Origin of the sequence: Halomonas sp. AOP22-C1-8 (assembly GCF_052378905.1) — a bacterium.
GTDB lineage: Bacteria > Pseudomonadota > Gammaproteobacteria > Pseudomonadales > Halomonadaceae > Vreelandella > Vreelandella citrativorans.
In genome coordinates this window covers 57,672-115,342 of sequence record NZ_JBQSYD010000004.1, presented here as the reverse complement: position 1 = coordinate 115,342, position 57,671 = coordinate 57,672, and the positions used below count along the sequence as shown (strand labels likewise).

At 56.6% G+C, this 57,671-nt stretch carries 51 protein-coding genes and 1 pseudogene (2 of these 52 cut by a window edge); 20 read left to right on the top strand and 32 right to left on the bottom strand.

Features of this window, described 5'->3' with window-relative positions:
* A protein-coding gene (locus ACT3TY_RS03690) for a tripartite tricarboxylate transporter permease (RefSeq protein ID WP_444627381.1) crosses the window boundary here: on the top strand, window positions 1-1,362 show its 3' portion. The gene continues 111 nt to the left of window position 1, outside the view; only the last 1,362 of its 1,473 coding nucleotides appear in the window; the start codon falls outside the window, past its left edge; its stop codon occupies window positions 1,360-1,362.
* 32 nt (window positions 1,363-1,394) lie between these two features.
* Complete coding sequence (argE, locus tag ACT3TY_RS03685; protein ID WP_444627379.1) at window positions 1,395-2,582, top strand: acetylornithine deacetylase; 1,188 nt, start codon at window positions 1,395-1,397, stop codon at window positions 2,580-2,582.
* Between the two features lie 246 nt (window positions 2,583-2,828).
* Here the strand turns inward: argE and ACT3TY_RS03680 are convergent, their stop codons facing one another.
* Complete coding sequence (locus tag ACT3TY_RS03680; RefSeq protein ID WP_444627378.1) at window positions 2,829-3,743, bottom strand: AEC family transporter; 915 nt, start codon at window positions 3,741-3,743, stop codon at window positions 2,829-2,831.
* 105 nt (window positions 3,744-3,848) lie between these two features.
* Here ACT3TY_RS03680 and ACT3TY_RS03675 point away from each other — a divergent pair, with 105 nt between their 5' ends.
* Window positions 3,849-4,355: a hypothetical protein gene (locus ACT3TY_RS03675; protein ID WP_444627377.1), complete on the top strand. Its 507-nt coding sequence runs from the start codon at window positions 3,849-3,851 to the stop codon at window positions 4,353-4,355.
* 10 nt (window positions 4,356-4,365) lie between these two features.
* Here ACT3TY_RS03675 and ACT3TY_RS03670 read toward each other — a convergent pair whose 3' ends face one another.
* The 7 genes from ACT3TY_RS03670 to ACT3TY_RS03640 all read right to left on the bottom strand — a co-directional run bounded on the left by ACT3TY_RS03670 (window position 4,366) and on the right by ACT3TY_RS03640 (window position 10,790).
* A complete protein-coding gene (locus ACT3TY_RS03670; RefSeq protein WP_444627376.1) occupies window positions 4,366-5,454 on the bottom strand; it encodes an alpha/beta hydrolase-fold protein in 1,089 nt (362 codons plus the stop codon).
* A gap of 3 nt (window positions 5,455-5,457) precedes the next feature.
* The gene (locus tag ACT3TY_RS03665; protein ID WP_087110494.1) at window positions 5,458-6,138 is read right to left on the bottom strand and encodes an FKBP-type peptidyl-prolyl cis-trans isomerase; all 681 of its coding nucleotides are present in this window, start codon (window positions 6,136-6,138) and stop codon (window positions 5,458-5,460) included.
* Between the two features lie 244 nt (window positions 6,139-6,382).
* Complete coding sequence (locus ACT3TY_RS03660; RefSeq protein ID WP_087110492.1) at window positions 6,383-6,826, bottom strand: universal stress protein; 444 nt, start codon at window positions 6,824-6,826, stop codon at window positions 6,383-6,385.
* 21 nt (window positions 6,827-6,847) lie between these two features.
* Window positions 6,848-8,131: a TRAP transporter large permease gene (locus tag ACT3TY_RS03655; RefSeq protein WP_444627374.1), complete on the bottom strand. Its 1,284-nt coding sequence runs from the start codon at window positions 8,129-8,131 to the stop codon at window positions 6,848-6,850.
* 30 nt (window positions 8,132-8,161) lie between these two features.
* A complete protein-coding gene (locus tag ACT3TY_RS03650) occupies window positions 8,162-8,740 on the bottom strand; it encodes a TRAP transporter small permease (RefSeq protein ID WP_444627372.1) in 579 nt (192 codons plus the stop codon).
* Between the two features lie 295 nt (window positions 8,741-9,035).
* Complete coding sequence (locus ACT3TY_RS03645; RefSeq protein ID WP_444627371.1) at window positions 9,036-10,049, bottom strand: TRAP transporter substrate-binding protein; 1,014 nt, start codon at window positions 10,047-10,049, stop codon at window positions 9,036-9,038.
* A 168-nt stretch (window positions 10,050-10,217) separates the two neighbouring features.
* Window positions 10,218-10,790 carry a TIGR02444 family protein gene (locus tag ACT3TY_RS03640; RefSeq protein WP_444627369.1) on the bottom strand — a complete coding sequence of 191 codons (573 nt, stop codon included), beginning with the start codon at window positions 10,788-10,790 and terminating at the stop codon, window positions 10,218-10,220.
* A gap of 30 nt (window positions 10,791-10,820) precedes the next feature.
* On the opposite strand from ACT3TY_RS03640, the gene ACT3TY_RS03635 reads away from it, so the two are divergent.
* Window positions 10,821-12,779: an ATP-binding cassette domain-containing protein gene (locus ACT3TY_RS03635; RefSeq protein WP_444627367.1), complete on the top strand. Its 1,959-nt coding sequence runs from the start codon at window positions 10,821-10,823 to the stop codon at window positions 12,777-12,779.
* Window positions 12,780-12,813: 34 nt separating this feature from the next.
* Here ACT3TY_RS03635 and dtd read toward each other — a convergent pair whose 3' ends face one another.
* The 8 genes from dtd to ACT3TY_RS03595 form a co-directional block, all read right to left on the bottom strand.
* The gene (gene dtd, locus ACT3TY_RS03630; protein WP_444627365.1) at window positions 12,814-13,251 is read right to left on the bottom strand and encodes a D-aminoacyl-tRNA deacylase; all 438 of its coding nucleotides are present in this window, start codon (window positions 13,249-13,251) and stop codon (window positions 12,814-12,816) included.
* A gap of 45 nt (window positions 13,252-13,296) precedes the next feature.
* Window positions 13,297-14,142 carry a universal stress protein gene (locus tag ACT3TY_RS03625; RefSeq protein WP_444627363.1) on the bottom strand — a complete coding sequence of 282 codons (846 nt, stop codon included), beginning with the start codon at window positions 14,140-14,142 and terminating at the stop codon, window positions 13,297-13,299.
* 111 nt (window positions 14,143-14,253) lie between these two features.
* Window positions 14,254-15,075 (bottom strand): bifunctional hydroxymethylpyrimidine kinase/phosphomethylpyrimidine kinase, encoded by an 822-nt coding sequence (gene thiD / locus ACT3TY_RS03620; protein ID WP_444627362.1) that lies wholly within the window; start codon window positions 15,073-15,075, stop codon window positions 14,254-14,256.
* An 8-nt stretch (window positions 15,076-15,083) separates the two neighbouring features.
* Entirely contained in the window at window positions 15,084-16,499 is a 1,416-nt protein-coding gene (locus ACT3TY_RS03615; protein WP_444627361.1) for a TRAP transporter large permease, read from the bottom strand.
* The gene (locus ACT3TY_RS03610) at window positions 16,499-17,047 is read right to left on the bottom strand and encodes a TRAP transporter small permease subunit (protein WP_444627360.1); all 549 of its coding nucleotides are present in this window, start codon (window positions 17,045-17,047) and stop codon (window positions 16,499-16,501) included. Before ACT3TY_RS03610 ends, ACT3TY_RS03615 begins: the two co-directional genes overlap by 1 nt.
* A 135-nt stretch (window positions 17,048-17,182) precedes the next feature.
* A complete protein-coding gene (locus ACT3TY_RS03605; protein ID WP_444627359.1) occupies window positions 17,183-18,007 on the bottom strand; it encodes an endonuclease/exonuclease/phosphatase family protein in 825 nt (274 codons plus the stop codon).
* A 27-nt stretch (window positions 18,008-18,034) separates the two neighbouring features.
* On the bottom strand, window positions 18,035-18,667 hold the full coding sequence (locus tag ACT3TY_RS03600) for a thiol:disulfide interchange protein DsbA/DsbL (RefSeq protein ID WP_444627357.1): 633 nt from the start codon (window positions 18,665-18,667) through the stop codon (window positions 18,035-18,037).
* A 97-nt stretch (window positions 18,668-18,764) separates the two neighbouring features.
* Window positions 18,765-19,394 carry a c-type cytochrome gene (locus tag ACT3TY_RS03595; protein ID WP_444627401.1) on the bottom strand — a complete coding sequence of 210 codons (630 nt, stop codon included), beginning with the start codon at window positions 19,392-19,394 and terminating at the stop codon, window positions 18,765-18,767.
* A gap of 326 nt (window positions 19,395-19,720) precedes the next feature.
* Here ACT3TY_RS03595 and yihA point away from each other — a divergent pair, with 326 nt between their 5' ends.
* Entirely contained in the window at window positions 19,721-20,374 is a 654-nt protein-coding gene (yihA, locus tag ACT3TY_RS03590) for a ribosome biogenesis GTP-binding protein YihA/YsxC (protein ID WP_444627356.1), read from the top strand.
* Here yihA and ACT3TY_RS03585 read toward each other — a convergent pair.
* The 7 genes from ACT3TY_RS03585 to argH are packed head-to-tail and all read right to left on the bottom strand — an operon-like array spanning window position 20,363 to window position 26,399.
* A complete protein-coding gene (locus ACT3TY_RS03585; protein WP_444627355.1) occupies window positions 20,363-21,103 on the bottom strand; it encodes an HAD family hydrolase in 741 nt (246 codons plus the stop codon). The two genes, yihA and ACT3TY_RS03585, sit on opposite strands and share 12 nt — an antisense overlap.
* Window positions 21,100-22,011, bottom strand: coding sequence for a tyrosine recombinase XerC (locus ACT3TY_RS03580; protein WP_087110458.1), 912 nt, complete (start codon window positions 22,009-22,011; stop codon window positions 21,100-21,102). The genes ACT3TY_RS03585 and ACT3TY_RS03580 overlap by 4 nt, the downstream gene beginning before the upstream one ends.
* On the bottom strand, window positions 22,004-22,714 hold the full coding sequence (locus ACT3TY_RS03575) for a DUF484 family protein (RefSeq protein WP_087110456.1): 711 nt from the start codon (window positions 22,712-22,714) through the stop codon (window positions 22,004-22,006). The genes ACT3TY_RS03580 and ACT3TY_RS03575 overlap by 8 nt, the downstream gene beginning before the upstream one ends.
* A gap of 34 nt (window positions 22,715-22,748) precedes the next feature.
* Complete coding sequence (gene dapF / locus ACT3TY_RS03570; protein ID WP_444627354.1) at window positions 22,749-23,582, bottom strand: diaminopimelate epimerase; 834 nt, start codon at window positions 23,580-23,582, stop codon at window positions 22,749-22,751.
* Complete coding sequence (lysA, locus tag ACT3TY_RS03565) at window positions 23,582-24,853, bottom strand: diaminopimelate decarboxylase (protein ID WP_444627353.1); 1,272 nt, start codon at window positions 24,851-24,853, stop codon at window positions 23,582-23,584. Before lysA ends, dapF begins: the two co-directional genes overlap by 1 nt.
* 23 nt (window positions 24,854-24,876) lie before the next feature.
* Entirely contained in the window at window positions 24,877-24,999 is a 123-nt protein-coding gene (lptM, locus tag ACT3TY_RS03560; protein ID WP_087110450.1) for an LPS translocon maturation chaperone LptM, read from the bottom strand.
* Window positions 24,996-26,399, bottom strand: a complete 1,404-nt coding sequence (argH, locus tag ACT3TY_RS03555) for an argininosuccinate lyase (protein WP_444627352.1) — start codon at window positions 26,397-26,399, stop codon at window positions 24,996-24,998. Before argH ends, lptM begins: the two co-directional genes overlap by 4 nt.
* A 307-nt stretch (window positions 26,400-26,706) precedes the next feature.
* On the opposite strand from argH, the gene hemC reads away from it, so the two are divergent.
* Genes hemC through ACT3TY_RS03535 form a run of 4 tightly spaced genes read left to right on the top strand, consistent with a single transcriptional unit; the run spans window position 26,707 to window position 31,200 of the window.
* Window positions 26,707-27,651, top strand: a complete 945-nt coding sequence (hemC, locus tag ACT3TY_RS03550; RefSeq protein WP_172116837.1) for a hydroxymethylbilane synthase — start codon at window positions 26,707-26,709, stop codon at window positions 27,649-27,651.
* Window positions 27,648-28,469, top strand: coding sequence for a uroporphyrinogen-III synthase (locus ACT3TY_RS03545; protein ID WP_172116836.1), 822 nt, complete (start codon window positions 27,648-27,650; stop codon window positions 28,467-28,469). Before hemC ends, ACT3TY_RS03545 begins: the two co-directional genes overlap by 4 nt.
* Window positions 28,470-28,486: 17 nt before the next feature.
* Window positions 28,487-29,941, top strand: a complete 1,455-nt coding sequence (locus tag ACT3TY_RS03540) for a uroporphyrinogen-III C-methyltransferase (protein WP_444627351.1) — start codon at window positions 28,487-28,489, stop codon at window positions 29,939-29,941.
* Window positions 29,938-31,200 (top strand): heme biosynthesis HemY N-terminal domain-containing protein, encoded by a 1,263-nt coding sequence (locus tag ACT3TY_RS03535; RefSeq protein WP_444627350.1) that lies wholly within the window; start codon window positions 29,938-29,940, stop codon window positions 31,198-31,200. Before ACT3TY_RS03540 ends, ACT3TY_RS03535 begins: the two co-directional genes overlap by 4 nt.
* Before the next feature lie 94 nt (window positions 31,201-31,294).
* Here ACT3TY_RS03535 and ACT3TY_RS03530 read toward each other — a convergent pair whose 3' ends face one another.
* From ACT3TY_RS03530 to mscL, 4 genes are all read right to left on the bottom strand, one after another.
* Window positions 31,295-32,611, bottom strand: a complete 1,317-nt coding sequence (locus ACT3TY_RS03530) for a c-type cytochrome (protein WP_216657974.1) — start codon at window positions 32,609-32,611, stop codon at window positions 31,295-31,297.
* An 11-nt stretch (window positions 32,612-32,622) separates the two neighbouring features.
* Window positions 32,623-34,395: a GMC family oxidoreductase gene (locus tag ACT3TY_RS03525; protein ID WP_172116833.1), complete on the bottom strand. Its 1,773-nt coding sequence runs from the start codon at window positions 34,393-34,395 to the stop codon at window positions 32,623-32,625.
* A 2-nt stretch (window positions 34,396-34,397) separates the two neighbouring features.
* Window positions 34,398-35,102, bottom strand: coding sequence for a gluconate 2-dehydrogenase subunit 3 family protein (locus ACT3TY_RS03520; RefSeq protein ID WP_172116832.1), 705 nt, complete (start codon window positions 35,100-35,102; stop codon window positions 34,398-34,400).
* A gap of 236 nt (window positions 35,103-35,338) precedes the next feature.
* Window positions 35,339-35,842 (bottom strand): large-conductance mechanosensitive channel protein MscL, encoded by a 504-nt coding sequence (mscL, locus tag ACT3TY_RS03515; RefSeq protein WP_192526881.1) that lies wholly within the window; start codon window positions 35,840-35,842, stop codon window positions 35,339-35,341.
* A gap of 344 nt (window positions 35,843-36,186) precedes the next feature.
* Here mscL and ACT3TY_RS03510 point away from each other — a divergent pair, with 344 nt between their 5' ends.
* The 7 genes from ACT3TY_RS03510 to etfB all read left to right on the top strand — a co-directional run bounded on the left by ACT3TY_RS03510 (window position 36,187) and on the right by etfB (window position 45,406).
* Complete coding sequence (locus ACT3TY_RS03510) at window positions 36,187-37,323, top strand: GlxA family transcriptional regulator (protein ID WP_444627349.1); 1,137 nt, start codon at window positions 36,187-36,189, stop codon at window positions 37,321-37,323.
* Between the two features lie 197 nt (window positions 37,324-37,520).
* Window positions 37,521-38,498 carry a dipeptidase gene (locus ACT3TY_RS03505; RefSeq protein WP_172116829.1) on the top strand — a complete coding sequence of 326 codons (978 nt, stop codon included), beginning with the start codon at window positions 37,521-37,523 and terminating at the stop codon, window positions 38,496-38,498.
* 96 nt (window positions 38,499-38,594) lie between these two features.
* Window positions 38,595-39,128 carry a DUF5943 domain-containing protein gene (locus ACT3TY_RS03500; protein WP_192526879.1) on the top strand — a complete coding sequence of 178 codons (534 nt, stop codon included), beginning with the start codon at window positions 38,595-38,597 and terminating at the stop codon, window positions 39,126-39,128.
* 11 nt (window positions 39,129-39,139) lie between these two features.
* Entirely contained in the window at window positions 39,140-41,212 is a 2,073-nt protein-coding gene (gene dgcA, locus ACT3TY_RS03495; protein WP_193054054.1) for a dimethylglycine demethylation protein DgcA, read from the top strand.
* Between the two features lie 84 nt (window positions 41,213-41,296).
* Window positions 41,297-43,318 carry a (Fe-S)-binding protein gene (locus tag ACT3TY_RS03490; protein ID WP_444627347.1) on the top strand — a complete coding sequence of 674 codons (2,022 nt, stop codon included), beginning with the start codon at window positions 41,297-41,299 and terminating at the stop codon, window positions 43,316-43,318.
* Window positions 43,315-44,592 (top strand): electron transfer flavoprotein subunit alpha, encoded by a 1,278-nt coding sequence (gene etfA, locus ACT3TY_RS03485; protein ID WP_444627346.1) that lies wholly within the window; start codon window positions 43,315-43,317, stop codon window positions 44,590-44,592. The genes ACT3TY_RS03490 and etfA overlap by 4 nt, the downstream gene beginning before the upstream one ends.
* Complete coding sequence (gene etfB, locus ACT3TY_RS03480) at window positions 44,582-45,406, top strand: electron transfer flavoprotein subunit beta (protein ID WP_192526875.1); 825 nt, start codon at window positions 44,582-44,584, stop codon at window positions 45,404-45,406. Before etfA ends, etfB begins: the two co-directional genes overlap by 11 nt.
* Window positions 45,407-45,487: 81 nt before the next feature.
* Here the strand turns inward: etfB and ACT3TY_RS03475 are convergent, their stop codons facing one another.
* The 3 genes and pseudogenes from ACT3TY_RS03475 to ACT3TY_RS03465 form a co-directional block, all read right to left on the bottom strand.
* On the bottom strand, window positions 45,488-46,375 hold the full coding sequence (locus ACT3TY_RS03475; protein WP_193054057.1) for a DMT family transporter: 888 nt from the start codon (window positions 46,373-46,375) through the stop codon (window positions 45,488-45,490).
* A gap of 96 nt (window positions 46,376-46,471) precedes the next feature.
* Window positions 46,472-48,223, bottom strand: coding sequence for a sodium:solute symporter family protein (locus ACT3TY_RS03470; protein ID WP_193054058.1), 1,752 nt, complete (start codon window positions 48,221-48,223; stop codon window positions 46,472-46,474).
* Between the two features lie 176 nt (window positions 48,224-48,399).
* Window positions 48,400-49,976 (bottom strand): annotated as a pseudogene (locus tag ACT3TY_RS03465) (BCCT family transporter).
* A 200-nt stretch (window positions 49,977-50,176) separates the two neighbouring features.
* Between ACT3TY_RS03465 and ACT3TY_RS03460 the strand changes: the two are divergent.
* Window positions 50,177-50,410, top strand: a complete 234-nt coding sequence (locus ACT3TY_RS03460) for a hypothetical protein (protein ID WP_444627345.1) — start codon at window positions 50,177-50,179, stop codon at window positions 50,408-50,410.
* A gap of 98 nt (window positions 50,411-50,508) precedes the next feature.
* Here ACT3TY_RS03460 and ACT3TY_RS03455 read toward each other — a convergent pair whose 3' ends face one another.
* Entirely contained in the window at window positions 50,509-51,795 is a 1,287-nt protein-coding gene (locus tag ACT3TY_RS03455) for an aromatic ring-hydroxylating oxygenase subunit alpha (protein WP_444627343.1), read from the bottom strand.
* A 368-nt stretch (window positions 51,796-52,163) separates the two neighbouring features.
* Between ACT3TY_RS03455 and ACT3TY_RS03450 the strand changes: the two genes are divergently transcribed.
* The gene (locus ACT3TY_RS03450; RefSeq protein ID WP_192526870.1) at window positions 52,164-53,270 is read left to right on the top strand and encodes a hybrid-cluster NAD(P)-dependent oxidoreductase; all 1,107 of its coding nucleotides are present in this window, start codon (window positions 52,164-52,166) and stop codon (window positions 53,268-53,270) included.
* Between the two features lie 165 nt (window positions 53,271-53,435).
* On the opposite strand, the gene fdhA is transcribed toward ACT3TY_RS03450, so the two are convergent.
* Complete coding sequence (gene fdhA, locus ACT3TY_RS03445) at window positions 53,436-54,623, bottom strand: formaldehyde dehydrogenase, glutathione-independent (protein WP_192526869.1); 1,188 nt, start codon at window positions 54,621-54,623, stop codon at window positions 53,436-53,438.
* Window positions 54,624-55,060: 437 nt separating this feature from the next.
* On the opposite strand from fdhA, the gene glyA reads away from it, so the two are divergent.
* Both glyA and ACT3TY_RS03435 read left to right on the top strand, forming a co-directional pair.
* Complete coding sequence (gene glyA / locus ACT3TY_RS03440; protein WP_192526868.1) at window positions 55,061-56,389, top strand: serine hydroxymethyltransferase; 1,329 nt, start codon at window positions 55,061-55,063, stop codon at window positions 56,387-56,389.
* 46 nt (window positions 56,390-56,435) lie between these two features.
* On the top strand, window positions 56,436-57,671 hold the 5' portion of the coding sequence (locus tag ACT3TY_RS03435) for a sarcosine oxidase subunit beta family protein (RefSeq protein WP_192526867.1). Its footprint extends 15 nt past the window's final position; 1,236 of the gene's 1,251 nt are visible here — the first part of the coding sequence; the start codon lies at window positions 56,436-56,438; its stop codon lies off the right edge, out of view.

Genomic DNA, 57,671 nt, shown 5'->3' with positions numbered 1-57,671 from the left:
ACCGGCACTATGGCTGTTACGTTGGCGCTGCCCTTCACGTTTTACATGCAGCCTATTCCGAGTATTTTGCTGCTTGTCGCGCTTTATAAAGGCTCGACCTATGGCGGCTCGGTATCGGCGATATTGATCAAGACCCCTGGTACTGCTTCGGCCGCTTGCACCACCCTTGATGGCTACCCGCTGGCCCAGCAGGGCAAGGCGGGCAAAGCCCTTAACATGGCACTCTATTCCTCGTGTACTGGGGATTTTATTTCCAATCTTTCACTGATTTTTATCGCTGCGCCGCTGGCACTTCTCGCGCTGCGTATTGGTCCTCCCGAGTATTTCATGCTGATGATTTTTGCGCTTACTACCGTGGCGGGCGTATCCGGACGCTCGCTTCTGCTTGGGGTGGTTTCTGCATGTCTGGGACTACTGTTGGCCACCGTGGGTGAAGATATGTACGGCTCTTTCCGCTTTGACCTAACTGTGGATATGCAGAGCGGATTGGCCGTGGCACCCGTACTGATTGGCCTGTTTGCGATTCCTGAGCTGCTCAAGATTATTGTGTTTCGCAACAACCAAAGCCATAAGCCCATGCAGTTGGGTGATAACCGGGTAACACGGGATGAGCTGCGCCGTTCCTTAAAGGCAATGCTCAAAGGCAGCATGATCGGGGTCGTGATGGGGGCCATTCCCGGCATTGGTCCTTCGGCGGCGGCTTTCTCCTCCTACGGCGAAGCACAGCGTAGTTCAAAGAACCGCGAAAACTTTGGTAAAGGCGAGCTGGAAGGCATCGCGGCATCAGAGTCTGCCAATAATGGCTGCTGTGGCTCCACCATGATTCCGTTATTAGCCTTGGGCGTACCAGGTGATGTGATTACGGGCGTGATGCTGGGCGCCTTTATGATTCACGGCATGACCCCAGGCCCCATGCTGTTTGAGAACAACCTTCATGAGGTCTACATGCTGTTTATTGGCATGCTGTTCTCATCCGTTTTGCTGTTTGGGGCCGGCAAGGCAACGATGCGCTTTTTCTCGCATATCTCACGTATTCCGCCTGGTTTGATGGCGCCGATTGTCCTCGCCCTGTGCGTATTCGGTATTTTTTCGATCTCCAACAGCATGTATGACGTCATCGTGCTGCTGGCGATGGGCGTATTTGGCTTTTTCATGTTCCTGTTCGCCATTCCCGCCGCGCCCTTTTTAATCGCGTTCATTCTTGGCCCAATGCTGGAAGAAAACCTGCGCCGCGCCCTTGCTCTATCTCGTGGTGATCCCAGCATTCTGGTGTCATCGCCGATCACCTGGTTATTCGCGTCTTTGGCGATATTTGTGGTGGTAGTAACGATTCGTCAGCAACTTAAAAAAGCCCAAGTTTGAGCCAACGATCCCCCTATTGCCGAGGATTAACCATGCAAGCTAGTGCCATGCCAAACGCCCACCCGCAGTTGGAAGCTTCAATATCACACCTTGCCGACTTGATCGCTTACGACACAACGAGTGCGTACTCCAACCTCGAACTTATTGACTACATGGAGGTATTCTTCGCCAATTTAGGTGCGGATGTGGCGGTGTTACCGGACAAGAGCGGTGAGAAAGCGAATCTGGTAGCTCGTTTAGGCCCAGCAGACCTACCTGGAATTGTCCTATCTGGCCATACGGATGTGGTTCCTGCCAACCCGAAGAGCTGGCAAAGCGACCCTTTCAAAATGGAGCAGCGCGGTAGCCGCTTGTTCGGTCGTGGCACCTGCGACATGAAAGGTTTTGCAGCGTGTATCATGGCGGCAGCACCGGCGTTTGCCAACGCTGAACTAAAGCGCCCCTTCTATTTCTGTTTCTCTCACGATGAAGAAGTGGGCTGCTTGGGGGCGCCCGCCATTGCACGTTACTTAGCAGGGCTCAAAGTACCACCGGCGCTGGCAATTATCGGTGAACCCAGCGAAATGAAGCTGATCAACGGCCAGAAAGGCAAGATCGCCATGCGGGTGACGGTGCGCGGGGAAGGCGGCCACTCATCGTTTTCTCCTCAGCACGTCAATGCCGTCGAGTATGCCTCACGCATCATCACCATGATCGCCGAACGAGCACGACGATATGAACACGACGGTCCCTTCGATCACGACTTTACAGTCCCCCATGCCACCACTCTTACCACTATCATCGAAGGCGGTGTGGCAACCAACGTTACCCCAGATACCTGTAGCTTTATCTTCGAGCTACGCAGCATTGATCAAGAAGCGGCCGCCACGGATATTCAAACCCTGATCAACGATATCGAGGCTGCTCTGCTGCCCGAAATGCAGCGCCAATCACCAGATTCCGCCATCGAGTGGCAAGAGTTGTTCGCCTATCCCGCCATGGGCGATGCCACTGACAGTAATATGTTTAAACAGCTTGAACCCATTCTTCCCGAGCGTGGCGGCAAGGTTTCTTATGGTTCTGAAGGCGGGGTGTTCGAGATCGATGGTGGCATCCCGTCTGTCATTCTTGGGCCAGGCTCTATCCGCCAAGCCCATAAGCCCAATGAGTTCATAGAAATCGATCAGCTTAATCAGTGCCTTGAGTTTTTAGACGAACTGAATAGTTGGATGAAACGTTAATATATCGATAAAAGCGAGATACTTTCGCGTTGAATAGAAAGTAGCCGGCCCCAAAAAAAAGAAAGCCACTCCAAAGGAGTGGCAAAAGACCGTGACTAGCAATGAGAGGGAGAAACCATGACAACAAACTGGCGGCTTGCTGTCGTGGTCTGTAGCGACTCATTAAACGCTACAAGCACAATATAATCATTCGCATTAAGTGCGTCAATACAAATGCGAATGCTTTTTATTTATTTTTTTTACATCTTACCCTGAAAGCTGTAACCAGAACGGAAGCGTGAACATGGCGAGTAGCGTTTGACCGGTGATAATGGCCGCCATTAGCTCAGCATCACCGCCTAACTGGCGGGCCAGAATATAGGCCGAGGTTGCCGTGGGGAGTGCCGCAAACAGCAGCGCGACGTCCCGGCTAACGGTGTCCAGGCCTAGCGCCCACGCCAGCGCCAATACCAGCGCTGGCATTAGTAGTAGCTTAACGCTGTTGGTCGCCAGCAGGCCTCGGTCAATGCGCAGCAGCGCGGCCGGGCGTAGTGCCACCCCAACGGCAACCAGCCCTAGCGGTAGCGCGGCACGTCCTAGCAGGCCGACGGTGTTCTGGCTCCATCCTGGCAAGCCAATGCCGCTCAGGTTTAATCCTATGCCTGCCAGGCAGGCGAGTATCAGCGGGTTTTTCACCAGCGCCATGACACTTTTACCCATGCTTGCACTGCCTAATGTGCCAGCAGCCACAAAACTTGCCACACACATCACGTTCACTACAGGTACCATCAGCGCTACGGCAACAGCGGCGGTGGTGGCACCTAACTCGCCATGCAACGCAGCAGCCCCTGCGACACCCACATAGGTGTTAAAGCGCACCGCCCCTTGAAACACCGAGGTAAACGCAGCAGGCGTTAGCTGTAGCCAATGGCGCAGCCACCAGATCAGCAGCCCAAAAAATGCAATGGCGCCGAGTAGCACCAGGGCCAAGCGCCCCACCGGTACCTGGCTGACATCAGCGGTGGCAAGCGTTCCTACCAGCATGGCCGGGAAAAGCACAAAGTAAATTAGCCGCTCCATATGCGGCCAAAAATCGGCACCGGGCCAGCGCCAATAGCCCAGGCCCGCTCCTAATAAAATCAGTAGGAACAAAGGCCCTAGCGCAGCGGTAATACTCTCCATGAGCTTTCCTTAGTGACTGCGACATCACAGCACAACGACATCGACACGTTTACTGTTACCATGAAACGACACTCCGCCTCACGGCCTGCGTAGCGGTATTCTGCCATGAAGATACTACCTAAAACTGCTGGTTTTGCAGGTTTACAGGGACTCAAGGTACTGATTTTAGTCACCGGCTTCGCACTGGCGATGTCTACGTGGTACGTATTCTTCCATCAATATCACGATAACGACCACGTTACCTGGTTCCCTTCCGTTGCCAGTTGCGATGTCAATGTCCACCCTTGCTCCGCCGTACTGGGAGACGGGCGCCAGCTAACCTTTCATATTGATGTTAACGGTCCTATAGAAGCACTCGCCTCTTTACCCCTGGAAGTCAATATTCAAGGCATACCAGCCCATCAGGTCAACGTGGATTTGATTGACCGCTATCGAGATTCGGGAACTGGGCGCTTCGTGCTGGACGCCATTTCACCAGGCCATTTTCGTGGCCACGGCCAAGTGGATAGAGAAGTGGAAACCGCTACGCCCTGGCGGGCACGCGTAATTCTTGAAACACCGGAGGGAAATTTGGGAAGCTGGTTTGACTTTGAAGTGGTGAAGAAGAGCTAGTCAGGCAGGGCTAATCAGAGATTACCGGTGTGGATTCCAGACGATCGAGCATCGCCATGAGCGCGCTCACTTGTGTTCCTTCACGGGTGTCATGTAACGGATTCTGCTGCCAGAGGCTTTCTGCATATCCCCACCAATCCCAGCATCCTTGCGGGTTCGACAAGCTGCTGTCAGCTTGTGGGTAAAGCACTATCTGCTGGTGGCTGGCGGCCCAATGATTCAAACCGCTATGGCTAACAAAGGTATCACCACCAATAGCGTTAGCGCTCATTTGGCAGCCGTGCAGCGCAATAGTGACCGGGCATGCTCCCTCTTCACATGCCGCGGGAATAAATACATACCCCGTGTCCGCTAGCCCTTTAACCGCAAACTCCGACTGATCGAAAGCGACCAGCTCTCCCGTTGCGGAAGTAGTTGTGGAAGTAGCTGCGGAAATAGAAGCGTCACGTTCGGGGTATAACCAGGCAAGCATTTCTTGCGCAACATCTTCATCACAGGCCAGCACATGGCTACCACCGCCCTGGCGGCAGTTGCCTAATTCCTGCGGGCCAACGGCTTCCTCTTCGCGTAGCTGGACTGGCCAGCCATGCCCCGCGGCCTGATTACGCACCCGTTGCAGCTGCTCAGGCGATGCCAGCCAGCCCAACCACTGCTTGGCCAATAGCTCAGCCAGCTCGGGCTGTACGACATCATCGGCATCGCCATACCAGATAAAGGCACGGAGCTGAGCCAGGTCTTCACGAGCACCGACCCGGTCATGCCTTTTATAACCCGCCCAGCGTGCGTCTAGCCTGTCCAAGGCTGGTTGGCCTGCACGGGTTTGCATGCATTGATTAAGCGCAAGATTTAAGGAGCCCTGCGAACAGCCCCAAGGCCCTGCCGCCAGCACGCCTACACCGCTAAAGCGCTCAGGCCAGGCAACCGCTAGCTGGGTTGCCATATAACCGCCTGATGAAACGCCGACGACGCTTGCCTGCTCTGACATGGCATTTAGCGCGGGCAAACGCTCAGGCGTTTCAGCCATTGCACTGGCTGCCAACGGGCCGCTTAGCAACAACAACGCACTTAGCGTGTGAGCAACCCGCAGGGCCATAGGCATGGATTATTCAACGCCTAACAGTTCAACCCGGAACGTGAGCATTTCATTGGGGCCAATCGGGCCTTGGCCGTTTTCGCCGTAGGCCAGGTCAGCAGGGATATACAGCATCCAGCTATCGCCAACGCTCATCATCTGCAGGCCTTCCTGCCAGCCTTCAATGACTTGATTGACCTGGAAGCTAACCGACTCGCCGCGCTCAAACGAGCTGTCGAATATCGTGCCATCCAGCAGCATGCCTTCGTAATTCACCTCAACAGTGTCCTCAGCCCCGGGCGTTGCGCCATCGCCCGACTCAAGCACTTCGTACTGCAGGCCAGAATCCGTCACCTCTACGCCCTCACGCTCGGCGTTTTCTGCCAGGAACTCTTCGCCTTCCTCGAGGTTTGCCTGGGCGATCTCAGCGGTTTCCTGTTCACGCGCCTCCAACGAGCGCTCCTGGAAGGCCATGATAGCCTCAACCATTTGCTCTTCGTCGAGCGCCAACTCATTGTCCTCGAACACATCGCGCATGCCGTCGTTAAACGCATCCAGGTCAAGGTCGCCGATATCCGCTTTCATGCTTTCACCCAGCGTAACCCCAAGGCTGTAGGCAAGGCGCTGATCGTCAGTTTCAGGGGCCGCAGCAACAAACGGTGCCACTAAAAGCAGACCTGTCAGAGCCGTTGAGGAGAGCAGTGTTTTCATAAAAAAGTAACCTTATTCGACGGCGCAATACGCCAGATATTAAGTGCTTCAAAGCCTAACACCCGCTTCAGGGTGTATCTACCTGAAACGGGCGCTGTTGTTACGACTGTAGTTAAGACCGTAGTTAAAACCGTAGTTAAAACCATAGTTAAGACCGTAGCTACGACTGGTACGACCTCGCTTTTACCAAGAGGTTTAACCTTGTGAAACACGCTTACGTCAGCCGCAGTGTCTACAACGAAGCTTACACCACCAAGGTGGGGCAATGCGCCGCACCGGCCACCCGTTGAGATACACTCCCCAGCAGCATGCTCTTTTCGCCGTTAGTGCCTTGAGCACCAATCACGATCAAATCGCACTCTCGCTTCCAGGCGAAGCGTGCAATAGTGCGTGAAGGCCGACCACCTTTAACAAAAGCACGTACGCTAGTGCTGTCCGCGCCTTGCTCAATGGCATGGGTTTTCGCGTGTATAGCGATCTCGGTGGCGTACTCTTTTAACGCATCGTCAGGAATATCCAACTGGTTGGGGCGCACCATGGAAAGTGACGCCTCAAGCAGGCTGTGGTGCTTGAATACACACAAGAAATAGAGCTCAGCGCCCGTTAGTAGATGTAGTCCTACTGCTTTATCGAGCGCCTTAATAGCGCCTTTCGAGCCATCCACTGGGACTAAAATGCGGTTAAACATGCAGTTCTCCTTGATGGAAGGCTAGCGGAACGCCAAGTCGCGCAGAAACAGCGCAATCTGCGGGAACATGATGAGAAGCGCGGCCGCTAGGATGAGCATAAAGATAAACGGCGGCGTGCCTTTAATAACTTCCCAGTAAGGCCGCTTAAAGATCGCAATCGCGGTAAAGATGTCGCAGCCAAACGGTGGTGTGGCCGAGCCAATCGCCACCTGCAGGGTAATCAAGATGCCGACCAGTACCGGGTCGAGTCCTGTTGCGGCAATGGCAGGGGCAAAGATAGGCGTAAGCACGAGGATGACCACGATAGGGTCAACGAACATGCAGGCGATAAAGAAGGAGATACAAATCGCGATCAAGACGCCGGTCGGCCCTGCATCATTCACGCCTACGGCTTCCAGAATAGTTTGGGGAATTTGAGCAAAGGAAATAATCCAGGAGAAGCTATTACCCACTGCCACCAGGATAAACACCACAGCGGTAATCAAGCCGGTAGATTTGGCAATCGTGTAGATATCGACCATCTTGAGGGACCGAAACACCACAAATTCCAGCAGCACCGCATAAAGCACACACGCAGCGGCAGCCTCCGTAGGACTAAAAATACCGCCATAAATACCGCCGACAATAATGACCGGGAAGCCCAGCGGCCAAAGCGCTTTTTTCACGGCAGTGCCACGCTCTCTCCAGTTGGCTTTCGCCTCAGTCGGTACATCCTTAACAATTGCGTAGGTAATACAGTAGGCCGAAAACATAAGCAGAATCAGAAGACCGGGACCAATACCGGCGATAAACAGCTCCCCAATGGATGTCCCAGATACAACGCCGTAGATAATCATGCCGATACTCGGCGGAATCAAAAACGCGATGTCGCTGGCATTAATAATCAGCGCCAGGGTAAAGGAGTCGGAGTAGCCGGCTTTAAGCATTTTGGGCCGCAGCGGCGACCCCACCGCTACCACGGTTGCCTGCGTTGAGCCTGAAACGGCACCAAACAGGGTGCAGGACGCCGCCGTACTCACCGCAAGCCCGCCTTTAATATGGCCGATAAACGACATCACCATCGCGATCAAACGATTAGCCGACTGGCCGCGGGTCATAATATCGGCCGCTAAAATAAACATGGGTACCGCGATCAGTGAGGCTGGCCGTATACCTGCCATCATTTGCTGAATCAGCGTATCCATCTGGCCGAAGCCGTTAAACATCATGTAAAAACCGATGATCGCCGCTGCAATGAGCGGCACCATCATGGGAAAGCCCAGCAGTAGCAGGGCAATCATGGTGACTATCATTATTGTCGTCATAGCTCTTTCCTCAGGATGCGATGCCCTGCATCAAACTTCAGTTTCGGTATCTTTGTAACCATCGACCACACCCGTTGAGAGATACACATCCCGACTCGTGAGGTTTTTAATGGCGGTTAGCAGGTACTGAATACCAGTGATGAAAAAGCCCATCGGCACCCATAGATAAATGATCCAGACCGGCAAACTTAACGAAGGCAGCACGCGTCCTTTGCTATACAGGTCGAGGATATAAACGATCGAGTAGTAAAATAGAAAGAACATAACTAAAGAGGTGATGAGCGAAATACAGATCATCAATACTTTACGCCCACCCACCGGCAAGGCGTCATAAATTGCCGACATACGTATATGACGCCCGTGGCGCGCCGCATAGCCAATACCGGCAAAGGTAATCATGATGATCAAAATACGGTTTAACTCACCGGAGAACATGATGCTATTGCCAAATACAAAGCGGGCAATCACATTGGTGACCGTATTCAGCGCCATTAGCAAAACCCCTAGCGCCAGTATTACTGACTCGATTTTGCTAATTGCAGTGTCGATCACTCCCAGCACGCCGGGTAAACCAGAATGGTAGCTCTTTTCGGATTCTTCATCGGTCATGGCCGGGCTCCTTTTTAACGGCATGTTTAACGGCATGTTTAACGGCATGACGATGGCTAGCAACGGCCAATAACATGCTAGTCATCAAGGTTATTCCACGCTCAACGTTGAAGGGAGAGAGAACAGTACCGGCAAACGTTTAGCGTAGGGGCTGCTTAAGCTTTTCGCCTTTTGTATGGGGTTACTATCCACCAACGTTTCTCCCCTTTAAAGGTATCGATAAACAATAGAAAAGGGGCAGCCGTGGCTGCCCCTGATATGAGTCACCCTTTCTGCCTTAAACGGCAACTCAACATTACGGGTTTGTGGCTTCCAGGTCGGCTTTGAACTGCTCCAGCAGCTCGGCGCCACCGTCACCCGTCATTTCGAGGAAGGCTTCTTCCACTTGTGGCGCCCGTTCACGGAACACCTGGATCTGCTCTTCGTTCAGACGCGTAACGGTCACATCGCTAGAAGCCGCCTGGATTTTCTCCAGCGCTTCGTCGGCCAGGCCTTGGATGTGCTCCATGGTTTGGTCATAAGCAGCTTCAGAGGCATCTTGAACCAGTTGCTGGTCTTCTCCAGAAAGATCTGAATAGAAGTCCTGATTCGCCATCATGGCGGTTGTGAACCAGCCATGGCCGGTAAACGTCAGGTGCGGAGAGACTTCATACAGACCGCCCGATTCGATCCAGAAGATCGGGTTTTCCTGACCGTCCAAAATCCCGGTTTGCAGACCACCGTACACTTCACCCCACGGCAGCGGCGTGGGTGTTGCGCCAAACGCGTTGTAGGTTTCTGACAACAGCGGGTTGGTCATGGTACGGATTTTCTTGTTCTGCAGATCCTCGGGCGAGCTGACCGGCTCATCGGTGGTAATCACCATTTCGCCTTCTGGGTACATCTTAAGAAGCTCAAGACCCTGCTCAGCGTAAAGCTCGGGGAACATCTCGTTAATCGCTTCGCTTTCGTCGAAGAACGTTAGAACCGTATCTTGATCGGTAGGCAGAAGGTAAGGAATAAAGAAAATTTGCGCTTCTGGAATCAGCGCGCCGGTAAAGCCCGGTGACTGGTTAACAAACTGGAGAATGCCGTTTTGAGTCTGCTCCATGATGTCGTCAGACTCGCCCAGTTCGCCAAAGCGATAAACCTGAACGGTGTGGTCGGAATTATCTTCGATATACTCTTTGAATGCGTAGGCGAACACATCCTGTACATCACCTTCGTACTCTTCGTGAGCGTAGCGCCAGTTGTCTGCCTGGGCAGCCGCGGTCATGCCCAGCAACAGTGCGCCAACGCTAGCCGTCGTTACTAACTTGCTTGCCTTCATGCGATGTTCCCCTTGCAGTGGTTAGCGCGCCGTACGAGTGCGCAAAAATTCTGCCTTTGTTTTTTTACATTCGCTTTTTAACATTCGCTGACACGCAAAAACGTTATCCATTGCTGTGGGTCAGCGGACGCATAACGAAAGATTATTCAAAAGCAGCTTATTTTCAGGCTAGCGCGGTGACTCGAAGTGGTCAAGCCGGGCTGCCAGGGTTTGCCAAGCGTTAACCACGCTTTCGCGCGCGCTTGGCTCACCTTGGCAATCCTTGTCAAGTTCGGCAAAAAACAGCTTATCTTGCAGCCATTTTTCGCCATCTTTCGAAAACAACGTGCAGTTTGTTAACCGCTGGTCGCTGTCAGAATTTTCGATCGCCCACCTTTGCCAACGTTGAAGGTTTTCACGTTCGGCCTGTAGCTCAGCCTGCTGAATCGTTTTACGCAAGGCGGCAATTGAGGCGCAGTGCTGTGCCTGGGGCTTTAATCTGCGGCGCAAATGACGCAACACCTCAGTGGTCTCACGCTGCCATATCTGACGCTGCTCACGCTGTGGCGCCAGCGCTTCTGGGCGTGCTTCAAGCCCATGCACGAACAGCCAGCCGTGAAATAACAGTTCGCACACATCGACGCCTAATGTGTCCTGTAGCGTCAGGCAGGCGTCTTCAACGCCGGGGGCTTTGTAAAACGAGAGGGCAAAATCCCATAATGGCATCTGCTCCAGGCGGCGCAATCGGTTAGAATCAAGCATTGGTTTACCCACTTTTCTTTGGGAGAGAGCATGATCGCACTGCGCCAAGTCGCCCTGCAACGCGGCACGCAAACGCTACTCGAGAACGCCGACTTGACCCTGCACGACGGTATCAAGGCGGGTATTATCGGGGCAAACGGCGCTGGTAAATCGAGCCTTTTCAAGCTCCTGCTGGGTGAATTAGGCCCCGACCAGGGCGATGTTGAAATGAGCGGTGGGCAACGCATCGCGCATATGGCTCAGGAAGTTGAGGCGCTTGACCGGCCGATTATCGAATATGTGCTGGATGGCGATAAGGCCCTGCGCCAGGCTGAAGCCGAACTGCTCGCCGCTCAGGAGGCGGGCGAAGCGCACCGCGAAGCCGAGCTTCACGGGCTGATCGAAACTCTGGATGGCTACCGTGCGGAGTCTCGCGCCGCCCAGTTACTGGTTGGGCTTGGCTTTTTCCAGCCAGATCTTGCCCGTCCGCTTTCCGACTTTTCAGGCGGCTGGCGAATGCGCGTTAACCTGGCGCGTACGCTGTTTATGCCCTCGGACTTATTGCTGCTGGATGAGCCCACCAACCACTTGGACCTCGACGCGCTGCTGTGGCTGGAGCAGTGGCTAAGCCGCTACCCGGGCACCCTGCTGCTGATTTCCCACGACCGCGATTTTCTGGATGCAGTATGTGACCACATAGTGCACATGCACCACCAGACGCTTGAGCTTTATCGGGGCAACTACTCCCTCTTTGAGCGAACGCGAGCCGAGAAGTTAGCCCTGCAGCAGGCCGAAGCGGCGAAACAGCAAGCCCGCCGGGAAGAGATCGAGCGATTTATTACCCGCTTCAAAGCTCAGGCAACCAAAGCGAAGCAGGCGCAAAGCCGGGTAAAAATGCTGGAGCGTATGGAAGATATTGCCATCGCCCACGTCGACTCTCCGTTTCACTTCACGCTACCGGCCGCCGATAAAACCTCGCACCCGCTGCTGGTACTTGATCAGGCCCAGCTGGGCTACCGGAGTAAAGAGCGTGACACCGTTCAGCTCGACAAGGTCAATATTACGCTGCTGCCGGGCAGCCGTATTGGCCTGCTGGGGCCTAACGGGGCGGGTAAATCAACGCTGATCAAATCCTTGACCGGCGAGCTTGAACTGCTAAACGGCAAGCGCGTTCCCGGTGAGCACTTGGCGATTGGCTACTTTGCTCAGCACCAGTTGGAAGGGCTAGATGTCACCTCTACCCCTTTTGTGCATGTCCAGCGCCTTTCACCTAGAGTCAGCGACCAGGAGATTCGCAACTTTCTGGGCGGCTTTGGTTTTAAAGGCGATGACGCCTTTGGCAAAGTGGCCACTTTCTCAGGCGGTGAAAAAGCCCGTTTGGCACTGGCGCTGGTCGCTTGGCAAAAGCCCAATTTATTGCTGCTGGATGAGCCGACCAACCACCTGGACCTGGAAATGCGCGAAGCGCTTACCGAGGCGCTGGTCGGTTTTGAAGGCACGGTGATTCTGGTATCCCACGACCGCCACTTGCTGCGTGCCACGGTCGACGAGTTTTGGTGTGTAGCGGATAATCGAGTTGAGCCGTTTGATGGCGACCTTGAGGATTATCGCACCTGGTTGAAGGCGCGCCTTGAGGAGAGCCGCCGCGATTCGCGCAGTGAAAAGGCCGAGCGTCAGAACCAGCAGTCCAGTGGTGATAGCCGCGAGGCGCGCAAGGCAGCCCGTAAGGCAGCTGCCGAGCTGCGTGAAAAATTGCGCCCGCTGAAAAAAGAGCGCGACCAGGCTGAAAAAGCCATGGAAAAAGCCCAGGCCGAGCTGGAAGACGTAGAGTCTGTGCTGGCCGACCCCGAGCTTTATACCAACAGCAGCCGTAAGGCCGAGCTTACCGATGCGCTGGCCCAGCAAGCCACCATCAAGGCCCGCCTGGACAGTTCCGAGCAGCAGTGGCTAGCAGCTGAAGAGTCGCTGGAAGTCATGGAGGCCGAACTGTTGGCCAGTGAAACCGCTTAGTACCAGGATGTTTGTACTCTGCGGGGCCAAACCGCTAGCTTTCCAGCATGAACGTCACCGGGCCATCGTTAACCAGTGCCACCTGCATATCGGCACCGAACTGGCCGGTGGCGACCTTCGGCCAAGCCGACTGGGCCTGGCTGACCAACGTATTAAACAGCCTTTCACCTTCGGCCGGGGGCGCGGCGCTGGAAAAGCCCGGGCGCAGGCCCTTATGGGTTTCAGCAGCCAGTGTAAACTGCGATACCAGCAACAAGCCACCGTCTACCTGCTGAAGATTGAGATTCATTTTGCCCTCGGCGTCGCTAAAGACACGGTAGTGCAAAAGTCGGTGAAGTATTTTCTCAACGGCGGCGTCAGTGTCGCCCTTCTCAACGCCCACTAGTGCCAATAATCCTTGTTCAATAGCACCCACCGTTTGCCCCTCGACACTGACGCTTGCCTGGCTCACACGCTGTATCAGTACTTTCACTTGCGCTTCTCCTGACGATATCAGCGCCTAGTGTACCTATTCACGTCACCAGGCGCGGCATAACATCAGGTCGCAGTGGGGTTCGCTGAGTAGCGCTTGCGTTAGCTGGCTGGAGTGGAAGGGCTGGCTACGGCTACTCATCACCGCCAGGTCAGGCGAATGGTACCTGATATAGTCCTGGGTCACCTCGCACGGCGTGCCGGGTTCAAGCACCAGCTCAATATCGGGGGCATCGTCGAGCTCGCGCACCAGGTCATCAATCTGGTGTTTTAACGCCTCCCGCAGGCGCGCCACTTCCTGCTCACGCCACTGAGCGAAAGTGACCTCAGAACCCAGCGCTTCTTCACCGGGCAGTGTCCAGGCATGCAGCAGCGTTAGTTTTGCATCGGGAAAGTGGTTTAGCGTCTGTTTTAGCATGTGGCGAGCGCTCAAACAGGCATCAACGGGTATCACAATATGCTGCCAGGGCTGGGTGGGCGTGTACTGGGTAATCACCACAGGACACGGCGCATTGCGTACGACGCGCATTAGCGTGGTGCCCGCCAACAGCGCTTTCTGGCCACGCTTGCGGTGCATCCCCAGTACAATCAGCCTGGCCTGCTGTTCATGGGCCTTGCGTGCAATTTCAACATGGGGTTCGCCGGTAACGGTTTGCACCACGGTCTTGGGGGCTTCCAACGCATAGTCTTCGCGGATATCGGTCAAGGTGGCGCCAATATCTTCATTGATCGCTTGCTCTACTGCTTGCAGTAGCCGATGCGGCAGATGGGGGTCCAGCACATGCAGAACATCCAGATGGGCGTTGTGCGTATAAGCAAGGCGCAAGGCGCGCGCAAAGCCAGCGCGATTTTCAGCAGAGAGGTCAGTGGCAAACACAAACGTGCGGGTCATGGCATAACGCTCCTCAGACAAGCATCCAGGCAGTCGTTTCACAGACACCCTTCAGCATGGTGGGCGAAGCCATATCCCGCAAGCTAACGATTCATTTTAGCGTGTAGCGCATTACCACCAGGCATGAAAATGGTGCACCGGCCCGCGCCCCTTGCCAACGCTTAGTTGAACGCTGGCCTCAAGAGCAGCATGCAACCACCGTTTAGCATCGCTAATAGCCGCAGCGGGGGCATGGGCAGGCGCATCCATGGGCAGCTTTGCCAGGCAGGCCGCAATAGCGGATGACAAGGCGCAGCCGGTGCCGTGTAAATTCTCTGTTTGGATACGTGACGCAGGTAGCCACTCGTGACCATCCGGTGTTGCCAGCAAGTCAGGGCATGTCTCGCCACGCAGGTGCCCCCCCTTTAACACGACATAAGGCGCGCCCAGCTGGGCCAAGCCTGGCAGCATGGCTTCCATGGCGTCCAGGCTCGTAGGTGAGGCGGTATCCAGCAGCACGGCGGCTTCCGGCAGGTTAGGTGTGATCACATCGGCCAGCGGCACCAGAATGTCGCGTACCGCCCGAATCCCCACATCGTCTACCAGAATATCGCCACTTTTGGCGACCATCACCGGATCAAGCACGATCCAGCGTGGGCGGCGCTTGCGCAGTACATCAGCAATCACGTCAGCGACATCCTGGCTTGCGACCATGCCAATCTTGACGGCATCCAGCTCCACATCGTCCAACAGGGTTTCCAACTGCTCACGGATCGCCTGGGGGGATACCGGATAGACCGAGGAAACGCCGCAAGTATTTTGCGCAATCACCGCCGTAATCACATTGGTGCCATAGACGCCCAGCGCCGAGAACGTCTTTAAATCACCCTGCAGCCCTGCGCCACCGGAGGGGTCAGAGCCTGCAATCGTCAGTACATTTACGTTTCGTGTCATGGGGTTTCCTAAATAACCGACGGTAGCCACGTGGCAAGCTCAGGGAACAGCGCCAGCGCCAATAGCATCCCCAGTTGCAGGAGAATAAACGGTATGACGCCTCGGTAGATGGCGGAGGTCGGCACACTTTGTGGCGTTACGCCCCGCAGGTAAAAGAGCGCAAACCCAAACGGCGGTGTTAAAAACGAGGTTTGCAGGTTAACGGCGATCATAATACCGAGCCAAATGGGGTCAACGCCCATGGCCAGCAGAACCGGGCCGACAATCGGCACCACAACAAAGGTAATTTCGATAAAGTCGAGGATAAACCCAAGCAGGAAGATAACCAGCATGACCACGATTGTGGCGCCTACAACGCCCCCCGGCATCGCTTCAAACAGGTGGGTCACCAGTTCTTCACCACCGAAGGCACGGAAAACCAGCGAAAACAGCGCCGCCCCAATCAGGATTAAAAACACCATGCTGGTGACTTTAGCGGTGGAGTACACCACCTCGCGCAGCATGGGAACACTCAACTGGCGATTAAAAGCGGCCAGCAGCAAGGCACCAAACGCGCCCACGGCGGATGCCTCGGTGGGCGTCGCAATGCCGCCCAAAATAGACCCCAGCACGGCAACGATCAGCAGTACCGGGGGTAAAAGCCCTTTTATGAGTAGCGGCCAGATACTGCCGGTATGCCCAAGCTCTTGCATCAACGCCTGACGATCAGCGGCCGGCGCAGCGTTGGGCTTAAGCCACGCTACCATCAGTAAGTAGATGATATACGCGACCACCAGTATCAGGCCGGGCACCAGCGCGCCAACAAACAGATCCCCTACGGAAAGCGTTTTCGGGCTCCAGGCCCCCATGGCAAGCTGGGCCTGCTGGTAGGCGTTGTTGAGCACGTCGCCCAGTAACACCAGCGCAATGGACGGTGGAATAATCTGACCAAGCGTTCCGGTCGCACAAATAGTGCCGGTCGCCAGCGCTGGCGAGTAGCCACGCTTTAGCATCGTAGGTAGCGAGAGCAGGCCCATGGTGACCACCGTGGCCCCCACAATGCCGGTAGATGCGGCCAGCAGCATACCGACCAATACCACGGCAATGCCCAGCCCCCCACGTAGAGCGCCAAACGCCATGGTCATCGCATCTAAAAGTGTTTCAGCGACCTTTGACTTCTCAAGCAGCACGCCCATCAGCACGAATAAAGGCACCGCCAGCAGGGTGCTATTGGTCATGATGCCGTAAATTCGGTTGGGCATGGAGTTCATCCAGCGCGCTTCAAAAGGCACCGCAACGCCCATCGACTGAAGCAACCACCCTAACCCGGCAAATGCCAGCGCAGTGCCCGCCAGCGACAGCGCCACCGGATAGCCCAACATTAAAACAACGCAAACCGTGGCGAACAGTACCAGCGGCATACCTTCCAATAGAGTCGCCAGCACTAGATGATCTCCTCATGCTCAGGAATAGGCGCAGGCAGTTTGCCGCGGATAATGAGTATTTTGCGGATTAACTGGGCCACCGCCTGGAGAAGCATCAGTGCCACCATCGCCAGTATCATTGACTTGAGTAGAAATACGGCAGGAATACCGCCATTGGCGGAGCGTTCCATGATCGACCAGCTGCTGTAAACGTAGTGAAAGCTCGTGATCGCAATAAATAGCATCACCGGGATCAGTAAAAACAGCGTACCGAGAAGATCGATCCAGGCACGGCCGCGGTCGGACATGCGCCGATAAAAGATATCCACCCGCACATGGCCCTCGTGACGCAGCGTCCAGCCAGCGCACAGCATAAACACGGCGGCATGCATATACATTACCGACTCTTCCATCACAATACTGTTCATACCGAAGGCGTAACGCATGACAACGATGGCAAACTGAACCAGCATCATGATCACAACCAGCCAGGCAATGGCCCGGCCGACTCTCTCCGTCACGCAGTCGAGCCAGCGGAGCAACCGCGGCTCATGAGCATTGGCGTGCATGTTAAATGTCCTACACAAAGAAACGGCCTGGAATCATCGCTGATTCCAGGCCGAACGTCATCCCTAAACAGGCAATTATCTACCGGTTAAAGCGGCTTAAAACGCACATATTCACCCGTTTGGCGGCCTTAAGCGTTAGTTGGCGTTTTCAATCGCCAATAGACAGGCGTTAGGTAACGGTAGATCAACGGCAATGGGCAGATGATCAGAGAACAGATGATCCATTACCCGCACCTCGGCGGCCTCCAGCGTTTGCGAGAGCAGAATATGGTCCAGCGCACGTCGTGGCTGCCACGAGGGATAGCTCAATAGCGGTTTAACCGGATGAAGTGGCAGCGAGGCGCTAAACCGCTGATGGGCGTGCAACTGATCCGGCGTACAGTTGAGATCGCCCATCACCACCACGTGATGTAGCGGCTCAATAATTTCACTTAAGTAGTCAAGCTGACGTCCACGCCCACGCTGGCTAAGCGCCAAGTGAGCAATAAAGATATGTAACGCATCCGGTCCGTTGCCAAAACGCACGTGAATGGCCCCGCGACCAGGTAACGTACCGGGCAAACGGTGCTCTTCAATTTTCGTAGGTGTCAGACGCGAAAGCAGACCGTTACTGTGCTGGGCGATACGCCCCAGATTACGGTTTAACTGTTTAAAGTGATGCGGAAACCCGGCCTGGGCGGCCAGGTACTCCACCTGATTGATACGACTGGAGCGAAAACTGCCGCCATCGGCTTCCTGAAGCCCCACCACATCAAACTGGCTCAACACATCGCCCATAATATCTAGACGTTTAACGCGCTGAGGGTTCGGCAAGAAGTGCTGCCAGCTGCGGGTAAAGTAGTGATGATAAGCAGACGTTTGGATGCCCACCTGCAAATTAAACGTCAGCAAGCGAAGGTGCCCCGTTTCAAACAGAGACGATAATTTGCCCGGCTGATTCACTGTTGTCATATTGACCATCTGCTTATCACCCCATGCCCTTACACCTTACTGCGCGCGTTCAGTACGCACGCGTTCGATGAGCGCTTCTGCCACTTGTGGCATATTCTCAAGGCTGCCTGCAGTGCTGGGGGTGATAACGTAACGGCCATCAACCACCAGCGCGGGCACACCCATCAAGCGCATTTCACGAATACGACTGTGGGCGTTGTTAACTTCGCTGCGTACGCTAAATGAAGTTAAGGCTTTTTTGGCATCTTCTTCACTGACACCATAATCGGCAAAAAAGTCGGCAATATCGTCAGCATCCGTTAACGCACGGTCATCCTGGTGAATCGCCGTAAAGAAATCAGCATGCAAATCGTCTTCAATGCCTAGCGACTCGGCAGCATAAAAAGCAGCAGCGTGAACATTGGAGTGTCCGCCCATGACAGCGGGCATATGCACAATACTTACGTCATCATCCAGTGTTTCGTACCATTCAGTGATGGGTGCTTGAAGACGGTTGCAGTGCGGGCAGCCAAACCAGAACACTTCGGTCACTTCGATGTGATCCTCATCGACCTGAGTCGCGACCGGTGAATCAAGCAGCGTATAATCTTTACCTTCCACCAACTCCTGAGCGCTGACAGCTGCTGAAAGGCCTAAACCGGTCAGGGCAACCAATAACGTTTTGAACATGCGACAATTCTCCAAGGGATAAGCGAAGATAGGACTATCTCTAACGCTATCAGGTTCCCTCACCGATAGGAAAGAGCATTCATTTTCAGGATACCACTTAGTGTAAACCAAAGAGGTAGTTAGCCACGGCCTGCATATCCTCCTCGCTTAGCCGAGTCGCAATATCGTGCATGCTACCGCTTGGGTCGTTCGTTCGTTCACCGCTAGCAAACGCGTGTAACGCCGTCATCGTATAGGCGGGGTACTGACCAGCAATCGCCGGGTAAACGGCGCTGCCAATACCGCCACCCGTGGGCGTATGGCATGCGCTGCAGGCAGGCACACCACGCGAGCGCACCCCTGCGCGATAAATCTCTTCTCCGCGTGCCAATAGCGCCTCGTCTTCCGCATTGGCATGGCCCAGATTAGCCTCCTGGGCGGCATAATAGGCGGCAACGTTCCAGGCATCCTGGTCAGAAAAGTCGTCAACCATGCCTGTCATTTGCACAACCACCCGCTCGCCATCACGAATATCTCTAATCTGTTTGGCCAGGTAAGAGGCTTGCTGCCCCGCTAAATGCGGAAACGCACTGGCCGGGCTGATGCCCGTTTGCCCATGACAAGCCGCACACGTTTGCGCGCGCTGTTGACCGGCGGTGATATCCATTGCTTGCGGGCCAGCAGGCTGCGCAGAAACACTAGCTGGGGCACTTAAAGCAGCCGCCAGGCTTGCCAGCGTTGCTTTCACACAGATTTTCGTAAAGACGTTCATAACGACGCTCATGATGACTCTAAGGACGGTTCTATTGACGACTCACTATGCGATTCAAGGGCTACGCTATTCATAACGGTGGGCGCTATCTGGCATGTCAAATAGGGTGCTCAACCTACCGATTAGTCGCTGTTGGCTTAAGCCCAGTGGTACACTAACGCCCCAGGTCACAGGTATCACCGCTTTTTAGCACAATGCTTGACCTGACTGACGGGGTAATTCGTCGCAGTGCGGCGTGCCATGTCATTATACGCGTGGTTAACGCAGACTGTTTTATAGGTTCGATTTTCAGGATTCATTCCATGTCCACCCCTCAAGATAGCCCCGTCGCTCGGTTGAACTACCCTACCGCCAAATTTGTTATCAGCGCCCCCACTCTGGCTACTTGCCCTGACGATACAGGTGCTGAAGTGGCGTTTGCAGGACGCTCTAACGCGGGCAAATCGAGCGCCATCAACGCGCTCACGCAACAGAACGGCCTCGCCCGCACTTCGCGCACGCCAGGGCGCACGCAGTTGATCAACTTTTTCAGCGTTATGAACGACGAGGCGCGGCGTCTGGTCGACCTTCCAGGCTACGGTTATGCGAAAGTGCCAGAAGCCGTCAAAATCGAGTGGCAACAGCATTTGTCTGACTACCTGCGGGGTCGTTTTAGCCTACGCGGGCTGGTGCTGCTGATGGACGTTCGCCACCCGCTGACCGAGTTTGACCAGATGATGCTGAGCTTCGCCGACCAGCGCAATATGCCGGTGCATATCCTGCTAACCAAGGCCGACAAGCTGAAAAAAGGCCCGGCAAGTGCCTCGCTGCAAAAAGTCCGTTCTCGCTTAAAAGAGTGGGAAGACCTGGTGTCAGTTCAGCTTTTCTCATCGCTCAAGCGCCAGGGCGTCGATACACTTTCGCAAAAGCTTGACCAGTGGCTGCATACGCCACCGGAAGACACCTCAGGCCACTGAACCGTCCAGCTTATCCAATATACCCGGCAGCTCTTTAATATGTGCGATGCGGTGTACCCTGGGCGGCAGCGCCTGGCTCTGGTCGCTTGAGACCCACACCGCATGCATGCCCAGCTGCTGAGCCGGTAAGATATCCTCTTCCCACGAGTCGCCGACGTGCATCGCGCACTCGGGCGTGACATTAAGCCGTGAAAGCGCCGTTAGAAAAGGCGTGTGTTCCGGCTTGGGTGCCAGAAGCTCGCCTGCAGCAATCGCCACCGGGAAATACGCCGCCAACGGCTGACGCTTTAAATGAATATTGCCGTTGGTAATGGCCGCCAACTGGTAGCGCTCGCCTAACGCGGAAAGCAGACCCGCCGCTTCCGGATGCGGAGAAACCTGGATACGCAGGCGATGAAACTCGTTCATGGCCGCTGCCGCCCACAAAATGGCCGCACTCCGGGGCAGGCCCTCGGCTTCCAACTGCGCCTCCAGAGCGCGCAGGCGTAGCCAGGTAAAGTCGCCGCGCCGCTCGGGCACATCTTTAGCGAACTGCTGGCGGCGCTGTAAATAGTCCTCCACGCCCGCCTCATAATCCAGCGACAGCGGCGCCTCGTGACGCGTAGCGCGCCAGATACTCAGCGCCTCAAGTAACCAGCCGTAATGCCCCTCCTCCGTGCGTAGCATCACGCCCTGGTTATCCCAAAGCGTATCGTCTAAATCAAACGTGATAGCTGCTAGTGCGGTCATGGTGTGTTTCCAGAAGGGCGGCGCTTGGCGCGTGGGTGGGCGGCGTCATAGCTGGTCGCCAAATGCTGCCAGTCGAGCCGAGTATATACCTGGGTGGTGGAGAGGTTTGCGTGGCCTAACAGCTCCTGAACCGCACGCAGATCCTGGCTTGATTCAAGCAAATGGCTGGCAAACGAGTGGCGCAACCGGTGAGGATGCAAGTGCTCGGGCAAGCCCCGGCTAACAGAGAGTTGGGCAAGACGTTTTTGAATGGCTCGATGCCCCAGCCGCGCCCCACGCTGGCCCACAAAAAGCGCCGTTTCACCCTCTGGTGCCATGGTTGCCCGGCAGGCAATCCACTCCGCCAGGGTGTGCTGGGCGCGCTGCCCGACAGGCACCTGGCGTGGTTTACTGCCTTTGCCTATCACACGTACGCGGCTGGTCTGCAGATCATGAAGGTCCAGCGCGGCAAGTTCTGCCAAGCGCAAACCACTGGAGTAAAAAAGCTCCAACATGGCCTGGTCGCGTACGGCCAGGGGCGAGCCATCATGCGGGCTATCCAGAAAATGGGCCAATGCATCCACATCGACCGGGCGCGGCAGGTGGCTGGGTTGCTTAGGCGTGCGCAGTAGCGCGACCGGGTTATCGGCAAGAATCCCCTGCTTGACCAGGTCATCGGCAAAGCGCGAAAGCGCCGCTCGGCGCCGTGCAAGGCTGCGTGCGCCAAGCCCGCGGCTGCGCTCTGTGCCTAGAAAAGTGCGCAGCAGCGCCGTGTCCAGCAGCGCTGGGTCCTGTATTTCGCGCTGCTCGGCAAACCGGCACAGGGCGCTTAAATCCTGCTGATAGGCGGCGACGGTTGCCGGGCTTGCATGTTGGCCTAGCGCGCCGATATAGCGTGCCACCGCTGCGGCAAGAAGCGACTCAGCCATACGTTTCCAGGCGAATTAAAAGCCGTGCCACGATATCCCCAAGATACTCGGTAAACAGCGTATCCATGCTGGCGCGATAGCAGTCAGGGTTGGGGCTTGCCAGTAGCAGGTATCCCAGCGACTCGCCCGCCGAGAGGCGCGAGATAGCGCAGGAGCCCGCTTTACGTGGCGCTTTAGTATGCGGCAATAGGCACTTCCAGTCGCTAACGCTTAACTTGGCACAGCGGCTGGTTTTACCGTCCAGTAACGCGGCCAAACGTGTACTGGCGTGCTGGTCCAGCACATGGCGCGGAGGCTGGGGCATGGTGGGTTCGCTATCGCTTAACGACGCCGGGCACCAAAGCGCCATCGCGGGCGTATCAAAGCGCTCGTTAAGCTGAGTCGCCAGAGCTTGCGCTAAGGCGTCACGGCTATCCGCTTCGACCAGCGCCATCAGGGTTTCCCGTAGGCGCCGATACTGAGCTTCGTTGTGCCGAGCAGTTTCCAGTAAGTGCTCCAGGCGATCTTCGGCCTTTTCCGCCCGCTGACGCAAGTCCAGCACCAGCCTCTCAAGCAGCGATACCGCACCATCAATATGTGGGTGCGGTACTTTAAGCTGCTGCAACAACCCTTCACGGCCTACAAAAAAATCGGGATGCCGGGCAAGCCAAAATGCTACCTGGTCTGGATCGAGCGTCTTGCGCGGTTCAGGGGCTTGAGACATCGCCGTTCTCCTTGTAGTCAGTTACGCGTCACTATCAATTAAGTGCTACGCGACCATCAAAAACGCGTGTAGCCGGGCCGACCATAATCAGGGACGCTTCCGGGTCGGGCCACTCTATCGTCAGCTCGCCGCCGGGCAGGTGAACGTTCACCGGGCTTTTCAGGATGCCTTGCCGGATGCCGTTAGCAACGGCGGCGCACGCACCGGTACCACAAGCAAGCGTTTCGCCACTGCCCCGCTCAAATACCCGCAGACGAATCTGGTTAGCCGAAAGAACCTGCATAAAGCCCACGTTAACACGCTTGGGGAAGCGAGGGTGCGCTTCCATCAGCGGCCCCAAACGCTCAACCTGGGCGCGCTCAACGCTTTCCACCTGCAATACCGCGTGGGGATTACCCATGGATACCACACCGATGTGAAGCGTTTCACCGTCGACCTCAAGTTCGTGTAATGGTTGGTCGCCTGGGGCTTCAAAGGGCAGTGCTGCCGGGCTAAAGCGCGGCCGCCCCATATCGACACGCACAAGGCCATCGTGCTGTACGTGCAAAACCAGCGGGCCACCGGCTGTTTCTACGTGAATCTCATGCTTGTGGGTCAAGCGCTGGTCGCGCACAAAGCGCGCAAAGCAGCGAGCGCCGTTGCCACAGTTCTCCACTTCACTTCCGTCGGCATTGAAAATACGGTAGCGAAAGTCCATCTCGGGATTGCGGGGCGGCTCAACCACCAGCAGCTGATCAAAACCAATCCCAAAGCGACGATCAGCCAGCTGTTGGATATGCTCTTCACGCAGCCGGGCACGCTGGGTTACCAGGTCAACGACCATAAAGTCGTTGCCCAGGCCGTGCATTTTGGTGAAATGCAGAAGCATTAGCGCGCTCCTTCAGGCAGCAGCGCTTCGCCCGCCCAAAGGCTTTCGACCGTTTCCCGACGCCGTACCACGTGACACGTATCGCCATCGACCATTAGCTCGGCCGGGCGCGGGCGGCTGTTATAGTTGGACGCCATAACAAAGCCGTAAGCGCCCGCTGAACGCACCGCGAGAAGATCGCCTTCAGCAATCGCAAGCTCACGCTCTTTACCCAGAAAGTCGCCGGTTTCGCACACCGGGCCGACCACGTCATACACCGCACTTGGGCGAGCTTCACGAGTGTCCACCGGCACGATAGCCTGCCACGCCTGATACAGCGCCGGGCGAATCAGGTCGTTCATGGCCGCATCAACAATGGCGAAGTTCTTGGTTTCGCCGGGCTTCAGGAATTCAACCCGCGTCAACATGACACCTGCATTGGCGGCAATAGAGCGGCCTGGTTCAAACAGCAGCGTCAGATTTTCGCCGCCTTTCCAGCGCGACAGGCGAGCTAACAGCTGGCTTGCGTAATCAAACGGCTGCGGGGGCGTTTCATCCCGGTAAGGCACGCCCAAACCGCCGCCCAGATCCAAATGATCAATCTCGATACCCCGTTCGCGCAGGCGCTCCATCAGCATCAATAGCCGATCCAGTGCGTCCAGGAACGGAGCGGTTTCAGTCAACTGCGAACCAATATGACAATCCAACCCCTTCACCTGAAGATTCGGCAGGCTGGCCGCCAGCTCGTAAACCTCTAGCGCGTCATCGACCGCGATGCCAAACTTGTTGTCCTTGAGCCCGGTGGAGATATACGGATGAGTGCCCGCGTCCACGTCCGGATTAACGCGCAGCGAAACCGGGGCAACGTTACCCAGCTCCCCTGCTACAGCGTTTAAGCGCTCCAACTCAGGACGGGATTCAACGTTAAAGCACTTGATGCCCACCTCAAGCGCGCGGGCCATTTCATGGGGCTGCTTGGCAACACCCGAGAACACCACTTTCGCAGGGTCTCCTCCGGCTGCCAGCACGCGCTCAAGCTCACCAATGGAGACAATATCAAACCCGGCGCCTAGCCTTGCAAGCAGGCCCAGTACCGCCAGGTTAGAGTTGGCTTTAACGGCGTAGCAGATCAGATGCGGGTGACCACCAAGCGCTTCGGTGTAAGCGCGAAAGTGGCGCTCAAATGTTGCCTTGGAATAAACGTAACAGGGCGTGCCGTGCTCTGCGGCAATCTGCGAAAGCGGCACATCTTCGGCGTAAAGCACGCCGTCGCGGTAGTTAAAATGATCCATAATGTCGTCTCTCCTGCAGCCGCTTACCCAGCCTGTTCGGCCACACCGTTATCGGGTGAGTTATCGTCGGGCAGGTAAAGCGGTCCCTTCTGACCGCAACCCGCGACGAATAAAGCGATGATCGCGATAAGCGCTAATGTTTTCATGCCTGACCCTGCCGTAACGAGAGCGCCTCGCGGGCACGCTGTGCTGCGGCACGCACCTGATTGGGCGCCGTACCGCCAATGTGATTACGCGCGGCCACCGAGCCTTCCAGCGTCAGTACGTCAAAAACATCCTGCTCGATGATAGAGGAGAACTGTTGAAGCTCTTCCAGACTCATTTCCGAGAGATCTTTTTGGGTTTTCAGGCCGTAAGCAACCGACTGACCGACGATTTCATGGGCATCGCGGAAGGCAACACCTTTACGGACCAGGTAGTCGGCAAGGTCGGTGGCGGTAGAGAACCCACGCCGCGCCGCTTCATACATGCTGTCTTTTTTCGGCTCAATGGCAGGCACCATATCCGCGAACGCTTTCAAGCAGTCGCGCACCGTATCCACCGCGTCAAACAGCGGCTCCTTATCTTCCTGATTATCCTTGTTGTAGGCCAGCGGCTGCGACTTCATCAGCGTCAGCAGGCCCATCAAATGACCATATACGCGGCCTGTTTTACCGCGTACCAGCTCCGGCACGTCAGGGTTTTTCTTCTGCGGCATAATGGAAGAGCCGGTGCAGAAGCGGTCAGGCAGGTCGATAAAGTCAAACTGGGCGCTGGTCCACAGCACCAACTCTTCGCTCATGCGCGACAGGTGCATCATCAAGATGCTGGCAAAGCTGGTGAATTCAATCGCGAAGTCGCGATCCGATACGGCATCCAGCGAGTTTTCCGCCGGGCGATCAAAGCCCAGCAGCTCTGCGGTGACGTGGCGGTCAATCGGGTACGTAGTACCCGCCAGCGCAGCGGCGCCCAGCGGCAGTACGTTAACGCGTTTACGGCAATCCAGCAGGCGCTCATGGTCACGGGCGAGCATTTCCTGCCAAGCCAGCAGATGATGACCAAAGGTGACCGGCTGGGCGGTTTGCAGGTGGGTAAAGCCGGGCATGATGGTATCGGCTTCGCGGTCGGCAAGCTCGATCATACCTTCGCGCAGGCGCTTTAATTCCACCTCAATGACGTCAATCTCGTCGCGCATAAACAGGCGGATGTCGGTCGCTACCTGATCATTACGCGAACGACCGGTGTGAAGCTTCTTGCCAGTGATACCGATCTTGTCGGTCAGGCGTGCTTCGATATTCATGTGGACGTCTTCAAGCGGCACCGACCAGTTAAATTCGCCGCGCTCGATTTCACCTTGAATTTCGGTCAAACCGTTAATAATCGCGTCGCGTTCTTCGCCGGTCAGCACGCCTACGCGGCTAAGCATGGTGGCGTGGGCAATAGAGCCCTGAATATCCTGGCGCGCAAGGCGCTGGTCAAAGGTGACAGACGCGGTAAAACGCGCCACAAAGGCATCGGTAGGCTCGCTGAAGCGACCGCCCCAGGACTGATTCGTAGCTTGGCTCATCGGAGGTATATCCTGCTGACAAAACAAAAGAGTCGATGGCGGAAAGTGTAACAGAGTCATTGCGCTTATGGCTTGAGTTCGGGCCGCCCACATTTGCAGAATAATGGCGTTTGGCCCGCCGAGCACTTATCTTTAAGGCAATTCTTTAAGACTGCTCTTGGAGACAGCTCTTGGAGACAGCTTTTGAAGACAGTGGCTTAAAACAGCTTCTTAAAAACAGCCAGTTATTTTTACTGTGCGCCCGGGTGCTTTATGATGAGACACATCATAGCTTGACGCGCCGCGTCAGCGGCAAAGGGAGAATAACGTGTCATCCATCACCAAACTGCGTATTGCTACGCGGAAAAGTCAGTTGGCCATGTGGCAAGCCGAGCACGTCCGTGACCGCTTGATGGCTGCCCATGAGGGCCTTGAGGTTGAGCTGGTCGCGCTCTCTACTAAAGGCGACAAAATTCTCGACACCCCTCTGTCTAAAATTGGCGGCAAGGGGCTATTTGTTAAAGAGCTGGAAGACGCCATGCTGGATGGCCGCGCGGATATCGCCGTCCACTCGATGAAGGATGTCCCCATGCTTTTCCCCGAAGGCTTAGGGCTTTCGGTTATTTTAGAGGGCTCAGACCCTACCGATGCGTTTGTATCCAACCATTATAAAAGCATCGATGAATTGCCTGAAGGGGCCAAAATAGGCACCGCCAGCCTGCGTCGCGGACTCCAACTTCGTGAAGCTCGCCCTGACCTGCAAATTCTCAGCCTGCGCGGCAACGTGCAAACCCGACTGGCCAAACTGGATGATGGTGAATTCGATGCCATTATCCTGGCGACCTCTGGCTTAAAACGCTTGGGCCTTGAAGAGCGTATTGCCCAGGCACTGCCGCCGGAAGTGTGCCTGCCCGCCTGCGGCCAAGGCGCGCTGGGCATTGAGTGCCGCCTGCATGACCCGGAACTGATCGGCCTGCTGGCCCCGCTGGATGACCCGGACACCGCCACCCGCGTACGTGCAGAACGTGCCATGAACACGCGCTTGGAAGGCGGCTGCCAAGTACCGATTGCCGGTTTCGCGGTGCTCGACAAGGCCAATGAGACGATGTGGCTGCGCGGGCTGGTGGGCAACCCTGAGGGCACCGAAGTATTGCGTGCTGAAGGCCGCGGCTCAATGTACGAGCCTGAAGCACTGGGCATCCGTATTGCCGAAGAGCTGCTTGACCAGGGTGCAGGCGATATTTTGGCCGAGGTCTACGGCAATCACGTATGACACAGCCAGTGCTGATCTGCCGACCAGGCAAGCGCGGTGAAGTGCTTGCCAATACGCTGCGCGCAACGGGCGCTTGGGTAGAGCCAATGGCGGTGATGAGCCTTCAAGCGCTACCAGAAGACCCGCTGATGCGCCGTGTCTGGCTGGATATTGACCAGTACGACAAAATAATAGTGGTTAGCCCCTTCGCAGCCCTGTGTTTAGGTAACGCGTTGGACCGCTACTGGCCACAGCTGCCCACTGGCATTGCTTATTATGGCGTGGGGAGCGCTACGGCAGAGGCACTGTTTGACCAGTTGGGCGTACGGGTACGCATCCCATCAGCAGCGGCTGACAGACCCGGTGCTGACCAACAAAAGGCTGGAAATGAGCGCGGCGATAACACCAGCGAGGCACTTTTAGCGCTCGCCTCACTGAAGAATGTCGCACATCAGCGGATATTACTGGTGGCGGGAGAAGGTGGCCGAACGCTACTGGCCGAGACGCTGACAGAACGCGGTGCTCAGATGACCCGGGTCGCTGTGTATCGGCGCATTTTTCAGCCGCCTTCGGCCTCACTCCAGGCCCGCCTTGCTACGGGAGATTTTCGAGCACTCATCGTCACCAGCAGCGAACTGCTCGAACATCTGGCAAAATGGTGTGATCAAACAGCGTTGAACCAACCGCTAATCGTTTCCAGTCAGCGTTTAGCTACACTGGCCGGTACACTGGGTTTTTGTGACCTCAAGGTGGCGTCGGGAGCAACGCCAGCTGCCCTTGCAGCTGCGTTGGGCAGGTCCTGTAATCCTATGGGTGCCGATGTCGATCAAGGAACTTAATTAAGGGCTAGCGACAGATGAGCAAACAACCAAACGACCAGGAAGACGTACAAAAAGCGTCCGCCGACGCGCCTCAAAAAAGCGCCACGCCGGGCGAAACTGCCGCGTCTACCTCAACTCCCTCGCCATCAAGCGCGGTTGAAAGCAGCCCACCCGCAAGCTCGGCTGCCGAACCATCAAGCAACGCGCCTAAAAATGCTAGCTCTCGTCGGCGTGGCAAAAACAGCGGCAAACCTGACGCGGCCTCTGCCACCGCCCCCCCTCCCAGTACGACGCCTAACAGCGAAAAATCGACAGCCAGCGTTACAGAACCTGCCACGGCTAAGAAAGATCCCGATGGCAATACGGCAACGCCCAATCGCCCCTCCGGTAACGGTGGAAAAGGCACAACGCCGCCTCCCCCAAGTGGAGGTGAGCAGCATAAAGGCCGCAAAGGCGGCCTGTTAGCCTTGGTGTTGGTACTGGTGCTGGGCGTGGCGCTTATTGTAGTGGCCTGGCAGGGCTGGCAACGCCTTGATAGCCAGCAACAGCGCATCAATGCGTTAAGCCAACAGACCGACAGCAGCGCGACGCAGCAATCCGTGAGCGAGCTTGAATCACGCATTGAAAGCAGCGAACGCGAACGTACCCAGGCCCTTGATGGCACGCTGGAAGAGTTACGCAGCGAGCTTGATAGCTACCGCAGCGACGTCAACAGCACGCTGGATAACGTGCTGAACCAGCTTTCCCAGACGCAAGATACCGACGACCGCGACTGGCTACATGCAGAAGCGGCCTACCTGCTGCGCCTGGCAAATCAGCGCCTCCAGCTTGAAGGCGATGTTGACGGTGCTGCTGCGCTGCTGCGTACCGCCGACGCCCGCCTGGCGGATGCTGACAACCCGGCGCTAACCGCCGTGCGTCGTGACATCGCTAACGAGCTTGCCGAACTGGATGGCGTGCCGCGTGTGGATCGTACGGGACTCTATCTAGCGCTTAATGCGCTACAAGAACGCGTTTCCAGCCTGCGTCTTTCGCAGGAAGTGGAAGAGCGCGCCGTCACCTCCGGCATTGAGCAGCCGCCTACCGGCAACTTCCAGCGTCAGCTGGCACGTTTTGGTGAAGAGCTTAAAGACCTGATCGTGATTCGTCATCACGACGAACCGATGGAAATGCTGGTCACTCCCGAGCAAGAGTCGTACCTGCGCCAAAGCCTGCGCTTGATTCTTGAGCAGGCCCAGCTTGCCCTGTTGAAAGAGGAGCAGCCGCTGTATGAAGCCAGCATCGATAAAGCGCTGGAATTACTTAACGGCTACTACGACCTGGACAGCGACGCCACGCAAAGCGTGATCTCGCGCCTTCAGGAGCTTAAACAGGCCGACATTGAGCCGGAACTGCCGGATATCAGTGCCTCCCAGCAGGCCATGACCCAGTTTATTGAAAACCGCTTCAGGACGCGCCAGCAAAATGGCGAAGAGGGAGGTGATGCATGAGAAAACTTATTCTCCTGCTGGTCGCGGGCCTAGCCGTCGGCGCCCTGTTTGGGCACCTGATGATGTCGGTACCTGGCTACTGGTTAATTCGGGTGGGTGATACGTCCGTCCAGACATCGTTCTGGTTTGGTCTGATTCTGCTGCTGGCCGCCTTTATTGTGGTGCATTTTGCGCTGCGTCTGCTGACCGGCATTATTCGTCCTGTGGGCCGTTTCCGTACCTGGAATAGCCGTGCGCGTAATCGCCGTGCCATGAAGCGTACCGTGCGTGGTCTGGTCGCCTTGACGGAAGGCCGCTGGAAGAAAGCCGAAAAAACCCTGGTCCACGCCGCTAATGACTCCAGCACGCCGCTGGTTAACTATCTGTCGGCCGCCCTTGCAGCGCACTACCAGGGCAATCACACGAAGTCTCAAGAGCACTTGAACCAGGCACAACTCACCACCGAAGGCGCCGACACGGCCATTGGTTTGATGCAGGCGCAGCTGATGATTGATCGACAGCAGCCTGAAGAGGCGCTAGCCATTTTGAATCGCCTGGACAGAAAGCTAAGCGACCACCCGCAGGTGCTAAAACTGCTCAAGCAGGTGCACCTAAGCGTCAACGATTGGGAAGGCCTACGCTGGCTGCTGCCACGCCTGGCTGCCCAAAAGCTGATTGCCCAGCAGGAGCGCGAACAGCTTGAGTTCAAGGCGTACCGTGAGCTGATTGTTTTTGAAGCTAAAAACCCCGGCAATATTGAGCGTGTTCGCGGCCTCTGGGCAGACATGCCCGAGTACCTGCGTAGCAATACCGAACTGGTCGTGCTGTATACCGATGCGCTGGTTCAGTCGAACGAAGAGAGCATCGCCGAGCGCCTGCTGAACCACTCGCTGGATCATCACTGGGATGCCCGGCTGGTGAAGCGCTACGGCCTGCTTAACGTACACGCAGCACGTCAGTTGGCAAAAGCTGAAAAGTGGCTGCAAGAGCGCCCCAACGATCCCGAGCTACTGCTGACCTGCGGCCGCCTCTCGCTGCGTACCGGCAAGTGGGAAAAAGCCCTGGAGTACTTTGAAGCCAGCCAGCGCCAACGCCCCAACGGCGAAGTGTGCGCCGAACTTGCGCGTCTTTACGCAAGCCTTGGTGAACACAATAAAAGCCAGCTTTACTACCGTCACAGCGTAGAAATGCTGGCCCAGTCACTGCCTTCGCTTCCTCAACCCAGCGATGCCAGCGACAGCCAAAAACCGGATACAAAAGCGGCTAAAAAACGCGCTTAACGTGACTCACGTAAAACGGGAGCCCTTTTGGGCACCCGTTTTTGTTTCTACCTACCGTATAGCTCTAGCTGGTCTAACTAACCCATCAATGTCGCTAGTCGATATAGTCAGGCGCGCTGGTAGGACGATCTTCCGGCAGCGTATCTCGCACATCGGCCACCTTGTCAGCATTTAACTCACCGCCTTCATTACCCCAGGCCGAGCGCACGAAGTTAGCGACTTCAGCCACTTCATCATCAGAAAGCCGCCAGGCAAAATCGGGCATGGCCAACGCTTCCGGCCGCTTCTCGGTCGAAGGCATACGGGCACCGGACAGAATCACGCGAATGATCCCGGTGGGATCCTCGGCATTGACCAGCGAACTGCCCACCAAGGACGGAAAGACCTGCGAGGCGCCTTTACCATTGGCAAAGTGGCAGGCATTGCAGTTATCCAGATAGAGCCGGGCGCCGGTATTACCGTCTACATCGGCGTGGGTCAGCATCGCCTGGGTCTGCTCGGCGGCCTGTTCATCGCGCGGCGCCTCGTCACCTTCCCCTGCGGGCAGCGATTTGAGATAGCCTGCGATGGCATACAGGTCGGCCTCTTCCAGATGCGATGTACTGTGCGCAACTACCGAAGTCATCTCCCCGACTACAGCGCTATGATCATTGCGTCCGGTTTCCAGATAGACAACGATATCCTCTTCGTTCCAGCGCTGAAGCGGATGGCGCTGATTGCCGCTACCCCGTAAATTCGGCGCGTACCAGCCTTCCAGCGTTTCTCCACTCAGGAAGTCACTGCCCTCATCGTTCATGGCCTTTTCCTGGAAAAACAGCCCGCGCGGCGTATGGCAACTGCCGCAGTGGCCTAACCCCTGTACCAGATAAGCCCCCCGATTCAGCTCATCACTTCGATCACTAGAGGGCGTGAAAGGTTCAGAGGACACGAAAAGCCAGTTCCAAAGCCCGATACCCCAGCGCTGATTAAACGGAAAGCTCAGATCTGTGCGCTCCGGCTGATTCGATACCGGCGCCACGCCTTCCATAAAGTAGGCATAGAGGGCGTCAATATCGTCATCGGTAATTAACGAGTAGGACGGATACGGCATGGCTGGATACAGCTTTTTGCCATCATTACGTACACCATCGCGCAGCGCCGCGGCAAACTCATCGCGCGTATAGTTGCCGATCCCGGTCTCCGGGTCGGAGGTAATATTGGTCGAGAAAATCTCCCCAAAGGGGCTTTCAACCGCCAGGCCGCCTGCAAAAGGTTCGCCACCCGGCGCGGTATGGCAGGCAACGCAATCGCCCGCTCGGGAAAGGTACTCCCCGCGCTCTATTTCGGTCTGGTCAAACGCCACGCCTTGTGCCGCCACGCTTAACAGACCCACGCCCGCCAGCCCTTGGCGCCATTGTCGATGAATCATCATGATCGCTCTCCTTAGGCTTGGACCAGAGGTCCGGGGTTGAGTAGATACTGCTCGCGAATTGCTGTGGCCGACCAATAAGCCAAAGCGCCGACCAGCCCCGTGGGGTTATACTGAATATTCTGCGGAAAGGCACTGGCACCCATCACAAATACGTTGTGGACATCCCAACTCTGCAAATAGCGATTCAGTGCGCTGCTGGAAGGGTCGGTGCCCATGATCGCGCCACCGACGTTATGAGTTGTCTGGTAAGGGCGGACGTCATAGCGTGAATCGAAATCCTTGAACGAGAGCTTGTAGTCATCCGGGCCCAGCGCCTTGGAGAGCGTGTCGATTTTCTGCTTCATGAACTGGGTCATGCGCACATCGTTTGCTTTCCAATCAAACGTCATACGCATAAGCGGGCGCCCATGGTCGTCGGTATAGTTGGGGTCAAGGTCCAGATAGCAGTCGCGGTAGGCCATGTTGCTGCCATGGGAACCAATCGTCATGGTGTGACCATAGGTTTCCTGCACGGCCTGCTTCCAGCCAGCGCCCCAGCTCGGCGCATCTGAGCGCAGCGGCATGTTGCGAATCGGCTGCCCATTGGTCATCGCGGCATTGATATACGAGCCGCCAATGAAGCCCTCCTGGGCAAAATCGATCTGTTCAACGCCGTAGTCGTTAACGATCTCACCATTGCCGCCTGCGCCAATAAAAGGGTTGAACTCTTGATCCTTGAAGTAGAGCGTTGAGCCACCGTTCATCTGATAGGCGTAGTTCTTGCCGACCACGCCCTCACCGCTTACCGGGTCATAAGGGGTACCGATACCCGATACCAGCATCAAATGTACGTTGTGGAGCGAGTAAGCGCCCAACACCACCAAGTCAGCCGGTTGGAAGACTTCAGAGCCCTCGCCATCGATGTAGGTCACACCGGTGGCTTTCTTGCCATCGCTATCAAGCTCCACTCGGAGCACTTCACTATTGGTCTGGTAAGCGAAATTTTCACGCCGCTTGAGTACGCCCAGAATACAGGTCTGGGGCGAGGACTTGGAGTAGTTCAGACAGCCATAGCGTTCGCAAAAACCGCAGAAGTTACACGGCCCAAGCTGCATGCCGTAAGGGTTGATATACGCTTCTGAAGCGTTAGCAGCGGGCAAGGGAAAAGGGTGTAGCCCCTGATCACGCGCCATATCAGCAAACAGCGTGTCGTTAAAGGTACGCGCGAGCGGCGGCATGGGGTACTCGTTTGAGCGCCATCCCTCAAACGGGTTGCCGCCTTCCTGAATATCACCATTCAGATTACCCGCTTTACCGGAAATACCCGCCACTTTCTCAAAATAGTCGAAAAAGGGCTCCAGCTCGTCGTAGCTAACGCCAAAATCCTGAATGGTCATTTCGTCAGGAATGATATCGGCGCCGAAATTCTCCTCGACATAGCTTTTAAGACGCAGTTCCTGAGGCTGTGGCCGCCAGGTATGTCCGTTCCAGTGCACGCCGGCCCCACCCACCCCATCACCGGGTAGAAATGAACCCAGGCTGCGATAAGGCACCGCCATATCACCCAGGCCATGACGAACCGTCAGCGTGCTTTTAGCCGGACGCTGCATCAATTTATAGCGTACGCCATAAGTCAGCTCATCGGCGATTTTCGGGTAGGCAAAGTCCGGCACGGTATCGCGGTCTTCACCGCGCTCAAGCGCCAGCACGTTCAGCCCTTCGTCTGTCAGCTCCATGCCCATGATCGAACTGGTCCAACCCAGACCAACCAGTACAACATCAACCGGTGGATTTGTTTTCGCCATGCTTATCCCCTTTCGCCGGTAAGGCTGACCGGCCCTAATGGATATTTGACATTGTGTTGGTCGACCCACTCCAGGTACGCCCCCCGGGCACCAGGGAAGCCGATGAACTTCCAAGCGGCCATGTGCTTGTTGCCGCCATGGATGGGGTCGGCAAAATAGCCTTCCTTGGTGTTTTGCAGCAAAAAGGCAAAAAACTGGCGGGCACTGACATGCTCAAAAGTAATGTTTTCCCGCTCAAGCTGCTGCAACACCTCTTCCTGCGTGGCGTTATCCAACGCGGCGAACGCCTGCCCGTATTGGCGTACACAGTAGTCATGCGTGGCGGCAATCCCCGCCCGGTAAACCTCCCGAGGGAGCAGTGGCGACTGATAGCCCATCAATGGTGATACATTGTCAGGAAAAGGGCCTTTCATATACCAGTCAGTGGCATACCCAAAGCTGCCTTCCATCTGCCTGTCGATAAAGATGGGCACATTGGTTTCCAGGGCACCGGGGCCAGGCCCATCGCTGGGAATCAACCGGTCGCAGGCCGCGAGCATAAAAACCCATTCGTCTGCATCAAAAAAGACCGGCTGATAGTCACTTAACTGTTCTGGCGGTTCGCTGGCGGAAGCGGTGAGTGAAACGCCGCTCCCCAAGGTGATGGCAGGAATGCTGGTTAACGCTCCCTGCATAAATCGTCGGCGCGATTCATTTTTAAGACTCACGGACCTGCTCCTCTTTGCTTTGTTAAATCACGGTATTTTTATTGTTAGATATCGGGCTAATTCAGTCAGTCTAGTACATGACATCTTGTTTAGCAGGTTAACGATAAGCTCGCCCTTTGCTCTACAAATCCAGAGGGTATAAAGAGTTAAGTAGTGATTTTGAAATAGCTGCAAATAAAAACGCCCGGTGCTTAAACCACACGCCGGGCGCAAAAAAAGCAATGAATTAAAAAAATTTAAGGCGATGCGTCCTTGAGAGATTGCTGTTCAGCCTCCGTAGGCACCGGCAGCTCTGACGTACAGTGTCCGCAGCGGGTCGCTTTGATAGGCACCGTCATATAGCAGTAGGGGCAGGGCTTTTCGACCGGACTTTTGGGCGCCTCTACCTCTTCACGCTTTAAGCGGTTGATAGTCCTCACCAGCATGAAGACCACAAAGGCAACAATCGTAAAACTGACGACCGCATTGATAAACAGGCCAAGGTTGAGGGTCACCGCACCATCTTCCTGAGCCGCCGCAAGTGTGGGGTACGGCGCTGACGTTGCTCCCTCTCGAAGCACGACAAACAGGTTAGAGAAGTCGATACCGCCGACCAACAGGCCGATCACCGGATTCATGACATCTTTTACCAGGCTTTGCACAATCAGTGTAAACGCGCCGCCGATAATGATGCCCACCGCCATGTCTACCACATTGCCTTTAACGGCGAACTCGCGGAACTCCTTGAAAAACCTCGCCATTGATGCCTCCTTGCGTATTCAGGTTATGAGCTTATAGCGATTTTGCGTGAAAAGCCTTTGGGTTCAATGACTTATTAAAACGACACTGAATGTTGAAAAAACGTTTCGCTAATCACTGACACCCGCTTAGTATCGGTATTTACCGCCTTTAAAACGACCTCAAGCATTCTATTTGCAACACCCGTTGCATTGCCTTTCAGATTGCTTTGTCAGTATAAGCGTCATTCGTGCCAATATGCAGGCAAGCAGCACGTATCTAGCGCAGGGACTCAAAACAAGACACCAGCGACATAGAACGATAATAAAAAGAACATCAATGATGTTAGGTGATAGAGGTAAAGACCATGACCACCGATCAATCCAAAAAAACCATGCCAGTAGGTCACTCGCACATACCGCAAACGCTCGGTTTTCTGCTGCTGGACAACTTCACCCTCATTTCGCTGGCGTCAGCGATTGAACCACTGCGTATGGCAAACCAGTTGGCGGGGCGAGAGCTTTACCGCTGGTATACCTTGACTCAGGACGGTGCACCGGTGCGCGCCAGCGACGGCCTTAATGTGACGCCGGACGCCTCTATCCATGCGCCACTCTCACTTGATTGGGTGGTCGTATGTGGCGGGGTCGCTCCTCAGCACAGTGTTAGCCGCGAGCATATTCAATGGCTACAGGCTCAGTCGCGCCAGTTGCGACGCTTGGGTGCTATCTGTACCGGTAGCTGGGCGCTGGGTCAGGCGGGTTTACTGGATCATTATGAAATCAGCATTCATTGGGAGTGCCTGGCCTCTCTTCAGGAAGCCTTTCCGAAAGTCGTCCTGACGACGCGGCTGTTTTCCATTGACCGTGACCGTTTCACTGCCTCGGGCGGCACGGCGCCGCTGGATATGATGCTCAACCTGATCGCTCACGATCACGGCAAGGAGCTTTCCGCCGGTATTTCCGAAATGTTCGTCTATGAGCGTATGCGCAACGAGCAGGATCAGCAGCGCGTGCCGTTAAAACACGTGCTGGGTACGACGCAGCCCAAGTTGCTGGAAATCGTCGCGTTGATGGAATCCAACCTTGAAGAGCCGCTTGAGCTTGATGAGTTGGCAAGCTATGTCGATGTTTCCCGCCGCCAGCTGGAGCGACTGTTCCAGCGTTACTTACACTGTTCGCCTTCCAGGTATTACCTAAAGCTGCGCCTGGTCAGGGCACGCCAACTGCTCAAACAAACGCCTCTCTCGATCATTGAGATTGCCTCGGTATGCGGCTTTGTTTCTACCCCGCATTTTTCCAAGTGCTATCGGGAATGTTTTGGTATTCCGCCACGCGATGAGCGCCTGGGCATCCATACACGCCAAAAAGCGCCGGAAAAAATTCCTCCGCTGCTGAAGCGCTGGGGAGCAGAACCTGTCAGCAACGAGCCGGCATCAAGCGCGCTGCTGGCTCTGGCCTATGCCCAGGGCGAACCCACCTTTGCCAGCGTTCCGCTTGGCTAAACGGGTGTACCACCGCTGAACTAGAGCTGCCGCAAGGCGGCTCTTTTTTTTGTACCGTGTTTTCTGCTTATTCACCAGGCTTCCTGTGCCTGCATTTCTCATGATGACGCTTTTGGAATTTCCATCGTCGTTTCCAAGAGCAGATAGGCACCACCTCAGCGCTATGCTCCCTACATAAACAATTCAGGAGCCACGTTATGAACCCTGCCGAATTACACCAGGACGCCATCGTCATTGACGGCCTAATCATTGCCAAATGGAATCGCGAACTGCTGGAAGACATGCGCCGTGGCGGCCTGACGGCAGCCAACTGCACTGTCTCGGTTTGGGAGGGGTTCAAGGCAACGGTGGACAATATTGTCGCCTCCAACAAACTGATGGAAGAGTGCAGCGACCTGGTTCGCCCGGTGCGTACCACCGCCGACATCATGCGCGCCAAGGAAGAGGGCAAGACCGGAATCATCTTTGGTTTCCAGAATGCGCACGCCTTTGAAGATCAGATCGGCTATGTCGAGATCTTCAAACAGCTCGGCGTGGGCATTGTGCAGATGTGCTACAACACCCAAAACCTGGTCGGTACTGGCTGCTACGAGCGTGACGGCGGGCTGTCCGGCTTTGGCCGCGAGATCGTTGCCGAAATGAACCGTGTGGGTATGCTGTGCGATCTTTCCCACGTAGGCGCCAAGACCTCTGAAGAAGTCATTCTTGAGTCCAAAAAGCCGGTGTGCTACTCCCACTGCCTGCCCTCCGGACTCAAGGAACACCCGCGCAACAAGTCGGATGCAGAGCTCAAGTTCATCGCCGACCACGGCGGCTTTGTCGGCGTCACCATGTTCACCCCGTTCCTCAAGAAGGGCGTTGACTCGACCATCGACGACTACTGCGAAGCGATTGAGTACATCATGAACATCGTGGGTGAAGACGCCATCGGTATCGGCACCGATTTCACCCAAGGCCATGACCAGAACTTTTTTGAGTGGCTGACCCACGACAAGGGCTATGCCCGCCGCCTGACCAGCTTCGGCAAGATCATTAATCCCGAAGGTATCCGTACTATCGGCGAATTCCCCAACTTGACAGAGGCGCTTCTCAAGCGCGGCCTGAGCGAATCTCAGGTCAGAAAAATCATGGGCGAGAACTGGGTTAGAACCTTGAAGGATGTGTGGGGCGAATAAGTACATGCACAGCCTGTACTGCCGTTCGATGAGACCCTGGAAGCCACTGAATAACTCAATGTCTTTTGAATAAATATAAGTGTAAGGAATACAACCGTGACCAAAACCGCCCCCGAACTCCCGATTGACGTCGACAGCGAAACCGGTATCTGGACAACCGACGCGCTGCCGATGCTGTATGTCCCGCGCCACTTCTTCGTCAACAACCACGTCGCCATTGAAGAGGCCCTGGGTGCTGAAAAATACGCCGACATCCTCTACCAAGCGGGCTATAAAAGCGCTTGGCACTGGTGTGAAAAAGAGGCCGAACTCCACGGTATGGAAGGCGTGGACGTGTTCGAACACTACATGAAGCGTCTTTCGCAGCGCGGTTGGGGCATCTTCGTGACCGAAGAGATTGACCTGAATGCAGGCACGGCCCGCGTACGCCTTGAACACAGCGCCTTCGTGTATCAGATGGGCAAAGTGGACCGTAAAATCGAGTACATGTTCACCGGCTGGTTTGCCGGTGCCATGGACCAGATTCTGAGTGCGCGTGGAAGCTCGCTGCGCACGGTTGCCGAACAGACCCAAAGCGGCGCCGAAAAGGGCTGTGAGTACGGCCTGTTTGTTGTCACGCCCAAGAACTGAGGATCGCTGCCATGGCATTTGAGGCACTGTTCAAGCCGATCCAGATCGGCAACCAAACTATTCGTAACCGTGTGGTCAGTACGGCCCACGCCGAGGTGCACGCGACCGACGGCGGCATGACCACGGACCGCTACGTCAAATACTACGAAGAGAAGGCCAAGGGCGGCTGCGGCCTGTGCATCTGTGGCGGCTCGTCGATTGTTTCCATCGACAGCCCCCAGGGCTGGTGGAGTTCGGTCAATCTCTCGACCGACCGCATCATCCCGTACTTTCAGAACCTGGCCGATGCCGTGCACAAGCATGGCGGCAAGATCATGATCCAGATCACCCACATGGGCCGTCGCTCACGCTGGGATGGCTTCGACTGGTCGACGCTGGTATCGCCGTCGGGCATTCGCGAGCCAGTGCATCGCTCGACCTGCAAGACGATCGAAGTAGAAGAGATCTGGCGCATTATCGGTGACTTCGCCCAGGCCGCGCGCCGGGCGAAGGAAGGCGGTCTCGACGGCGTTGAGCTCTCTGCCGTACACCAGCACCTGATTGATCAGTTCTGGAGCCCGCGCGTCAACAAGCGCACCGATGAGTGGGGCGGCAGCTTCGAAAATCGCATGCGTTTTGGCATGGAAGTGATCAAGGCGGTGCGCGCCGAGGTGGGCAATGACTTCGTGGTGGGCCTGCGCATTACCGGGGACGAGTTCCACCCCGATGGCCTCGACCACGAGGAAATGAAGCGCATCGCGGCCTATCATGACGCCACCGGCATGATCGACTACTTCGGCGTGATAGGCTCTGGCTGTGATACCCACAACACCCTGGCCAACGTCATTCCGAACATGTCGTTTCCGCCGGAGCCCTTCCTGCACCTGGCCTCGGGCATCAAGGAAGTGGTCAATGTGCCGGTCATCCATGCCCAGAACATCAAGGACCCCAATCAGGCCCAGCGTATTCTTGAAGGTGGCTACGTGGACCTGGTGGGCATGACCCGTGCTCATATTGCCGACCCGCACATCATCGCCAAAATCAAGATGGGCCAGATCGACCAGATTAAACAGTGCGTAGGTGCCAACTACTGCATCGACCGGCAGTACCAAGGACTCGACGTGCTGTGTATTCAGAACGCCGCGACCGCACGTGAATACATGGGGCTGCCGCATATTGTCGAGAAAAGCGAAGGCCCCAAACGCAAGATAGTCATCGTGGGCGGTGGCCCGGGGGGCATGGAAGCGGCACACGTATGTGCCAAGCGCGGTCATGATGTCACCCTGTTTGAAGCCCAGGATCAGCTCGGTGGTCAGATCACTCTGGCCTCGAAAGCCCCCCAGCGCGATCAGATTGCTGGCATCACTCGCTGGTACCAGCTGGAGCTGGCACGCCTTGAGATCGACCTGCGCCTGAATACCCGTGCCGACGAAGCGACCATTGCTGATCTGCGCCCGGACATAGTAATTCTGGCTACCGGTGGGCAGCCGTTCCTCTCTCAGGTACCGGAGTGGGGTTACGACAGCGACCTGGGCAAGAGCCTGGTGGTCAGCACCTGGGACATTCTTAGCGGCAGCGTAGCGCCGGGCAAGAATGTACTGGTCTACGACACTATCTGCGAGTTCTCCGGCGTTTCAGCGGCCGACTACCTGGCAGACAAGGGATCAAAGGTCGAGATCGTTACCGACGATATCAAGCCGGGTGCCGCGGTGGGTGGCACCACCTTCCCGACCTACTACCGCAGCCTGTACGAGAAAGAGGTGATCATGACCTCAGATCTCGCCCTGCATAAGGTATATCGCGAAGGCGACTCACTGGTGGCGGTGCTTGAAAACGAGTACTCCGGCGCGTTAGAAGAGCGGGTGGTGGATCAGGTGGTGGTGGAAAACGGCGTGCGCCCGGATGAAGCCCTCTACTACAGCCTCAAGGAGCAGTCGCGTAACAAGGGCCAGACCGATATCGAAGCGCTCTACGCGATCAAGCCTCAGCCCTGTCTGTCTGAAAGCGGCGATGGCTTCGTGCTATTCCGTCTGGGTGACTGCACCGCGCCACGCAACACGCATGCCGCCATTTATGACGCGCTGCGGTTATGCAAGGACTTCTGACCCACTAACGCTGTAAGCTGAATGTCATGGGCCATCAGGCTCATGACATTTCGTACTTACGGTGTCTCTGAGAGGAGAGACGCCATGCTTGATACCCTCCTACCGATACTGCTGTTTTCTGCGCTGTTACTGGCCGCCATTGGTGCTGTGCGCCGTGTGCGTCTGTGGCGCCAGGGGCGGCCCTCTCCTGCACCGATTATCCGCGGCCTGATGCAGGTGCCCAGGCGCTACCTGGTGGATCTACACCACGTTGTCGAACGGGATAAACTCATCTCCCATACCCACGTGGCCACCGCGGGCGGCTTTGTGCTGGCCGCATTACTGGCGATTGTGGTACATGGCTTTGGGCTTGATAGCACTATCTTGGCCTGGGTATTGCTGGCCGCCACGGTGAGCATGTTCCTGGGTAGTTTAGTGGTTGCCAAGCGGCGCAGCCCGCCACTCTCACGGCTTTCCAAAGGGCCGTGGATGCGCCTGCCCAAGAGCCTAATGGCGTTCTCCATCGGCATGTTCGTGGTGACGCTGCCCACTGCCGGCATTCTGCCAGAAGGCTTTTTCCAAAGCGGAGCAGGCTGGCTGGCTGCACTGGTGCTGGCCGGTGTCATCACTTGGGGCCTTGGCGAGATGTTCTTCGGCATGACCTGGGGCGGGCCGATGAAACACGCTTTTGCCGGCGCCCTGCACCTGGCCTTTCATCGCCGCCCCGAGCGTTTTTCCAAGCGCGCTGGCGGAGAGCACCGCTCAACCGGGCTCAAACCGTTGGCGCTGGATGACGAAAGTGCCAAGCTCGGCGTTGAGGTACCGGCTGACTTCACCTGGAACCAGCTGTTAGGCTTTGATGCCTGCGTTCAGTGTGGGCGCTGTGAAGCCGTCTGCCCGGCCTTTGCCGCCGGCCAGCCGCTCAACCCCAAGAAGCTGATTCAGGACATGGTAGTCGGCATGGCAGGCGGCACCGACGCCCACTATGCAGGCTCGCCCTACCCCGGCAAGCCGGTCGGCGAGCATGGCGGCAGCCCCCACGACCCGATTGTTGCCCGCACGGGTAGCGCATTGGTGGATGCCGAAACGTTGTGGTCCTGCACGACCTGCCGCGCCTGCGTTGAAGAGTGCCCCATGATGATTGAGCACGTTGATGCCATCGTCGATATGCGCCGCTTTCTGACCCTGGAGCACGGTAATACGCCCAATAAGGGCGCCGAAGTGCTAGACAACCTGATTGCGACCGACAACCCCGGCGGCTTCGAACCTGACTCACGCCTGCACTGGGCGGCAGACCTCAATCTGCCGCTGATGGCCGACAAGCGCGAAGCCGAGGTGCTGCTGTGGCTGGGCGACGGCGTGTTTGACATGCGCAACCAGCGCACGCTACGCGCGTTTATCAGTGTGCTGCGTGCTGCCGAGATCGATTTCGCCGTACTGGGTAATGAAGAGCGTGATAGCGGCGATGTCGCCCGCCGTCTGGGCGATGAGGCTACTTTCCAGAGTTTGGCGCGGCGCAACATTAAGACGTTGAGCCAGTACCGCTTCGCACGCATCGTTACCTGTGACCCGCACAGTTTCCACGTGCTGAAAAACGAGTACGCCGATCTAAGCACCGCCGACATGCCTTCCCGGTATGAGGTTTTCCATCACAGCACCTATATCAACCAGCTCGTCACCGACGGCAAGCTCACGTTCAAAGCCTGGAAAGGCGGCAACGTGACTTATCACGACCCCTGCTACCTGGGCCGTTATAACGGTGAATACGAAGCCCCACGCGCGGTGCTCAAGGCGCTAGGGATTGAGGTTAAGGAGATGGCTCGCTCTGGCTATCGCTCGCGCTGCTGCGGCGGCGGTGGCGGTGCACCGATCACCGATATTCCTGGCAAGCAGCGGATTCCCGATATGCGTATGGAAGATGTTCGCGAAACCGGTGCTGACCTGGTCGCGGTAGGCTGCCCACAGTGCACTGCGATGCTTGAAGGCGTGGTAGAACCCCGCGCTGACATCAAGGATATCGCCGAACTGGTCGCCGACGCGTTGATCATCACAACGCCTGACGAAAAGGCGACCCAAAGTAAGCCCGCGCCAGCATCACCGCGCGCCACCCTGGAGGTAATGCCATGAGCGAGCTTGTTCGTCGTGACCCTCGTAAAGAGTGGATCGCCCGCAACCGCCTGCACCCGCAACATCTGGAGATGCTTGCCGAACTGGGTGGCGGCGCAGTAGCCAGCGAATGGATGGGGCCTAACGGCGTGATGCGCCGCAACCCCCATGCGGTCGGCTTCATCGGTCCCAACGGCATTCGGCGCATTGATCGTAGCGGCGTCCAGCAGGCGGCACAGGCGCCAGGGCGCAGCGTTGAGGCCAAGGATACGAGGACACCGGTCACTATCGATACTCCCGCCTTTATGGTGGCGGTCGTACCGGATATGGCTGGTGGGCGCCTTTCCTCCCACGACCGTGATCTGTTAGGGCTTGCCCGCCAGCTAGCCGATGCCGACCCGACCCAGCCTGGTGCCGTACTGGCCGTGGTGTTTGGCGAGCATAAAGAAACCACCTTTGACGAGGCGGGTATTGACCGGCTACTGCACTTGGAAGGCGAGCGTTTCTCGGGCTACCTACCGGAGCTTAGCGTCGCCACCTTGCAGAGCGTAGATCGTGAAATGATGCCCCGCTACTGGCTGCTACCCGACTCAAGCGTTGGCGGTGAGCTCGGCAGGCGCCTCGCCACAAGGCTTGGCGAGCGCCCGGCCGCTCAGGTCTGGCAGGTCGAGGCAGACACTGAAAGCGCTACCGGCTGGCGCTGTACCGCACGTGGTGCGGCAGGTAGAAACGACATTACCCGCGCCCTGCCCCGTATCGTACTGGCCTTGGCCGAGTGCGCCGACCCGGTCAGCGAAACCCGCCACGCGGCTGAGCCGATCACACTTTCTAACGGGCTTCCCGAAATACTCGGCCGCATTGAGGACATGGGCGAAGTCGCGGTGGACCCGGCCAGCGTATCGCTCGCGGAAGCAGAATTTATCCTTTCTGCTGGCAATGGCGTGAAAAGCTGGGATAGCTATCATCACGCTGCCGAGGTGCTCGGCGCCACCAAAGGCGCCTCACGGGTGGTGGTGGATGACGGCTTTATGCCGCGCGACCGCCAAGTGGGCGCCACCGGCACCTGGGTCTCTGCCCGCGTTTATGTAGCGGTAGGAATCTCCGGCGCTATCCAGCATCTTCAGGGCATTCAGAGCTGCGAGAAGGTGGTGGCGATCAACCTCGATGAAGGCTGCGATATGGTCAAACGTGCCGACCTGGCAGTGATCGGCGATGCCAGCCAGATACTCGCTGCCCTTGTTACACGGGTTGAGCAGTACCGCGCTGAACAGCAGGAGAATCGCGATGCCGCATGATGTCAGTAACAAAAGTGCCAAGCAATCAACCGCCAACGCGCTGAACGTCGCTGTACTGGTTTCGGTAGGCCAACACCCACTGACCGCGCGCGCACGCCGCGCCGACCAGGATGCCCGAGCGGTAGAAATGGCCCTGACGCTGGAAAACGCCTCGGTCAGCCTGCTACATGCCGGCCAGCAAAATAGCGATCATGAAGAGGCCATCCGCGGCTATCTCGGCATGGGTATCAACTCTGTTGGCTTGATCGAGCAGCAACCCCACGCCGATGTAATCCCCGCGCTGGCCAACGCGTTACGCGCCAGCGCCCCGCAGCTGGTGCTGACCGGTACTCGCGCCGAAACCGGCGAGGCCTCGGGTGTAACGCCCTACCTACTGGCCGAGGCGCTTGGCTGGCCGATCATTACCGGTCTAGCGGCGGTAGAAAAGGTCGAGCAGGGAGTGATCACGGTGCTGCAAGCATTGCCGCGCGGCAAGCGGCGGCGCCTGCGCATTCGTCTACCGGCGCTTGCCACGGTGGACAGCAGCGCGCCTGCGGCCCGCCAAAGTGCCTTTGGCCCCGCCAGGCGCGGCGAGTTAGCCCATCAAAAAGCGGCCAGCGAGCTTGATGAAGCGCTAAGCACTTGGCAGTTCCAGCCAGCGCGCAAGCGTCCCAAGCGGCTTAAGATCGTTAAGTCATCATCGGCGCGTGACCGTTTCAAAGCCGCCGCTGCCAAGTCCGGCGGTGGTGGTGGGCAGACACTTAACGACGTCACCCCAGAACAGGGTGCCGAAGCGATCTTCAAACTGCTCAAGGAGGAAGGAGTACTGCGTTAGGCGCACTGCTTCACGATAACGATACTGTCAGCCCGCCTTCTCGGCGGGCTTTTTAGTCCAGGTTCATGAGCGGCAAACGTACTACTTTCCCATAAAGCCCGAGTATAGCCGCAGGCGCTGCCTTTCCAAATGCAGGCCAATCCCCGCATGTACCATCAGCACGCTGATCACCACCGCCCCGCCCGCAAGCGTTGAGGCCGTGGGCTGCTCGCCCAACAACCACCATACCCAAAGCGTACCCAGCGCGGTTTCAACCAGATAGAACAACGCCACTTCCGTCGACGGCAGATAGCGGGTCGCGCTGTTGATCAGCACGGTGGCCAGCGGCATCTGAATAAGCCCCATCACCGCGAGGACGCCATAGCGCGGAGCATCCAGCGCAAACGGCGAAGCCAAAGGCAGCGCGATAGCCGCAGAAAGCAAGCCCCCGCCAGCAATCACTACGATGCGATCAATGCTCGGAAAGCGGCGCAGCACCGTCAAATTACCGCCAATCGCCGCTGCCGCCGCCAGCGCATAAAGATTGCCTACCAGCATGCCGTGAGCGCCCTCGCCCATAAAGACCAAACTCATGCCCAGCATGCAGACAGCGATCGCAACCAGCGTGCGCAAAGCAACACGCTCTTTGAGAAACACTCGTGAAAACAGGGCGGCGAACAGCGGCGCAGTGCTAAGGATCACCACCACGTTGGCTACGTTGGCGTTCATCACCGCGAGTACGAAAAGCGCCGAAATCAGCCCCAATAGTATTGCCGAAACCAGCGATGAAAAAGGGTTCACGCGTAGCGTGGCCAGTCGGTTGCCTCGACAACACGCCAGCCCCAGCACACAGAACATCAAAAAGCCGCGCCAGAAGACGATGGTCCAACCCTCGGTATCGGCAAGGCGGATCAGCAGGCCGTCGAAACTGAGAAACACCACCCCCAGTACCACCATCAACAGACCGCGCTGATAACCACTTAACTGCATGATATTGACTCCCGGTTGGCAGAAAAAGATAACCGCTCACCCATGGGCGAGCGGTTAAGCGTAACAGTTGAGCGCAGGCTCACGGCCCAGGCCGTGTTAACGGCCAGGTGACACGGCCACCGGCGCAGTTGAAGCCCTCTGCTGGCGAGGGCGAACTACCCAGAACCCTACGGCTCCCGCCATCAGCAACATGCTCCCGCAGCCGACCGCCAGCATATAGCCACCCTGTACGGCACTGCCAGGCACACTAAACTGCTCGGCGAACCCGGCCAACGTGACCGCGTACTGTTGCCAGAGAAATACCCCGATGGCGCCACCGGAAAGCATGGTGCACAGGGCAATCACACGGGTGCCTGTCACCCAGCCACTGACGGCCTGAGCATCAAATGTATGCAGAAACGTCTGGTACTCTTTCTCGGCCTGGCTGACATGGGTAAACCTGGAAGCCAGCGTAATCGCCACCAGCGCCATCAAGGTGCTTAGCAGTACCGGGTGCAAATATACCGGCAGGCTAAGCCACTCGGCCTGAATCATCATCGACAGCGCGACGTTGCCCACAAAGCCCACCGCTAAGCCCCAGCCCGCGCCTGCGGCGGTAATCCGCTTGCTCCAGATGCTCATCAAGGCAACCGGCCCCCAGGAAGAGGCAAATAGCGTGGCGGCAAACCATACCACTGACATAACCGCAGGCGGTTGAAACAGTGCCAGCAGCAGTGCTATCAAGCCCGCAGCGAGCACCGCAATACGGCTTTTACGCATGGCCGACGTCTCATCTTGCGAGGCTGAGAGGATATCGTTGGAGAGGCTAAAGCCGATGATCGACAGAAACGTCGAGCATGACGATAGCCCCGCCGCAAAGACGCCCGTTAGAATGACCACGCCAAGCCAGGTTGGCAGCACGTTGAGCGCCACCCAAATCATGGAGCGCTCCGGGTCCAGCCCAGCATCGTAAAGATTGATGGCCGCCCCGGTCATCATCATCAATGCGTAGAAGATGGCCAGCGCCACTGCCGTCAACATGGCCGAACGCATTACCACGTGCTCATTGCGTGCCATCAAGTAACGGCTGGATTGCCAAGGGCTCGCCGCCAGCACCGCCGCCCACACAAGGCCGAGTGTTAGCCCCCAGGTAAGCGCCTCGCCAGGCGAGGAGAAGTTGGCCTCAGGCCCTTCCAGCACGCCGTGCCATAGCGCAATGCCGGGCTTGTCGGTTTGGGTAAGCAGGCCTTCAACCACACCGTTCCACCCGCCCAAATCTTGAATCACATAGATCGAACCGCCCAAGGCTGCCAGCGAGAAGATCACAAACATGATGGTGTCGGTGAGCATGACGCCGGGCGAGCCCGAATAGAGAATAAAACCCGTATACGTTGCCCACACCAATACCAATCCGACCCAGTACGGCATGCCGGTCAGCTCAGAGAACATGATGCCCGCGCCCTGCATAACACCTAATAGATACGCGCCCAGGCCGATAATCGTGGTCAGCCCGGCAATCACCTGAACACGGCGCGAGGCAAAGCGCTTGCCAAAAAATTCCGGCACGGTACGTGCCCCGCTGCGCCGAAGGTAACGCCCAAACACCAGCGCACCCAGCAGGCATCCCGAGGTGCTGACGGCCGCGAAGATCAGCATCACAAACGGATAGCCCTGATAGGCAAAACCCGTTTCACCGAGAAACGCGCTGGTGCTGAGATAGCTTGCTACCAGCGTACCCAGGATAAAAAAAGTGGGGGCATTGCGGCCAGCAACCAGATAATCATCCAGACCTTTTACGCGCCGTCCGGCGAGATGCCCGATAACAAAGTAGCCCACCAGGCTGAGCAGTATTGCGATGGTGTAAATCATGAGAATAGCCGTCAGGTTATTAATATTGTTTAGCCATGGTGCAACGCTTTGGCTGTCTACTCTTTGCTATTAGCGGCAACGCATGCAGGAATCACGACACGATATCCGCTAACCAATAGGGGCGCCATTGAAATGGCGCCCCTATTGGCAACAACAAAGTACAGCAAAAAATCTGACTATCGCGCTATTTTGGGCACCGCATTGAGCTCGCGCCACTCCTTGTGAAGCCCTTTATAAAGGCTGAAACACATCAGCAGAAGCACCAGCGTAAAGGGTAACCCTGTCGCCACCGCGCCTGCTTGCAGCGCGCTAAGCGCCGCGCTACCGCCACCGTAAAGCAGCACACCAGCGATGACGCCTTCAAGCGCGGCCCAGAACACCCGCTGCCCCTTGGGCGCATCGGTTTTCCCGCCCGCGGTGATATTGTCGATGACGAGGGAACCAGAATCCGCCGAGGTAATGAAAAAGACCAGCACCAGTACAATCGCCAGCGTCGAGGTGATGCCAGTGAACGGCAGTAGCTCCAGCATGTGGAACATGGCAAGCGAAACGTCGCTGATGCCGTTGGCTAATTCGCCCATACTATTTTCGGCCTGAAACAGTGCCGCGCCGCCAAAGGTGCTCATCCATACCAGCGTGACCAGCGTCGGCACCAACAGCACCGCAATCAGGAACTCGCGTACCGTGCGCCCCCGGGATACACGGGCAATAAACATCCCCACAAACGGCGACCAGGAGATCCACCACGCCCAGTAGAAGATGGTCCAGCCGTGATACCAGACGTCATCATCGCGGCCAATCCAGTTCGAAAGCGGCAGGATATGGCTGACATAGTCCACTGCCGTGGTGCCAATTCCCGTTATAATCATCAGCGTCGGTCCGGCGATTACCACAAACAGCAGCAGCACTGCCGCGACCACCATATTGATGTTCGAGAACAGCTTGACGCCACCGTCGATTCCCCGCCATACCGAAAACAGTGCAATCACCGTAACCACCAGGATGATTGCCATCTGCGTTCCAAGGGTATTGGGTATGTCGAAAAGGTAGGCAAGCCCGCCAGCCGCTTGGGTAGCGCCAAAGCCAAGCGACGTTGCCAAGCCAAAGATGGTTGCCAATACGGCAAGAATATCAATGGCATGGCCTGCCCAGCCGCGCGTTCGCTCACCCAAAATCGGGTAAAAAGCAGATCGCAGGGTTAGCGGCAAGCCTTTATTGTAGGTAAAAAAAGCCAAGGATAGCGCGACAACGCCATAGATCGCCCATGGATGAAGCCCCCAATGAAACATGGTGGCGCCCATGGCGGCGCTAGCGCCCTCCGGTGTACCTGCGGGAATATTCAAGGGCGTACCGTACCAATCGGTGTAGTAGGCCACTGGTTCAGCAACACTCCAGAACATCAGCCCGATACCCATGCCCGCCGCAAACAGCATGGCGAACCAGGAGGTGCGCGAGTATTCCGGCTTGGCATCACTCCCGCCCAAGCGTATCCGCCCAACCGGCAAACAGATAAGCGCCAGACAGAACACTACAAAAATATTACCCGCAATCATGAACAGCCAGTCGAAATGCTCAATCGACCAGTTCTTGGCAAGGCCAAGCTGGGTATTCGCGCATCGGGATAGATCAGCGCATAAAGAATAAACAGCAGAATGGCGAGTGCGGAGAGCGGAAAGACGGGGTTATGGAAATCCAGCCCCATCACCTGCTTGTTATCCTGACCGGGGGTCAAAACAGGATCATCATGGTCCATAGGTTATCCTCGTTGTTATTTTTTTCTGTACGCTAACCGCCGAGGTGGCGGATAGGGCGTTTAAAGTTTTAGGCGATACTCACTTTCCCAGTTATTCAAAACCGACCCCGGCATAGCTATTGCCGCGTTGCCAGCGCTATTGCTAGCCGATTTATAGGTACACTGACAGACCAACAACCAACACAAGAGAGGATGCCGTCATGATGATTGTCGAACTGATTGATGGTGATGATTTCCGGGCGCAGCTGACCACGCTGGGTATCGATATTCCAGAGAACGCCAACCCCGATACGTGTGCGCAAATCGCCGCTGAGGCCCATCGAAAGCAGGAGATCCCCGAGCTGCCAGCGTTGGCAGGCAAGCTTATGGATCAAAAGGACATTCTGCTGCCCTCGGTGCGCCACGCGATTGAGCGTTTTCTGCCCCTTGGGTAAGGGCGTGACCTGATTGATTAATGAGTTGATTAACGGATTGGCAATTGCTAAACGCAGGCCGGCCCGCCAAAGCGGGCCAGCCCATCATCAGCGTGCTGTTAGCCCTGCGCCAACTGCAGCGATACGCTATCGCTTCCCAGATTGCTGAGCATGCGCTCGGAGTACCAATCAATAAAGTCGATGACGCCAAACTCGTAGGTTGGTGAATAGGGGCCGGGCTGGTAGGCCTTGGAGTTGATACCGCGCTGATTCTCTTCCGCCAGCTGGCGATCCTGATCGTTGGTGGCGTCCCACACGCGACGCATGTTTTCCGGGTCGTAATCCACGCCCTCTACCGCGTCCTTGTGCACCAGCCACTTGGTCGTGACCATGGTTTTCTGCGGGCCAAGCGGCAATACACGGAACACGACGGCATGGTCGCCCATGAAGTGGTTCCAGGAGTTGGGCAGGTGCAGAATGCGCAGCGAGCCCATGTCCGGGCTGGTCAACCGGCCCATCAGCTTGTTACACGCTGGCTTGCCATCCATGGTCATGGAGACCACGCCATCAAGTAGCGGTGTGCGCGTCAGGCGGTTACGCTTGTCAAAGCGCTTGAGCCGCCAAGGCACCTGCTCGCCGTTCCAATCGGCCTGCTTGCGGGTCACCAGGTCTTTATATTTGTCCGTCGCGCGCGGGTCTTCGGTATCGTCAAACTCGATTAGCGAGTTCAAAAGCTCTGGGTGCGCACCATTACAGTGATAACACTCGCGGTTATTCTCGATGACCAGCTTCCAGTTGGCCTGCTCAATAATACTCGACTCTACAGCGACCTTGACGTTATCCATCTGGTACGGCTCAAGGTAGTGCTCAAGCGTCTCCAGGAGGTCGTCGATGGCGGGCGGGTTATCGCTCAGATTAATAAATACAAAGCCCCCCGCCGTGCGCACGCTAACCGGCTTCAGCCCGAACTGGTTAAGGTCGAAGTCCGTACCCATGTCGCTTCCGGCAAACAGCAAGCGGCCGTCAAGCTCGTAAGTCCACTGATGGTAGGGGCATACCAGTTTAGCGACTTTTCCTTTGTCCTTGGTGCACAGCCGTGAGCCACGATGGCGACATACGTTATGAAAAGCATGAATCTGGCCTTCACCGCCACGCACAATCACAACGGGATTATCACCGATTTCCAAGGTCATAAAGTTGCCCTTGGCCGGGATCTCGCAGGTCATCCCTGCGAATAGCCACTCTTTTTCAAAGACTTCCTGCATGTCGAGCGCAAACAAGCGGGCGTCGTTATAGAACGGTTGGGGTAGAGAAAACGCGTGCGCGCGGGACTGTAGCATATCAACCGTCGCTTCACGCATGGCAGCCAGAGGGTCGTTGAGTGTGTCATCCATTGTCTTGTTCATACCAGATATCCTTTTAAATACCGCCTCCCTTACCCAGGGTGGCGACAGAGTCATTAACCAAACGTAATTGTGTTGTTGTTAAGTTGCTGAACCTGGCGATTGTGTGAAGCGCGCAGCGCTTGCTACTTGTTGATGGATTGTGGTCCACGCCATTTGCTTTCAATTGTCTGCCCACGACACTATGTGGCGTGGCGACGACGTGGGCGGAGATTTTTGATAGGCAGAAGGTGCCGCAAGGTAAGTGCGTGTCGCTAACAGGCAAGCTGGTCATAAAGCGCGTACCCAGAATGCAGGTTAATGGTGCTGGACCGTGCAGACAGGACGGGCCGGTGAAGGCAACGCGATAGCACGGCCATATTGAGACGACGATGACAACGAACTTCTTTAATCCCGTCACGACCCAAACCTGGACCAACGGCCGCCACCATGTGCGGTGCGTCAAGATCATTCAGGAAACCTGGGACGTTCGCACGTTCTGCTTTATGGCTGAACAGCCGGTAATGTTCTTCTTCAAGCCGGGCCAATTTGTGACACTAGAGCTCGAAATCGATAATCAGCCCGTTATGCGCTCCTATACGATTTCAAGCTCTCCCTCTGTGCCTTACAGCTTCTCAATCACGGTCAAGCAGGTGCCGGGGGGCCAGGTCTCCAACTGGCTGCATGCCAATTTAAAGGTCGGCGACGAGCTAGTGGTCCATGGCCCGGTGGGCAACTTCAACTCCATCGACTTTCCTGCCGAGAAGGTGCTGCTTCTCTCAGGCGGTGTAGGCATCACACCGCTAATGTCGATGACGCGCTGGCTCTTCGATACCAACGCCAACGTCGATGTGGAGTTCATCCACAGCGCCCGTGCCCCGCGCGATGTCATTTTCCATCGCGAGCTGGTGCACATGTTCTCGCGCATCCCCGAATTCAAGCTCCATATCGTGTGCGAGAAGAAAGAAGATATCGGTGAGGCATGGGCTGGCTACCGCGGTTTTCTAACCCAGCCCATGCTTGAGCTGATGGCACCGGACTTCCTTGAGCGGGAGATCTTCTGTTGCGGCCCCGTACCGTATATGAATGCCATCAAAGCGATTTTGCGCGCCAACAACTACAACATGGACCACTACCATGAAGAGCTGTTTGGCGAGACGCCGGTTGACGTTCAGGAAGACGTCCTGGAGCTTGCCGAGCAGGCCGAAGTGGAAGCCGAGCTAGCAGAGCCTGAGGACCTGATCAACATCGAATTTGCCCAGTCGGGCAAAAGTGTACGTATACAAGCAGGCGAAACGGTTCACGCCGCAGCCGCCAAGCTGGGGCTGCATATTCCCAAGGCGTGCGGTATGGGCATCTGCGGCACCTGCCGAGTGGAGCTGAAATCTGGCGAGGTGGAAATGGAGCATAACGGCGGTATCACCGACGAAGATATTGAAGAGGGCTACATCCTGTCCTGCTGCAGCAAACCGAAAGGTGACCTGGTAGTCGACTTCTAATGCGGTAGCCCTTCACTCACCACTAGCCCGACCCAAAACGGATACTGAGCTCCTCGGTATCCGTTTTTTGTGGCGTACACTCGCCTTAAGCGAACACAAAAAAACGCCCATGGCACGTAGCCATGAGCGTTATTAGCGTTGGTTACCGCTTCTTTTAGCGCTTAATCAGGCAACACCAAGCAATCCATGCGGATCAAGCACGAACTTGCTGGCCACGCCCGCATCGAACTGCTCGTAACCTGCTGGCGCATCTTCCAGCGAAATCACCTGGGCGTTAACGATCTCGGCAATGTTCAAACGCCCGTGCAGAATGGCCTGCATCAGCTGGCGGTTGTACTGCACTACCGGCGTCTGGCCGGTATGGAACGAGAGCCCCTTGGCCCAGCCCTGGCCAAAGCGCAGGCTCAGGCTACCAGTTTGTGCGGCTTTCTCGGTCGCACCCGGATCTTCCGTTACGTATAGACCAGGAATGCCGATAGAACCGCCTTCGCGAGTGACTTCCATCATCTGGTTAAGCACCACTGCCGGCTGCTCTTTACCGCCATGCCCGATCGCTTCAAAGCCCACCGCATCAATGGCGCTGTCCACACTAGGCTCGCCGACCACCGCAGCAATCATCTCGCCCAAACGGTCATGCTTGCTTAGATCAATCGGTACAAAGCCCATCTTGCGGGCGTGCTCCAGGCGATCCTTGTTGAAATCGCCAATCATCACTACCGCTGCGCCTAACAGGCGTGCCGAGGCGGCAGCGGCCAGCCCTACAGGGCCTGCGCCCGCCACGTACACGGTGGAACCCGCACCAACGCCCGCTTTCAAGGCGCCGTGGAAACCGGTCGGAAGAATATCGCTCAACATGGTTAGATCGCGAATCTGGCTCATGGCCTGATCACGGTCCGGGAACTTGAGTAGGTTGAAGTCAGCGTAGGGCACCATTACGTAGTGCGCCTGACCGCCCACCCAGCCACCCATATCAACATAACCGTAGGCACCGCCCGCTCGGTCATCGTTAACATGCAGGCAAAGACCGGTGTGGCCCTCTTTACAGGTGCGGCAGCGGCCGCAAGCGACGTTGAAGGGAACGGATACAATATCGCCAATGTTTAGAAACTCGACGCCCTTGCCTTTTTCGATCACCTCACCGGTGATCTCGTGCCCCAGCACCATACCGGTAGGCGCCGTGGTGCGTCCGCGCACCATGTGCTGGTCGGAGCCGCAAATATTCGTGGACACTACTTTCAGAATGACACCGTGATCAATGGGCTTGCCATGGGGCGTTTCCATTTTCGGGTAGGCGATATCCTGAACTTCGACTTTACCGTCGCCGATATAAACAACACCACGATTGTTGGACATGCGAAATCCTCTCTTCCGGGTGCTGGCGCAGTCTCAAGAGGTTTTCTCAGAGAGCGGTCTCAAGGACGCTATCAAGGGCCACTCCAACAACTGCGCTGGCATCATTATTTTAAATCGAGCTGGCGTATGTGAAGCGCTTTCGAGAAACGCTTCCTGATCAGCAGGCCAATTAAAGATTAGCCTGTTGCCGCAGCATGACGCACCCGGCCTACCCGCAATTACTTATAAACGACGTCGAGCAATAAATGAGCGACGCCTTATAAAGGCCCATAAAAAATTCACGTCAATGTCGCAAATACGCCGAGCGGTGACGTCGGTAAGCATCTTGGGGGGCAAGCCCAGCGATACTATCGCGGCACGATAGCGTGAATGGTGATGCCATTCCTGACGCTAACAAACTCCCAGACCGAATATAAGCGACTAGCCTGGAGACCCAGATGACTCACAATAATTTTTCTCCCGAAGCCCGCTTGGCCAACTACGACACGGCCCTTGCCTCGGCAATCGCTGAAGAGACAGCGCGTCAAGAAGCCCACATCGAACTGATCGCCTCTGAGAACTACACCAGCAAGCTGGTGATGGAAGCCCAGGGCACCCAGTTGACTAACAAGTATGCCGAAGGCTATCCCGGTAAGCGCTATTACGGCGGCTGTGAATTCGTCGACAAGGTGGAAGCGCTGGCTATCGAGCGGGCTTGCAGCCTGTTTGGTGCCAACTATGCCAACGTGCAGCCCCATTCCGGCGCTCAGGCCAATGCGGCGGTATTCATGGCGCTGGTAAGTCCTGGCGACACTATTCTGGGCATGAGCCTGGCCCACGGCGGCCACCTGACCCACGGTGCAGCCCCCAACTTCTCGGGCAAGCACTACAACGCTATCCAGTACGGCCTGGTCGAAGGCACCGGCGAAATCGACTACGACGAAGTAGAGCGGCTGGCGCGAGAGCATAAGCCGAAAATGATCATTGCGGGTTTCTCGGCCTATTCACGCGTGGTCGACTGGCGCCGTTTCCGTAACATCGCCGATGAAGTCGGCGCCTATCTGATGGTCGATATGGCCCACGTAGCGGGCCTGGTAGCTGCGGGTCTCTACCCGAGCCCGCTGCCCTATGCCCATGTCGTGACGACCACGACCCACAAGACACTGCGCGGCCCGCGCGGCGGCCTGATTCTCTCCGCCGATGGCGACGAGACGCTTTACAAGAAGCTCAATGGCGCGGTATTCCCCGGCCAGCAGGGCGGCCCGCTGATGCATGTGATCGCGGCCAAAGCGGTGGCATTCAAAGAGGCCATGAACCAGGACTTCGTTAACTACCAGCGTCAGGTTATCGCCAACGCCCGTGCGATGGCGCGCATCTTCGTTGAGCGTGGTTTTGATGTGGTTTCCGGCGGTACCGACGATCACCTGTTCCTGGTCTCGCTGATCAAACAGGGCATTACCGGTAAAGATGCCGACGCAGCCCTTGGGCGCGCGCATATCACGGTCAACAAGAACACCGTGCCCAACGACCCGCAAAGCCCCTTCGTTACCTCGGGCCTGCGCATTGGCACTCCGGCGGTAACCACCCGCGGAATGGTTGAGGCAGACTGTGAGCACCTGGCAGGCTGGATTTGCGACATTCTTGACGTACTGGCCGACCAGCAGGACACCACTGACGTAGAAAACCAGGTACGTGAAAACGTCGCCGACCTGTGTGCCCACTACCCGGTATATGGCCAAGCCCAAACCACCAGTGAGCACGTAGCCGATAGCGCCTCAATCGCCTGACGATAGCCGCCAGCCGGCTCCGCGGAGCCGATCAAGGAGAAACTTTATGCAACGTTATTCCGGCTTCGGACTGGTCAAACATGCGCTTGGACATCACGAGAACTGGGAGCGCCAGTGGCGCAACCCTGAGCCCAAGAAGCGCTACGACGTCATCATTGTCGGTGGTGGCGGTCACGGACTAGCCACTGCTTACTACCTGGCGAAAGAGTTCGGCATCAAGAATGTCGCCGTGGTTGAAAAGGGCTGGCTGGGCGGCGGCAACACCGCACGTAATACCACCATCGTACGCTCTAACTATCTATGGGATGAATCAGGGCGACTTTACAACCACTCGCTGGATCTGTGGAAGGGCCTCTCCCAGGATTTGAACTACAACGTGATGTTTTCCCAGCGCGGTGTACTCAATCTGGGCCACACCCTGCAGGACATGCGTGATATTCAGCGCCGCGTTCATGCTAACCGTTTGAACGGTATCGACAGCGAGGTAGTCACTCCGCAACAGATCAAGGAGATCGAGCCTCAACTGGATATTTCCAGCCGCGCCCGCTACCCGATCATGGGCGCTTCCTGGCAGAAGAGTGCCGGCGTGGCGCGCCACGATGCGGTGGCCTGGGGCTATGCGCGTGGTGCCGATGCTCTCGGCGTGGATCTTCTGCAAAATACCGAGGTCACCGGCTTCAAGATTCGCGATGGCAAGGTGCTGGGCGTCCACACCAACCGCGGTGATATCGAAGCCAATACCGTGGGCTGCGTGGCGGCGGGCAACTCCGGCGTATTGGCTAACATGGCGGGCATCAAGCTGCCGTTGGAATCCCATCCGCTGCAGGCATTAGTGTCCGAGCCGCTCAAGCCGGTCCTCAATACCGTCACCATGTCCAACCACGTTCACGGCTATATCAGCCAGTCCGACAAGGGCGACCTGGTCATCGGGGCGGGCATCAACGGCTACGTCGGTTACGGCCAGCGCGGCAGCTACTCGACCATCGAGCACACCCTTCAGGCCATCGTCGAGATGTTCCCGATGTTCTCTCGGGTGCGTATGAACCGCCAGTGGGGCGGCATCGTCGATACCTGCCCGGATGCTTGCCCGATCCTGTCCAAAACGAAGGTTAAAGGTCTGTATTTCAACTGTGGCTGGGGCACCGGTGGCTTCAAGGCGACCCCCGGCTCCGGGCATGTTTTCGCCGCAAGCCTGGCCAAGGGTGAAATGCACCCCATCGCTGCGCCTTTTTCCATCGACCGTTTCAATACCGGTGCGCTGATTGATGAACACGGCGCCGCT

Excerpts from the sequence above, each read along its gene's own strand:
- ACT3TY_RS03450 (WP_192526870.1), top strand. The coding sequence starts at position 52,164 with ATGACAACGAACTTCTTTAATCCCGTCACGACCCAAACCTGGACCAAC.
- ACT3TY_RS03505 (WP_172116829.1), top strand. The coding sequence starts at position 37,521 with ATGAACCCTGCCGAATTACACCAGGACGCCATCGTCATTGACGGCCTA.
- mscL (WP_192526881.1), bottom strand. The coding sequence starts at position 35,842 with ATGGCGAGGTTTTTCAAGGAGTTCCGCGAGTTCGCCGTTAAAGGCAAT.
- ACT3TY_RS03575 (WP_087110456.1), bottom strand. The coding sequence starts at position 22,714 with ATGTCTCAAGCCCCTGAACCGCGCAAGACGCTCGATCCAGACCAGGTA.
- ACT3TY_RS03585 (WP_444627355.1), bottom strand. The coding sequence starts at position 21,103 with ATGACCGCACTAGCAGCTATCACGTTTGATTTAGACGATACGCTTTGG.
- ACT3TY_RS03510 (WP_444627349.1), top strand. The coding sequence starts at position 36,187 with ATGACCACCGATCAATCCAAAAAAACCATGCCAGTAGGTCACTCGCAC.
- thiD (WP_444627362.1), bottom strand. The coding sequence starts at position 15,075 with ATGACACGAAACGTAAATGTACTGACGATTGCAGGCTCTGACCCCTCC.
- ACT3TY_RS03625 (WP_444627363.1), bottom strand. The coding sequence starts at position 14,142 with ATGACCCGCACGTTTGTGTTTGCCACTGACCTCTCTGCTGAAAATCGC.
- ACT3TY_RS03645 (WP_444627371.1), bottom strand. The coding sequence starts at position 10,049 with ATGAAGGCAAGCAAGTTAGTAACGACGGCTAGCGTTGGCGCACTGTTG.
- ACT3TY_RS03635 (WP_444627367.1), top strand. The coding sequence starts at position 10,821 with ATGATCGCACTGCGCCAAGTCGCCCTGCAACGCGGCACGCAAACGCTA.
- ACT3TY_RS03605 (WP_444627359.1), bottom strand. The coding sequence starts at position 18,007 with ATGGTCAATATGACAACAGTGAATCAGCCGGGCAAATTATCGTCTCTG.
- dapF (WP_444627354.1), bottom strand. The coding sequence starts at position 23,582 with ATGCTTCTGCATTTCACCAAAATGCACGGCCTGGGCAACGACTTTATG.
- ACT3TY_RS03545 (WP_172116836.1), top strand. The coding sequence starts at position 27,648 with ATGACACAGCCAGTGCTGATCTGCCGACCAGGCAAGCGCGGTGAAGTG.
- ACT3TY_RS03650 (WP_444627372.1), bottom strand. The coding sequence starts at position 8,740 with ATGACCGATGAAGAATCCGAAAAGAGCTACCATTCTGGTTTACCCGGC.
- ACT3TY_RS03455 (WP_444627343.1), bottom strand. The coding sequence starts at position 51,795 with ATGAACAAGACAATGGATGACACACTCAACGACCCTCTGGCTGCCATG.
- ACT3TY_RS03525 (WP_172116833.1), bottom strand. The coding sequence starts at position 34,395 with ATGGCGAAAACAAATCCACCGGTTGATGTTGTACTGGTTGGTCTGGGT.
- ACT3TY_RS03660 (WP_087110492.1), bottom strand. The coding sequence starts at position 6,826 with ATGTTTAACCGCATTTTAGTCCCAGTGGATGGCTCGAAAGGCGCTATT.
- argH (WP_444627352.1), bottom strand. The coding sequence starts at position 26,399 with ATGAGCCAAGCTACGAATCAGTCCTGGGGCGGTCGCTTCAGCGAGCCT.
- fdhA (WP_192526869.1), bottom strand. The coding sequence starts at position 54,623 with ATGTCCAACAATCGTGGTGTTGTTTATATCGGCGACGGTAAAGTCGAA.
- ACT3TY_RS03460 (WP_444627345.1), top strand. The coding sequence starts at position 50,177 with ATGATGATTGTCGAACTGATTGATGGTGATGATTTCCGGGCGCAGCTG.
- lptM (WP_087110450.1), bottom strand. The coding sequence starts at position 24,999 with ATGAAAACATTAGCGCTTATCGCGATCATCGCTTTATTCGTCGCGGGT.
- glyA (WP_192526868.1), top strand. The coding sequence starts at position 55,061 with ATGACTCACAATAATTTTTCTCCCGAAGCCCGCTTGGCCAACTACGAC.
- ACT3TY_RS03540 (WP_444627351.1), top strand. The coding sequence starts at position 28,487 with ATGAGCAAACAACCAAACGACCAGGAAGACGTACAAAAAGCGTCCGCC.
- ACT3TY_RS03470 (WP_193054058.1), bottom strand. The coding sequence starts at position 48,223 with ATGATTTACACCATCGCAATACTGCTCAGCCTGGTGGGCTACTTTGTT.
- ACT3TY_RS03670 (WP_444627376.1), bottom strand. The coding sequence starts at position 5,454 with ATGCCTATGGCCCTGCGGGTTGCTCACACGCTAAGTGCGTTGTTGTTG.
- yihA (WP_444627356.1), top strand. The coding sequence starts at position 19,721 with ATGTCCACCCCTCAAGATAGCCCCGTCGCTCGGTTGAACTACCCTACC.
- ACT3TY_RS03535 (WP_444627350.1), top strand. The coding sequence starts at position 29,938 with ATGAGAAAACTTATTCTCCTGCTGGTCGCGGGCCTAGCCGTCGGCGCC.
- lysA (WP_444627353.1), bottom strand. The coding sequence starts at position 24,853 with ATGGATCATTTTAACTACCGCGACGGCGTGCTTTACGCCGAAGATGTG.
- ACT3TY_RS03675 (WP_444627377.1), top strand. The coding sequence starts at position 3,849 with ATGAAGATACTACCTAAAACTGCTGGTTTTGCAGGTTTACAGGGACTC.
- ACT3TY_RS03530 (WP_216657974.1), bottom strand. The coding sequence starts at position 32,611 with ATGATGATTCATCGACAATGGCGCCAAGGGCTGGCGGGCGTGGGTCTG.
- etfA (WP_444627346.1), top strand. The coding sequence starts at position 43,315 with ATGAGCGAGCTTGTTCGTCGTGACCCTCGTAAAGAGTGGATCGCCCGC.
- ACT3TY_RS03655 (WP_444627374.1), bottom strand. The coding sequence starts at position 8,131 with ATGACGACAATAATGATAGTCACCATGATTGCCCTGCTACTGCTGGGC.
- ACT3TY_RS03665 (WP_087110494.1), bottom strand. The coding sequence starts at position 6,138 with ATGAAAACACTGCTCTCCTCAACGGCTCTGACAGGTCTGCTTTTAGTG.
- ACT3TY_RS03490 (WP_444627347.1), top strand. The coding sequence starts at position 41,297 with ATGCTTGATACCCTCCTACCGATACTGCTGTTTTCTGCGCTGTTACTG.
- ACT3TY_RS03600 (WP_444627357.1), bottom strand. The coding sequence starts at position 18,667 with ATGTTCAAAACGTTATTGGTTGCCCTGACCGGTTTAGGCCTTTCAGCA.
- etfB (WP_192526875.1), top strand. The coding sequence starts at position 44,582 with ATGCCGCATGATGTCAGTAACAAAAGTGCCAAGCAATCAACCGCCAAC.
- dgcA (WP_193054054.1), top strand. The coding sequence starts at position 39,140 with ATGGCATTTGAGGCACTGTTCAAGCCGATCCAGATCGGCAACCAAACT.
- ACT3TY_RS03580 (WP_087110458.1), bottom strand. The coding sequence starts at position 22,011 with ATGGCTGAGTCGCTTCTTGCCGCAGCGGTGGCACGCTATATCGGCGCG.
- argE (WP_444627379.1), top strand. The coding sequence starts at position 1,395 with ATGCAAGCTAGTGCCATGCCAAACGCCCACCCGCAGTTGGAAGCTTCA.
- ACT3TY_RS03475 (WP_193054057.1), bottom strand. The coding sequence starts at position 46,375 with ATGCAGTTAAGTGGTTATCAGCGCGGTCTGTTGATGGTGGTACTGGGG.
- ACT3TY_RS03610 (WP_444627360.1), bottom strand. The coding sequence starts at position 17,047 with ATGCACGCCAATGCTCATGAGCCGCGGTTGCTCCGCTGGCTCGACTGC.
- ACT3TY_RS03680 (WP_444627378.1), bottom strand. The coding sequence starts at position 3,743 with ATGGAGAGTATTACCGCTGCGCTAGGGCCTTTGTTCCTACTGATTTTA.
- ACT3TY_RS03640 (WP_444627369.1), bottom strand. The coding sequence starts at position 10,790 with ATGCTTGATTCTAACCGATTGCGCCGCCTGGAGCAGATGCCATTATGG.